The sequence below is a fragment of the Pseudomonas sp. zfem002 genome (genome assembly GCF_032621685.1).
Taxonomy (GTDB): domain Bacteria; phylum Pseudomonadota; class Gammaproteobacteria; order Pseudomonadales; family Pseudomonadaceae; genus Aquipseudomonas; species Aquipseudomonas japonica.
Window position 1 is genome coordinate 1 of record NZ_JAVYJH010000034.1, and the last position, 44,233, is coordinate 44,233.

35 protein-coding genes are annotated in these 44,233 nt (G+C 66.7%); 14 read left to right on the top strand and 21 right to left on the bottom strand.

The window, feature by feature from the left end:
- The first annotated feature begins 423 nt into the window (after positions 1 to 423).
- Both rhtA and RTI28_RS27600 read left to right on the top strand, forming a co-directional pair.
- On the top strand, positions 424 to 1,311 hold the full coding sequence (gene rhtA, locus RTI28_RS27595; protein ID WP_316923452.1) for a threonine/homoserine exporter RhtA: 888 nt from the start codon (positions 424 to 426) through the stop codon (positions 1,309 to 1,311).
- 179 nt (positions 1,312 to 1,490) lie between these two features.
- Positions 1,491 to 1,772: a hypothetical protein gene (locus tag RTI28_RS27600; RefSeq protein ID WP_316923453.1), complete on the top strand. Its 282-nt coding sequence runs from the start codon at positions 1,491 to 1,493 to the stop codon at positions 1,770 to 1,772.
- 36 nt (positions 1,773 to 1,808) lie between these two features.
- Here RTI28_RS27600 and RTI28_RS27605 read toward each other — a convergent pair whose 3' ends face one another.
- Together RTI28_RS27605 and RTI28_RS27610 are read right to left on the bottom strand one after the other, a co-directional pair.
- A complete protein-coding gene (locus RTI28_RS27605) occupies positions 1,809 to 3,620 on the bottom strand; it encodes an aminopeptidase P family protein (protein ID WP_316923454.1) in 1,812 nt (603 codons plus the stop codon).
- A gap of 55 nt (positions 3,621 to 3,675) precedes the next feature.
- Positions 3,676 to 4,836: a cysteine desulfurase family protein gene (locus RTI28_RS27610; protein WP_316923455.1), complete on the bottom strand. Its 1,161-nt coding sequence runs from the start codon at positions 4,834 to 4,836 to the stop codon at positions 3,676 to 3,678.
- Positions 4,837 to 5,039: 203 nt separating this feature from the next.
- On the opposite strand from RTI28_RS27610, the gene RTI28_RS27615 reads away from it, so the two are divergent.
- Together RTI28_RS27615 and RTI28_RS27620 are read left to right on the top strand one after the other, a co-directional pair.
- On the top strand, positions 5,040 to 6,143 hold the full coding sequence (locus RTI28_RS27615; protein ID WP_316923456.1) for a DUF3182 family protein: 1,104 nt from the start codon (positions 5,040 to 5,042) through the stop codon (positions 6,141 to 6,143).
- On the top strand, positions 6,130 to 6,900 hold the full coding sequence (locus RTI28_RS27620; protein ID WP_316923457.1) for an alpha/beta hydrolase: 771 nt from the start codon (positions 6,130 to 6,132) through the stop codon (positions 6,898 to 6,900). The genes RTI28_RS27615 and RTI28_RS27620 overlap by 14 nt, the downstream gene beginning before the upstream one ends.
- Before the next feature lie 84 nt (positions 6,901 to 6,984).
- Here RTI28_RS27620 and RTI28_RS27625 read toward each other — a convergent pair whose 3' ends face one another.
- A complete protein-coding gene (locus tag RTI28_RS27625; RefSeq protein WP_316923458.1) occupies positions 6,985 to 7,953 on the bottom strand; it encodes a GlxA family transcriptional regulator in 969 nt (322 codons plus the stop codon).
- A gap of 107 nt (positions 7,954 to 8,060) precedes the next feature.
- Between RTI28_RS27625 and RTI28_RS27630 the strand changes: the two genes are divergently transcribed.
- The gene (locus tag RTI28_RS27630) at positions 8,061 to 8,609 is read left to right on the top strand and encodes a cysteine hydrolase family protein (protein WP_316923459.1); all 549 of its coding nucleotides are present in this window, start codon (positions 8,061 to 8,063) and stop codon (positions 8,607 to 8,609) included.
- Between the two features lies 1 nt (position 8,610).
- Here RTI28_RS27630 and RTI28_RS27635 read toward each other — a convergent pair whose 3' ends face one another.
- Entirely contained in the window at positions 8,611 to 9,171 is a 561-nt protein-coding gene (locus tag RTI28_RS27635) for an XRE family transcriptional regulator (RefSeq protein ID WP_316923460.1), read from the bottom strand.
- Positions 9,172 to 9,257: 86 nt separating this feature from the next.
- Here RTI28_RS27635 and RTI28_RS27640 point away from each other — a divergent pair, with 86 nt between their 5' ends.
- From RTI28_RS27640 to RTI28_RS27670, 7 genes are all read left to right on the top strand, one after another.
- Positions 9,258 to 10,202 (top strand): DMT family transporter, encoded by a 945-nt coding sequence (locus RTI28_RS27640; RefSeq protein ID WP_316923461.1) that lies wholly within the window; start codon positions 9,258 to 9,260, stop codon positions 10,200 to 10,202.
- A gap of 146 nt (positions 10,203 to 10,348) precedes the next feature.
- Positions 10,349 to 13,270 carry a monovalent cation/H+ antiporter subunit A gene (locus RTI28_RS27645; RefSeq protein WP_316923462.1) on the top strand — a complete coding sequence of 974 codons (2,922 nt, stop codon included), beginning with the start codon at positions 10,349 to 10,351 and terminating at the stop codon, positions 13,268 to 13,270.
- On the top strand, positions 13,270 to 13,614 hold the full coding sequence (locus RTI28_RS27650; RefSeq protein WP_316923463.1) for a Na+/H+ antiporter subunit C: 345 nt from the start codon (positions 13,270 to 13,272) through the stop codon (positions 13,612 to 13,614). The genes RTI28_RS27645 and RTI28_RS27650 overlap by 1 nt, the downstream gene beginning before the upstream one ends.
- The gene (locus tag RTI28_RS27655) at positions 13,611 to 15,296 is read left to right on the top strand and encodes a monovalent cation/H+ antiporter subunit D (protein ID WP_316923464.1); all 1,686 of its coding nucleotides are present in this window, start codon (positions 13,611 to 13,613) and stop codon (positions 15,294 to 15,296) included. Before RTI28_RS27650 ends, RTI28_RS27655 begins: the two co-directional genes overlap by 4 nt.
- The gene (locus RTI28_RS27660) at positions 15,293 to 15,781 is read left to right on the top strand and encodes a Na+/H+ antiporter subunit E (RefSeq protein WP_316923465.1); all 489 of its coding nucleotides are present in this window, start codon (positions 15,293 to 15,295) and stop codon (positions 15,779 to 15,781) included. Before RTI28_RS27655 ends, RTI28_RS27660 begins: the two co-directional genes overlap by 4 nt.
- Positions 15,778 to 16,056, top strand: a complete 279-nt coding sequence (locus tag RTI28_RS27665) for a K+/H+ antiporter subunit F (RefSeq protein ID WP_042128344.1) — start codon at positions 15,778 to 15,780, stop codon at positions 16,054 to 16,056. Before RTI28_RS27660 ends, RTI28_RS27665 begins: the two co-directional genes overlap by 4 nt.
- The gene (locus RTI28_RS27670; protein ID WP_316923466.1) at positions 16,053 to 16,412 is read left to right on the top strand and encodes a Na+/H+ antiporter subunit G; all 360 of its coding nucleotides are present in this window, start codon (positions 16,053 to 16,055) and stop codon (positions 16,410 to 16,412) included. Before RTI28_RS27665 ends, RTI28_RS27670 begins: the two co-directional genes overlap by 4 nt.
- Before the next feature lie 6 nt (positions 16,413 to 16,418).
- Here RTI28_RS27670 and RTI28_RS27675 read toward each other — a convergent pair whose 3' ends face one another.
- From RTI28_RS27675 to RTI28_RS27755, 17 genes are all read right to left on the bottom strand, one after another.
- Positions 16,419 to 16,613 (bottom strand): hypothetical protein, encoded by a 195-nt coding sequence (locus RTI28_RS27675; RefSeq protein ID WP_316923467.1) that lies wholly within the window; start codon positions 16,611 to 16,613, stop codon positions 16,419 to 16,421.
- Positions 16,610 to 17,077: a hypothetical protein gene (locus tag RTI28_RS27680; protein ID WP_316923468.1), complete on the bottom strand. Its 468-nt coding sequence runs from the start codon at positions 17,075 to 17,077 to the stop codon at positions 16,610 to 16,612. Before RTI28_RS27680 ends, RTI28_RS27675 begins: the two co-directional genes overlap by 4 nt.
- Positions 17,078 to 17,583: 506 nt before the next feature.
- Positions 17,584 to 19,197, bottom strand: coding sequence for a methyl-accepting chemotaxis protein (locus RTI28_RS27685; RefSeq protein WP_316923469.1), 1,614 nt, complete (start codon positions 19,195 to 19,197; stop codon positions 17,584 to 17,586).
- 172 nt (positions 19,198 to 19,369) lie between these two features.
- Positions 19,370 to 19,774 (bottom strand): TraR/DksA family transcriptional regulator, encoded by a 405-nt coding sequence (locus tag RTI28_RS27690; RefSeq protein ID WP_316923470.1) that lies wholly within the window; start codon positions 19,772 to 19,774, stop codon positions 19,370 to 19,372.
- Positions 19,775 to 20,028: 254 nt separating this feature from the next.
- Positions 20,029 to 21,696, bottom strand: a complete 1,668-nt coding sequence (locus tag RTI28_RS27695; protein ID WP_316923471.1) for a NahK/ErcS family hybrid sensor histidine kinase/response regulator — start codon at positions 21,694 to 21,696, stop codon at positions 20,029 to 20,031.
- A complete protein-coding gene (ercA, locus tag RTI28_RS27700; RefSeq protein WP_316923472.1) occupies positions 21,680 to 22,843 on the bottom strand; it encodes an alcohol dehydrogenase-like regulatory protein ErcA in 1,164 nt (387 codons plus the stop codon). The genes RTI28_RS27695 and ercA overlap by 17 nt, the downstream gene beginning before the upstream one ends.
- A 113-nt stretch (positions 22,844 to 22,956) precedes the next feature.
- On the bottom strand, positions 22,957 to 23,028 hold the full coding sequence (pqqA, locus tag RTI28_RS27705) for a pyrroloquinoline quinone precursor peptide PqqA (protein ID WP_009394664.1): 72 nt from the start codon (positions 23,026 to 23,028) through the stop codon (positions 22,957 to 22,959).
- Positions 23,029 to 23,269: 241 nt separating this feature from the next.
- Positions 23,270 to 24,790 (bottom strand): aldehyde dehydrogenase family protein, encoded by a 1,521-nt coding sequence (locus tag RTI28_RS27710; protein ID WP_316923473.1) that lies wholly within the window; start codon positions 24,788 to 24,790, stop codon positions 23,270 to 23,272.
- Positions 24,791 to 24,948: 158 nt separating this feature from the next.
- Positions 24,949 to 29,505, bottom strand: coding sequence for a dermonecrotic toxin domain-containing protein (locus RTI28_RS27715; protein WP_316923474.1), 4,557 nt, complete (start codon positions 29,503 to 29,505; stop codon positions 24,949 to 24,951).
- Between the two features lie 149 nt (positions 29,506 to 29,654).
- A complete protein-coding gene (locus tag RTI28_RS27720) occupies positions 29,655 to 30,428 on the bottom strand; it encodes an enoyl-CoA hydratase (RefSeq protein WP_042128322.1) in 774 nt (257 codons plus the stop codon).
- 12 nt (positions 30,429 to 30,440) lie between these two features.
- On the bottom strand, positions 30,441 to 31,568 hold the full coding sequence (locus tag RTI28_RS27725) for an acyl-CoA dehydrogenase (RefSeq protein WP_316923475.1): 1,128 nt from the start codon (positions 31,566 to 31,568) through the stop codon (positions 30,441 to 30,443).
- Positions 31,569 to 31,576: 8 nt separating this feature from the next.
- Positions 31,577 to 32,770, bottom strand: coding sequence for an acetyl-CoA C-acyltransferase (locus tag RTI28_RS27730; protein WP_316923476.1), 1,194 nt, complete (start codon positions 32,768 to 32,770; stop codon positions 31,577 to 31,579).
- 12 nt (positions 32,771 to 32,782) lie between these two features.
- A complete protein-coding gene (locus RTI28_RS27735; protein ID WP_316923477.1) occupies positions 32,783 to 33,550 on the bottom strand; it encodes an SDR family NAD(P)-dependent oxidoreductase in 768 nt (255 codons plus the stop codon).
- A gap of 11 nt (positions 33,551 to 33,561) precedes the next feature.
- Positions 33,562 to 35,214: an AMP-binding protein gene (locus RTI28_RS27740; RefSeq protein WP_316923478.1), complete on the bottom strand. Its 1,653-nt coding sequence runs from the start codon at positions 35,212 to 35,214 to the stop codon at positions 33,562 to 33,564.
- Between the two features lie 142 nt (positions 35,215 to 35,356).
- A complete protein-coding gene (locus RTI28_RS27745) occupies positions 35,357 to 39,826 on the bottom strand; it encodes an NEL-type E3 ubiquitin ligase domain-containing protein (RefSeq protein WP_316923479.1) in 4,470 nt (1,489 codons plus the stop codon).
- A 102-nt stretch (positions 39,827 to 39,928) separates the two neighbouring features.
- Positions 39,929 to 40,993, bottom strand: coding sequence for an AraC family transcriptional regulator (locus RTI28_RS27750; RefSeq protein ID WP_316923480.1), 1,065 nt, complete (start codon positions 40,991 to 40,993; stop codon positions 39,929 to 39,931).
- Positions 40,990 to 41,853 carry a LysR substrate-binding domain-containing protein gene (locus RTI28_RS27755; protein WP_316923481.1) on the bottom strand — a complete coding sequence of 288 codons (864 nt, stop codon included), beginning with the start codon at positions 41,851 to 41,853 and terminating at the stop codon, positions 40,990 to 40,992. Before RTI28_RS27755 ends, RTI28_RS27750 begins: the two co-directional genes overlap by 4 nt.
- Before the next feature lie 111 nt (positions 41,854 to 41,964).
- Between RTI28_RS27755 and RTI28_RS27760 the strand changes: the two genes are divergently transcribed.
- Entirely contained in the window at positions 41,965 to 43,071 is a 1,107-nt protein-coding gene (locus tag RTI28_RS27760) for a 2-aminoethylphosphonate--pyruvate transaminase (protein WP_316923482.1), read from the top strand.
- 34 nt (positions 43,072 to 43,105) lie between these two features.
- Complete coding sequence (phnX, locus tag RTI28_RS27765; RefSeq protein WP_316923483.1) at positions 43,106 to 43,933, top strand: phosphonoacetaldehyde hydrolase; 828 nt, start codon at positions 43,106 to 43,108, stop codon at positions 43,931 to 43,933.
- The last annotated feature ends 300 nt before the right edge of the window (positions 43,934 to 44,233 follow it).

A 44,233-nucleotide genomic window follows, 5' to 3' on the forward strand; every position in this document is an offset into this window, starting at 1 on the left:
CAACCGAGGCGCGCATTCTACGCTTTCCTCTAAGTCTGTCAAGCGTTTATTTTGAAGTTTTTCAGAATTTCTCGTTCAACTTCAAACACTTGACTCGCTGCGATCTCTCGTTAGCGGGAGGCGAATTCTACAGCGTTACAACCTGCTGTCAACTGCCTTTTTCAACCGCCTTCGTTAACGACCGAAGCACTTCCGATACTACCTGAAACATCCAACTCGTTGATTCTCAAGGAGTTTTCCGTTTCGACTGCGCCGGAAGTGGGGCGAATTATAGAGAGATAACACGGGGCGTCAAGCACAAATTTGAAAGATCGGTCAGGAAAGAAATTTTGCGCACTATATTGCTCACCCACCCCGAGGTTGAGCATCATAGGCCTCGGTCCGAACCACCGCGCCTTCTTCTATAAGGAACTCCCCCTCGCAATGAACACCCAGACCCGCAGCCTCGCCGCAACGCTGTTTCCCGTCGGCGTGCTGCTTATCGCCATGGCCTCGATCCAGTCTGGCGCCTCGCTGGCCAAGACCATGTTCCCGCTGATCGGCCCGGAAGGCACCACGACCCTGCGCCTGCTGTTCGCCAGCGTGATCATGCTGCTGTTGCTGCGGCCCTGGCGGGCGAAGCTGAGTGCCAGCACATTGAAGACTGTGATCATCTATGGCGCGGCGCTGGGCGGCATGAACTTCCTCTTCTATATGTCCCTGCAGACGGTACCTCTCGGCATTGCCGTGGCCCTCGAGTTCACCGGCCCGCTGGCCGTGGCGCTGTACGCCTCGCGACGCCCGGTGGACTTCCTGTGGATCGGCCTGGCGATCGTCGGCCTGTTGCTGCTGATCCCGATAGGCGAAAGCAGCCAGGGGATCGAGCCGGTCGGTGCCGCTTATGCACTGGGCGCCGGGGTGTGCTGGGCGCTGTACATTCTCTATGGCCAGAAGGCCGGTGCCGAGAACGGTATCCAGACCGCCGCGCTGGGCGTGGTCATCGCCGCGCTGTTCGTCGCCCCCATCGGTATCGCCCAGGCCGGGAGTGCGTTGCTCAATCCCGCGCTGATTCCGGTTGCCCTGGGGGTCGCGGTGCTTTCCACCGCGCTGCCCTACAGCCTGGAGATGGTCGCCCTGACCCGTCTGCCAGCGCGTACCTTCGGCACATTGATGAGCATCGAGCCAGCCTTTGGCGCGCTTTCCGGTCTACTGTTTCTCAATGAAGTACTGAGCCTGGCGCAATGGCTGGCGATTGGCGCGATCATTACCGCGTCGGTTGGCGCGACCCTGTCCATGCGCAAGGAAGGTCCGCCACCGATCGCCGCCGACTGATTGAGAAATATTTTCATTTAAATCTCTGCAAATGATTGTGCCGCCCCGTCTACCGTGTTTAAGCTGTGAGCCGTGTTGTTATTTTGAATTTTTCACTCGACGCAGGGACGAAACAGGCATCAGGAAGGTGCATATAGAACGAACACGGACACAGATCCGCGCAAGCGTTAAGGACAGGAATGAAACGAATTTTGCTCATCCTAGCTATCCTGGCAGTCGCTGGTTGCGCCGCGACCGCCAAGGACGAGGTCAAGCGTGGCAAGAAGGGGCTGCACATCAACTGCTCCGGCCTCTCCTCTTCCTGGAACAAGTGCTACAGCAAGGCGGCAAGTTCCTGCGGCAGCAAAGGCTACAAGGTCATCGCCAAATCCGGGGACGGTGATGAAGAACCGGGCGACTATCCGTTCGGCATCAATCCCGCTGGCTATACCAGCCGCAGCATGATCGTCATCTGCAAGTAAACAAGGGCAACCCACGGGTTGCCCTTTTCGTCCGCGTCAACCGACGGCCTGGGTTCTCTCTTGCAACCACGCCAGTGCCGGCCCTTCCAGCAATGGCTCGAGGCGTCGCCGCACCTCGGCGTGATAGCCATTCAGCCATGCACACTCCTCGCCACTGAGCTGGTCGACGAGCAGGCAGCGAGTATCGATCGGACACAAGGTCAGCGTCTCGAACTCGAGGAAGTCGCCGAACGCGCTCTTGCCCGACTCGCGGTTGAACACCAGGTTCTCGATACGCACCCCCCACTGGCCAGGCCGATAGGTGCCCGGCTCGATCGAGGTGATCATGCCCTCCTGCATCGCCGTATGCGGCGCGGCGGCCGCCTGGTAGGCAATGGTCTGCGGCCCCTCATGGACATTCATGAAGTAGCCGACGCCATGCCCAGTGCCATGTCCGTAGTCGACCTGCTCGGCCCACAGTGGCGCGCGGGCGATGGCGTCGAGCAGCGGCGAAGGAATGCCCCGGGGAAATTTCGCCCGCGACAGTGCGATCACGCCCTTGAGCACCCGCGTGCAGTCCAGCTTCTGCTCATGGCTGGGCATACCGATCGGCACCATCCGGGTAATGTCCGTGGTACCGCCGAGGTACTGCCCACCGGAGTCGATGAGCAACAGGCCATCGCCTTCGACCCGCGCATGAGCTTGCGCCGTGGCATGGTAATGCGGCATGGCGCCGTTAGCGTTGAACGCAGCGATGGTGGCGAAGCTCAACGACACGAAACCCGGACGCCGGGCTCGCGCCGCAGTCAGTTGCTCGTCGACGCTGAGTTCGGTGACCACCCCGCTCGCCTGCGCCGCTTCGAACCAGGCGAAGAACTCGCAGAGCGCGACGCCGTCCTGCTCCATGACCTGGCGAATGTGCAGCAGGTCCGCATGGCTCTTGCGCGATTTGGCGAAGGTGGTCGGATTGATGCCTTCAACCAGACGCACGCCCTCGCGCAGATTGGCCAGCAGCCCGCTGGTAACCTTGGCCGGGTCGACCAGCAGCGCGCTGCCGGCGCCAATCCCGGCCAGTCCGGCGGCCACGTCGCTGTAGTCGCGCAATTCGACCCCTTCGGCGGCCAGCGTCTGCCGCAGCCCGGCATCCACCTTGCCTTCGGCGACATACAGGATGGCCGCGTCCTGGCTGATCAGGGCGAAGGATACGAACACCGGGTTGTAGGAGACATCGCTGCCGCGCAGATTGAACAGCCAGGCGATGTCGTCGAGGGTGGCAAGGAAATGCCAATCCGCGCCGCGCTCGGCCAGGGTCTGGCGCAGGCTGGCGAGCTTTTCGCCGCGCGTCAGCGTGGCCTGGGGTGGCAGGTGGGCATACACCGGATTGCCCGGTAGCGCGGGCCGGTCATCCCAGACCTGTTCGAACAGATCCTTGTCCAGCAGCAAACGCACGTTGCGCGCGCTCAGGCGCTCGCCCAGCTGTCGCGCCGATGCCAGGGCCATCACCGCACCGTCCGCCGCAACGGCGCCGCCGGCGGAGGTGTTGTCCGCCAGCCAGTCCAGCGGCCCCGGCCGCCCGGGCTGCAGCTTGACCAGCTCGATGCCGGTGCCGGCCAGTTCCTGCGCCGCTTGTTCCCAGTAGCGGCTGTCGGCCCAAAGGCCGGCGAAATCCGCGGTCAGCACCAGGGTCCCGACCGATCCCTGAAAGCCGGAAAGCCATTTGCGGCCCTGCCAGTAACCCGGCAGATACTCGGAAAGATGGGGATCGGCGGAAGGCACCAGCAGTGCATCGACCCCTTCGTTGCGCATCACCTGGCGCATTTGCGCCACACGTCTCCTGATCGCATCCTGCGTTGTCGGCTGACTGTTCATGCTTGCTCCTTATCACCACGACCTTGTATTGCGGCCGCTGATAATGGAACAGGCCTCAGCCCCGGGCAACTCCCCAGAACGGCGCCGGGCGCAGTGCTTCGCGGATGGCGGCGGCAGCCTGGTCGATGTCCGACACACGGGTCAAACGCCCCAGGCTGAGGCGGATGGTCTGCCCGGCAAGGTACTCGTCATGGCCCAGCGCGAGGAGTACGTGCGAGGGCGCGCTGCTCCCGGAATTGCAGGCCGAAGTGGACGAGAACGCCAGGCTTTCGCCCAGCGCGGCAAGGTCCAGCGGATCGCCGGCGAAGGTCAGGCTGAGGGTGTGCGGAATGGACTGTTCAGGGCTGCCGTTTACTACGAGCCCGGAAATATCCCGCAGCTTTGTAAGAAGACGCTCACGCAAACATCGGATTCGATCCAGCTCTTCGTGCTGCACCTCACCCGCCAGGGCGAATGCCGCGCCCATCGCCGCAATCTGGTGGGTCGCCAGCGTACCGGAGCGCAGACCGCCTTCATGCCCGCCGCCATGGATCTGCGCCTGCAGCAACGGCCGCGCGCGCTCGCCGACATACAGGGCGCCAATGCCCTTGGGGCCATAGACCTTGTGCGCGGAGAACGACACTACATCCACCGGCCAGCGCTCCAGGTCGATCGCCACCTTGCCCGCCGCCTGCGCCGCATCGACATGCAGCAGGGCGCCCTGCCCGCGCACGATCTCGCCGATTCGCCGGACGTCGGTCAGGGTGCCCAGTTCGTTGTTCACCAGCATCAGCGAAACCAGGAAGGTGTCCGCCCGCAGCGCCGCCGCGACCGCTTCGGGAGTGATCAGTCCCTGGGCATCCGGCGCCAGCCAGGTCACCTCGAAGCCGGCGCCCTGCAACTGTCGGGCGGTATCGAGCACGGCCTTGTGCTCGATGCTGCTGGTGATGATATGACCACCGCGACGCCCCTGGGCCAGGCCCTTCAGCGCGAGGTTGTTGGACTCCGTGGCGCCGGACGTCCAGACGATCTGCTCGGCGCGCGCGCCCACCAGCGCCGCCACCTGCGCGCGCGCCAGCTCCACGGCCTGGCGCGCTGCCTGACCATAGCGGTGCGAGCTGGAGGCCGGGTTGCCGAAATTGCCGGTCGCCCCCAGGCACTTGACCATGACGTCGATGACTCGCTCGTCGATGGGCGTCGTGGCGGCATAGTCGAAATACAGCGGCAGGGTTTCCATGGTTCAAGGCTCTCTGGCAGTTGTCGCCCCGGAAAGCAGGACGCTTCCCGATTCCTTGAGCGATAGTGCCTCAAACAACATAGAACCAATAATTATTAATTTTCATATTTATATGACTTTTTACCCGTGGCGCTCGCCACGGCTGAACTTCCCCACCACGCCACGCTTCAGAACAGATAACCCCTGTTGATGGAGCATCGACCATGCCCCGCCGGACCGATCGCAAGCACGGCGTACTGTTGCTCGATACCCGGGAGCACACTCCCGAGCATGAACGCGCGGTGCATCGCAAGCTGGCCGAACATCTCGCCGCGCTGCTGCTCACCGAGGTGGTGGAACAGCGCAGCGACGAGCACGATAGCCTCTATTACCTGCCCACCACGACCCTGATCGACCCGCTGCGCTACCAGGCGCTGGGTATCGTTTCGATCGCCGACTTCTTCGGCGGCCTGGTCAGCCAACCGTACATGGCGACCAAGGCGATTTCCCATCCACTGCCTGCGGGCGCCACCTTCCCCGTGGGCTGGAGCGACGATTTCGCCCGCCGCGCCAGTGATGCTCTGCTCAAGGGCTATACCGTGTTCAGTGTCGCCGACGCCCTCGCCGCCGCCCCCCTGCTCCTGCGCGATGGCCCGCTGCGCCTGAAACCGGTTCGCGCCACCGCCGGACGCGGACAGACGGTGATCGACGACATCGACCAGCTGGAAACCGAACTACGTCGCATGGATCCGGACGAACTGGCCCTCTGGGGCCTGGTCCTGGAAGAAAACCTGGGGGACGTCGAGACCTACAGCGTCGGCCAGGCGCTGGTGGCCGGAATCATCTGCAGCTACTACGGCGTGCAGCACCTGACCCGCGATCATCAGGGCGAAACGGTCTACGGCGGTTCCGACCTGGTCCTGGTGCGCGGCGACTACGACGAACTGCTGCAACTGGAACTGGAAGATCCGCTGCGCCTGGCCATTACCCAGGCGCGCACCTACGAGCAGGCCGCGTTCGCCGCCTTCCCCGGTTTTCTCGCGTCCCGGCGCAACTACGACGTGGCCCGCGGGGTCACCGCCGACGGTCATCTGCGCAGCGGCGTGCTGGAACAGTCCTGGCGCATCGGCGGCGCCAGCAGTGCCGAGCTGCTGGCCCTGCGTGCCTTCGCCGACGATCCGGCGCTGCAGCGGGTGCGGGCCTCTACCCACGAAGTGTTCGACGACAGCGCGTTACCCGCCGACGCGACGCTTTTCTACCAGGGGGATGACCGTGAAGTGGGACGAATCTGCAAATACGCGAGGATCCGCGACTATGACCATCCATAGCGAAAGCCTCGACATTCTCGTCGACGGCGAAAGCATCGCCGGCACCCTGCTCAGCCCCAGCCCCAAGGTGCCCGGCATCCTCTTCGTGCACGGCTGGGGCGGCAGCCAGCAGCGTGACCTGGCGCGGGCCAAGCACATCACCGGGCTCGGTTGCGTATGCATGACCTTCGATCTGCGCGGCCATGAGAAAACCGAAAGCCAGCGGCGCAGCGTCACCCGCGAGCAGAACCTGGCAGACCTGCTGGCAGCCTACGACAAGCTGGTCAGTCATCCGGCGGTGGATACCAGTTCGATCGCGGTGATCGGCAGCAGTTACGGCGGTTACCTGGCCACCCTGCTGACCCGCCAGCGCCCGGTGAAATGGCTGGCGCTGCGGGTCCCGGCGCTGTACTGGGACGACGAATGGAGCCTGCCGAAACAGGCGCTGGACCGTCAGCGCCTGTCGCAGTACCGCCTGATGACCCTGGGGCCGGGCGACAACCGCGCCCTGGCGGCGTGCGCGGAGTTTTCCGGCGACGTGCTGCTGGTGGAATCGGAGACCGACGACTATGTGCCGCATACCACCCTGATGAGCTATCGATCGGCGTTCGTCTGCGCCCATTCGCTGACCCACCGCATCGTCGATGGCGCGGACCACGCGCTGTCCAGCGACAGGAGCCAGAAGGCCTACAGTGCGCTGCTGACGGCGTGGGTCAGCGAGATGGTGATCGGGGCGCGGCTGGATCGTTATCCGCATCATTCGCCGTGGTATTCATGACCTGGGGGCCCCATCGCAGGCAAGCCAGCTCCTACAAGGAACGGTGTACGCCCTGCAGGCTGGCGGCCAGCGAAAACAACATCATCAGTGCCCCGTCACCTGCCGCCGATAATCACTCGGCGCCAGCCCGGTGACCTTGTGGAACACCTTGCGGAAAGCCCCTGGGTCCTGATAGCCCACGCCCCAGGCGATCTGGTCGATGCTGCGCCGGGTGAACTCGAGCATGCGACAGGCGCGTCCGACCCGCACCTGCTGGCAGTACTCGGTGGGCTTGAGCCCGGTGGCACTGCGAAAGCGCCGCAGGAAGGTGCGCTCCTCGAGCCCCGCGCATTCGGCCATCAGGGTCACGCTGACCTCCCGCGCGCCGGTGCTCTGCAACCAGTGCTGAACCTTCAGCACGGCCTCGTCGCCGTGGTCCAGGCGCGGGCTGAAACTGCTCCCCGCCGGCTTCACCCGCACCGGCTCCACGGCGAGAAAGCGCGCAGTCTCGGTGGCCAGGGTCTGGCCGAGAAAACGCTCGACCAGCTTCAGACCGACATCGGTCCAGGCCATCAACCCGGCACTGGTGATCACATCACCATCCTCCAGCAAGGGCAGGTTGGCCTCGACCCGCACCCGCGGAAAACGCTCGGCCAGCGACTGGGCGAAGTTCCAGTGGGTGGTCGCCGAGCGCCCATCCAGCACACCACTGGCAGCGATGAAGAACACCCCGACACAGACCGACACCAGCAAGGCGCCATCACCGTGCCAGTCGCGCAGTTGCTGGCGATAACGCTCCAGCAGTTCGGCCGTGGGCTCCTGGGTCAGGCTCGGCGGCACGATCATCACCCGCGGCTGGAAGCTGTTGCGCTGATGGCTGTCATGGCTTACCTGCAGCACGCCATCGCTGTCCTCCCAGTGACACACCCGCAGCGGGGCGCGCTGGGCCATGCCAAGGTCGGCGGCGAGACGGTTGGCCACGCTGAACAGGTCGGTCAGTCCGTAGACCGCGGCCATCTGCGCCCCGGGGTAGACCAGGATGCCGATTTCGGTGAAGTCGCCGTCGCAACTCATTGTCAGTTTTTCCCGTCAAATTGTCGGTCGTGCCAATCCGCAACGACGCCGGGCAAGCCTATAACTATCTGCCATCGCGTCACCACTCTCCGAAATGAGGAAACGTCATGAGCAAAAAGGCCCTGGTCATCATCGATATCCAGAACGATTACTTCCCCGGCGGCAAATGGACCCTGGCCAATGCCGACGCCGCCGCCGACAACGCGGCCAGGGCACTGGCCGCGGCACGGGCGCGGGGCGACCTGGTGATCCATGTGCGGCATGAGTTCGAATCCGCCGATGCGCCGTTCTTCGCCCCCGGTTCCGAAGGCGCGCGGATCCATCCGAAACTGGCCCCGCAAGGCGACGAGGCGGTGGTGCTCAAGCACAAGGTCAATGCCTTCCTCGACACCCCGCTGCAAAGCTTGCTGGAGCAACAGCGGGTCAGCGAACTGACTGTGGTCGGCAGCATGAGCCACATGTGCATCGACGCGGCGGTGCGTGCCGCCGCCGACCTCGGCTATCCGGTCAAGGTGCTGCACGATGCCTGCGCGACCCGCGACCTGGAGTTCGACGGCGTGACCATTCCGGCGGCCCAGGTGCATGCGTCCTACATGGCGGCGCTGGCATTCGCCTATGCCGAGGTGCTTTCCACCGAGGCGTGGCTGGCCGCCTGAGTCAGATCACCACATTGCGCACGAAGCAGGCGGCGACCTCGCCGTCATTGCGATAGCCGTGGGTGCGGTTGCTGGCGTAGGTGAAGAACTCGCCGGCAACCAGCTGGCGCGGTTCGCCGTCGATCAGCAGGGTCAGGCAGCCGGCGAAGACGAACACCTGTTCGCTGAAGCCTTCCGGATCGGCGTTGGTCTGGTAGAACTCGCCAGGCTCCAGGCGCCACTCCCACAACTCCACCTCACGCCGTGCCGGCGTACTGGCGAGCAATACCGCCTTGCTCCCCGGGTGCTCGCCGGCCCAGGCCAGTTCGTTGATGCGGCTGGAGTCACGGTTGTCCGGCGCCTTGATCAGATCGCTGAAAGCCACCCCGAGGGCTTCGGCGATCAGGTCGAGGGTCGACAGGCTGACGTTCTTCTCCCCCGCCTCGATCGCCACCAGCATCCGCCGACTGACCCCGGACGCCTGCGCCAGGGCGCTCTGGCTCAGGCCTGCGTCATGACGCAGGCGGCGCACGTTCTGGCTGACATGCTGGAGCACCGAGGCGCGATTGGAATCTTTATCCACTGGAATGCTCACTGAAGAGAGTTTGCGCAGTATACTGCCCACTTTTGTCGCGCATTGTGCGTCGCCTTTTCCTACGTGTGCAAGCCATGACTACCGATACCGCCACGCGCTCGCCCTCCACTTTCCGTCTGAGCAAGGCAGAACTGGTGCTGGTGTTCATCACCATGCTCTGGGGCGGCACCTTCCTCATCGTGCACAAGGTCATGACCGTCAGCGGTCCCATGTTCTTCGTCGGCCTGCGTTTCGCCGCCGCCGCGCTGTTCGTCGGCCTGACCTGCTGGCGCACCCTGCCCGGCCTGACCGCGCGCGAGCTCAAGGCGGGACTGTTGATCGGCGTGTCGATCATGCTCGGCTACGGCCTGCAGACCGTCGGCCTGCAGACCATCAGCAGCAGCCAGTCAGCCTTCATCACGGCATTGTACGTGCCCTTCGTGCCGATTCTGCAGTGGCTGGTGCTGGGGCGCCGGCCCGGCCTGATGCCGAGCATCGGTATCGCCCTGGCCTTCACCGGGCTGATGTTGCTGGCCGGGCCGAGCGGCGGCGCGGTGCATTTCAGTCCCGGCGAAATCGCCACCCTGGTCAGCGCCGTGGCCATCGCCGCGGAAATCATCCTGATCGGCAACTACGCGGGCACGGTCGATGTGCGCCGGGTCACCGTGGTGCAGTTGGCAACCGCCTCGGCGCTGTCGTTCATGCTGGTGGTGCCGACCCAGGAACGCCTGCCGGACTTTTCCTGGCTGCTGCTGGGTGCCGCCATCGGCCTCGGCGCCATGAGCGCGGTGATCCAGGTGGCAATGAACTGGGCGCAGAAGTCAGTCTCGCCAACCCGCGCTACGCTGATCTACGCCGGTGAGCCGGTGTGGGCCGGGATTGTCGGACGCATCGCCGGCGATCGCCTGCCAGGGCTGGCCCTGCTCGGCGGCCTGCTGATCGTCATCGCGGTGATCGTCAGCGAATTGAAGTTCGGAAAACGGCAGGAACAGCCGGCGACGAGCCCCGCCGACGAGAAGGAAGCTGATACCGGCTTATAGGGAAACAGCACGCTCGTCATGCGGAAACTGTTATAAGAAAAACGCTTTTTCTTACAATTCTTGTAGGATTCTGCGACAGCTTGCTGGTTGGTGATCACCCGGGCGGCACGTATGATTCCTTACAAATTTCCGCAGATCAGATATCTATGTCCTTGATAGTTCTACTGCTTCTGCCGTTCATTGGCAGTTGTCTGGCAGGCGTGCTGCCGCACAACGCACGCAACTCCGAGTCGCTGCTGGCCGGCATCGTCGCCCTCATCGGCACGGTGCAGGTGGCCATGCTGTATCCGCAGATCGCCGATGGCGGGGTGATCCGCGAGGAAATCCTCTGGCTGCCGAGCATGGGCCTCAACATCATCCTGCGCATGGATGGTTTCGCCTGGCTGTTCTCCCTGCTGGTCCTGGGCATCGGCACCCTGGTGTCGCTGTACGCGCGCTACTACATGTCGCCGCAGGACCCGGTGCCACGCTTCTTCGCCTTTTTCCTCGCCTTCATGGGCGCGATGCTCGGCCTGGTGATCTCCGGCAACCTGATCCAGATCGTGTTCTTCTGGGAACTGACCAGCCTGTTCTCGTTCCTCCTGATCGGTTACTGGCACCACCGCGCCGACGCCCGCCGCGGTGCCTACATGGCGCTGATGGTGACCGGGGCCGGTGGCCTGTGCCTGCTGGCGGGGGTGATCCTGCTCGGCCATGTGGTCGGCAGCTACGACCTGGACAAGGTCCTCGCTGCCGGCGACACCATCCGCGGCCACGCCCTGTACCCGGTCCTGCTGCCGCTGATCCTGCTCGGCGCCCTGAGCAAGAGCGCGCAATTCCCCTTCCATTTCTGGCTGCCCCACGCCATGGCGGCGCCGACACCGGTCTCGGCCTACCTGCACTCGGCGACCATGGTCAAGGCCGGGGTCTTCCTGCTCGCCCGCATGTGGCCGGTGCTGTCCGGCACCGAGGAATGGTTCTGGATCGTCGGCGGCGCCGGTGCCTGCACCCTGCTGCTGGGCGCCTACGCGGCGATGTTCCAGAACGACCTCAAGGGCCTGCTGGCCTACTCGACCATCAGCCACCTCGGCCTGATCACCCTGCTGCTCGGCCTGAACAGCCCGCTGGCGGCCGTGGCCGCGGTGTTCCACATCCTCAACCACGCCACCTTCAAGGCCTCGCTGTTCATGGCTGCGGGGATCATCGACCACGAGAGCGGGACCCGCGATATCCGCAAGCTCAGCGGCCTGTTCCGCCTGATCCCGTTCACCGCGACCCTGGCCATGGTGGCCAGCGCCTCGATGGCCGGGGTACCGCTGATGAATGGCTTCCTGTCCAAGGAAATGTTCTTCGCCGAGACCGTGTTCATCAGCTCCACCGCCTGGGTCGAGATGGCCCTGCCGGTGATCGCCACCCTGGCTGGGACCTTCAGCGTCGCCTATGCCCTGCGCTTCACCGTCGACGTGTTCTTCGGCCCGGTCGCCACCGATCTGCCGCACACCCCGCACGAACCGCCGCGCTGGATGCGCGCGCCGGTCGAGCTGCTGGTGCTGACCTGCCTGGTGGTCGGGATCTTCCCCGCGCAATCGGTCGGCCCGCTGCTGGCTGCCGCGGCGCTGCCGGTGGTCGGCGGCGAGTTGCCGGAATACAGCCTCGCGGTCTGGCACGGCTGGAACGCGCCGTTGATCATGAGCCTGATCGCCATGAGCGGCGGCATCCTCCTTTACCTGGTGCTGCGTACCCAGTTCCAGCACGGGCGCTTCCGCTACCCGCCGCTGATCGAGCGCCTCAACGGCAAGCGCCTGTTCGAGCGCGGCCAGGTCCTGCTGATGCGCGTCGCGCGTCGGGTGGAGCGCATCTTCACCACCCGCCGCCTGCAGAAACAGTTGTTCATGCTGGTGCTCGCCGCCTTCGTCGCCGGCCTGCTGCCGCTGCTGTTCCACGGCCTGAGCTGGGGCGAGCGGCCGAAGATTCCCGGCTCGGGGGTGTTCGTCATGCTCTGGCTGATCGCCATTGCCTGCGCCATCGGTGCCGCCTGGCAGGCCAAGTACCACCGTCTGGCGGCGCTGATCATGGTCGGCGTGTGCGGGCTGATGACCTGCATCACCTTCGTCTGGTTCTCGGCGCCGGACCTGGCCCTGACCCAGCTGGTGGTGGAAGTGGTCACCACCGTGCTGATCCTCCTCGGCCTGCGCTGGCTGCCACGGCGGATCGAAGGCGTGTCGCCGCTCGCCGGCTCCCAGGAGCGCGCGCGCCTGCGCCGTCTGCGCGACCTGATCCTGGCGGTGCTGGTGGGTGGCGGCATGGCGTTGCTGTCCTACGCCATGCTGACCCGGCCGACCCCGAACGTCATTTCCTCCTTCTACCTGAGCCGGGCGCTGCCGGAAGGCGGCGGTACCAACGTGGTCAACGTCATGCTGGTGGACTTCCGCGGCTTCGATACCCTCGGCGAGATCACCGTGCTGGTGGCCGTGGCCCTGGCCGTGTTCGCCCTGCTGCGGCGCTTCCGCCCCCCGCGGGAAAGCATCCAGTTGCCGGCACAGCAACGCTCGCTGGCGCCGGACATGGTCACCGACCTGGTCAACCCGCGGCATGCCGCCGACACCGCGCTGGGCTTCATGATGGTCCCGGCCGTGCTCGCGCGCCTGGTGCTGCCGATGGCCATGCTGGTGTCGATGTACCTGTTCATGCGCGGGCACAACCAGCCGGGCGGCGGCTTCGTCGCCGGCCTGGTGATGTCGGTGGCGTTCATCCTCCAGTACATGGTCGCCGGTACCCAGTGGGTCGAGGCGCAGATGAGCCTGCGGCCGCTGCGCTGGATGGGCACCGGGCTGCTCTGCGCGACCCTGACCGGGGTCGGCGCACTGGTCTTCGGCTACCCGTTCCTGACCACCCACACCGCGCACCTGCACCTGCCGCTGCTGGGTGACCTGCACGTCGCCAGCGCGCTGTTCTTCGATATCGGCGTATTCACCGTGGTGGTCGGCTCGACCCTGCTGATTCTCACCGCCCTGGCGCACCAGTCGGTCCGTGCCCACCGTCCGCAGCCGAAAGCCAGCCTGCCATCCAGTGAAGAAGGAGCCGCCTGATGGAAGAAGTCATCGCAATCGCCATCGGTGTGCTCACCGCCTCGGGGGTCTGGCTGATCCTGCGGCCGCGGACCTACCAGGTGATCATGGGCCTGTGCCTGCTGTCCTACGGCGTCAACCTGTTCATCTTCAGCATGGGCAGCCTGTTCATCGGCAAGGAGCCGATCATCAAGGACGGCGTGCCCCAGGACCTGCTCAACTACACCGACCCGCTGCCCCAGGCGCTGGTACTCACCGCCATCGTCATCAGCTTCGCCATGACCGCGCTGTTCCTCGTGGTGCTCCTGGCCTCGCGCGGCTTCACCGGCACCGACCACGTTGACGGACGGGAGCCCCAGGAATGAGCGGGATGCAACAACTGATCGTCGCCCCCATCCTCCTGCCGCTGCTGACCGCGGCCCTGCTGCTGTTGCTCGGCGAGAAACGCCGGCCGCTGAAGGCGCGGATCAACCTGCTGTCGACCCTCGGCGGCCTCGGCATCGCCATCAGCCTGCTGCTGTGGGTCAAGGACCAGGGCCAGGCCACCTCCATCGGCGTCTACCTGCCGGGCAACTGGGCGGCGCCGTTCGGCATCGTCCTGGTGTTGGACCGCCTGTCCGCGCTGATGCTGGTGCTCACCGGTGTGGTCGGCAGCAGCGCCCTGCTCTTCGCCCTGGCGCGCTGGGACCGGGCCGGGGCGAGCTTCCACGCGCTGTTCCAGATCCAGTTGATGGGGCTCTACGGCGCCTTCCTGACCGGCGACCTGTTCAACCTGTTCGTGTTCTTCGAGGTGCTGCTGGCGGCCTCCTACGGCCTGCTCCTGCACGGCTCGGGACGTTCGCGGGTCAAGGCCGGCCTGCACTACATCGCGATCAACCTGTTCGCCTCGTCGCTGTTCCTGATCGGCGCGGCGATGCTGTATGGCGTCACCGGCACCCTGAACATGGCCGACCTGGCGCTGAAGATCCCGCTGGTGCCGGAGGCCGACCGCGGCCTGCTGCATGCCGGCGCGGCGATCCTGGCCATCGCCTTCCTGGCCAAGGCCGGCATCTGGCCCCTGAACTTCTGGCTGGTGCCGGCCTACTCCTCGGCCAGCGCGCCGGTGGCGGCGCTGTTCGCGATCATGACCAAGGTCGGTTTCTATACCGTGCTGCGCCTGTGGACCCTGCTGTTTTCCGGGCAGGCCGGGGCGTCGGCGTTCTTCGGCGGGGAGTGGCTGGTGTATGGCGGCCTGGCCACCCTGGCCTGCGCCGCGGTGTCGATCCTCGCCGCGCAGCGCCTGGAGCGCATGGCCAGCCTGAGCATCCTGGTCTCCGCCGGCACCCTGCTGGCGGCCATCGGCTTCGGCCAGACCGCGCTGACCTCGGCCGCGCTGTTCTACATGGTCAGCTCGACCCTGGCACTGTGCGCGCTGTTCCTCCTCGCCGAACTGATCGAGCGCTCGCGCTCGGCCAACGAGCTGCCGCTGGACGACGACGGCGACGGCCTGCCCTCGCCACTGGAATCCCTGCAGCCGCCCAAGGGCATCAACCTCGACGACGAGCAGAAGGCCGTGGTCGGGCAGGTCATCCCCTGGACCATGGCCTTCCTCGGCTTCAGTTTCATCGCCTGCGCCCTGCTGATCATCGGCATGCCGCCGCTGTCCGGCTTCGTCGGCAAGTTCAGCCTGATCACCGCGCTGTTCAACCCGCAGGGCATGGGCGTGCCGGCGCAGCAACCGCTGTCGATCGCCGGCTGGACCTTGCTGGCACTATTGATCCTCTCTGGCCTGGCCTCGCTGATCGCCCTGGTGCGCCTTGGCGTGCAGCGCTTCTGGAAGCCCCAGGAGCGGCCGTCGCCGCTGTTGCGGATGTACGAATGCGTGCCTATCGTCGGCCTGCTCGGCCTCTGCGTGGTCCTCAGCCTGTGGGCCGAACCGCTGATGCGCTATGCCCAGGACACCGCCGCCAGCCTCGACGACCCGGCGACCTATATCGAAGCGGTGCTCGGCAGCCGACCGATTCCCGGCCCCACCACCCTGGACAGCGTCGGGCAGGTGCAACCATGAAACGACTGTTCCCCGCGCCGCTGCTGTCGCTGTCGCTGTTCGTCCTGTGGCTGGTGCTGAACCTCTCGGTGAGCCCGGGCAACATCATCCTCGCCGTGCTCCTGGGCATTCTCGCGCCGCTGCTGATGGCGCCGCTGCGACCGGTGCACGCGCACATCCGCAATCCATGGGCGATCATCCGCCTGATCCTGCGGGTCGGCATCGATGTGGTGGTGTCAAACCTGCAGGTGTTGTGCAGTGTCTGGCGCCTCGACCGCACGCCGCCGCGCTCGCGCTTCGTGCACATTCCCCTGGACCTGCGCGATGCCCACGGCCTGGCGGCGCTGTCGATGATCACCACGGTGATTCCCGGCACGGTGTGGTCGGAACTGGCCCTGGACCGCAGCGTCCTGCTCCTGCATGTGTTCGACCTCGACGACGAGGCGCATTTCATCGAGCACTTCAAGAGCACTTACGAACGTCCGCTGATGGAGATCTTCGAATGACCGGCCTGCTCGCCAATGCCATCGTCGCCAGCCTGTTCATCTTCGTCATCGCCATGGCCCTGACCCTGGTCCGGGTGTTCCGCGGGCCCTCGGCCCAGGACCGGGTGCTGGCGCTGGACTACCTGTACATGCTGGGCATGCTGATGATGCTGGTGCTCGGTATCCGCTACGCCAGCGATACCTACTTCGAGGGGGCGCTGCTGATCGCCCTGTTCGGCTTCGTCGGCTCGTTCGCCCTGGCCAAGTTCCTTCTGCGCGGCGAGGTGATCGAATGAGCGCTCCGGTATTGCCGTTCTGGCTGGAAATCGTGGTGGCTGCGCTGATTCTCACCAGCAGCCTGTTCGCCCTCACCGGGGCCATCGGCATCCTGCGCCTGAAGGACTTCTTCCAGCGCATGCACCCGCCGGCACTGGCCTCGACCTTCGGTGCCTGGTGCGTGGCGCTGGCATCGATCCTGTATTTCTCGGGGCTGAAGGAAACGCCGGTGCTGCATGCCTGGCTGATTCCGGTGCTGCTGTCGATCACCGTGCCGGTGACCACCCTGCTGCTGGCCCGCACCGCGCTGTTTCGCAAGCGCATGGCGGGCGAGGATGTGCCGGGCGAGGTCAGCAGTCGCGAGCCACGCGACTGAGCCGCTTCACTCGCCTTCGCTCAGGCGCTGCAGTTCGCGCCTGACCATCGCCGCATACTCCGCGGGTTCGAGCTGATACAGCTGCCCGGCGACCCAGGTCAGCCATTGCCCGCGCAACTCGTCACGCCGCTCCAGCCACTGGCGGGCCTGCGCCTCGGCGCGGGCCTGGTGCTGCTGGTGGAATGCGCGGCGCCCGCTCACTCGCTGGCCTTGAAGGTCAGCTCGCCCTTGCGCCACTTCGCCGCCTTGGCGACAGCGGCCTTGAGGGTCTTGGACAGGCCTTCGCGCAGTTGCTCGTGGGCGGCGAACACCATGACCACGCCACGCCCTTCGCGAAACACGATGCCCTCGCCTTCCGGCACACTGACGAAGGCGTATTCGCCCAGGCCGTAGATGGTCAGCTTGATGTCACGAAAACGCACTTCGAACTTGCCACCTTCGCGGCTCGGCAGGACGGCGGCGCGAAAGTGATCGCCGACTTTCAGTTCCAGACGCTGCTTGTCGTCCACCACCAGCGCCTCGGCGGTGTCGATCTCGGCCATATACAGGCCATCGGGGCTTTGCTCGACGATATAGACGTACTGCGACTGGAACTGTTTGACCAGTTTGCCGCGAAGATCTCCCAGCACGAACAGGGCGTGCATATCCAGGTTGCTGACTGCCAAATGAAAAATCCTCAAAAACCGAAATCACACCGACGCCCGTGGTGAAAATCTCCCACGGGCATGCCGTACTTCACGAATACGAAGTCCGAAAGACTAATGAGTTGGAGCAAATAAGTAGTGGCCTGAAGGCATCTCGCCTTGTGGGAAACAACGAATTTCCCTGCCAGCCAATGTCCGGTGGCAATCGTCTGATCGACTTTTCACAGTGAAAATTCCGTTTTCCACCGCCACTCGACGGCGCCAGGCGACCTGTGAACGATAGCCCCGCTGCGTCGGAGAGGGAACGGCCCACCGCACAGGGAAAGGAATATGCACGAAAACACGGAAACCCGTCGAGGGTTCCGTGCTGTTTGGAGGTGAGAAATTTCTGTGGTGCGAGCTGTTACAGGATCGTAAACCTGCGTTGAACATGCTGGCCTCATCGCTGGCAACGCCAGCTCCTACAGGTCGCGTGCACGCCGCGGACCCTGTGGGAACTGGCGTTGCCGGCGATGAAGCCGGCATGTTCAACGCCCGCCGGGCATCTTCTCCGGCCGGTAACCCAGGCGCAGACCGCCCCAGTGCCGGCCATCCACCTTGATCGGCACCGACAGGTCATGCATCAGCTCGCCGGTGTCGCGGGTGTAGGTCTGCAGCAGCAGTCGCTGCTGATGGCTGCCGCAGCGAATCCCGGTACGGTCGTCGAACTTGCGCTTGCTGCGGTTGTGCGCGGTGTCGGTGGCTTCGTCGCCGGTCAGCGCCTGGTTGAAGGCGTTGTTGTGGGTCGGCACGTAGCCCTGCTGGGTACAGGCGATGACATAGACCAGGCCTTCATGCTCGCGCAGCAACGGCTCCTGGATCCCCGGCAGGACCTGGTCGGTGTACTGGTCGAAACGGGTGCGATAACGCGCCGGGCGTGTGCCCGGCAGCAGTTGGTACTGACGGTCGAACAGATCGTCGTGACTGACTCGCCCGCTGCGGATATCCGCCTCGAAGCGCTCGCCGATCTCCTGCGCACCGCGCAGGGCCAGGTCGAAGACCCGCTGGTGATACTCGTCCAGGCCCACTTCGGCGAGGCGCTCGCTGATACCTTCGGCCTGCCCTTCCATCTGTACCGCGGCCTGGGCCAGACGCTGGGTCTGCTGGTCGCTGACCGCCAGGTCGCCGCGCATCTGCTCGACCGCCTGGAACAGCGCGTCCAGCTGTGTGCGGGTGGTTTCGGTGCCGCCGGCGATCTCGGTGATCTGCGACTCCACCGAGGCCGCGAGACCGGCGATGCTGTCGAGCTGTTCGCCGGTGTGCTCGACCTGGCCGACACCGTTGTGCAGATCGGTCGACAGCGCGCGGATCTGTTCCACCACCTGGGCGGTGCGTTGCTGGATTTCCGCGACCATCAGGCCGACTTCCTCGGTGGCGCTGGCGGTGCGCCCGGCCAGGCCGCGGACCTCGTCGGCGACCACGGCGAAACCACGCCCGTGCTCGCCGGCGCGGGCCGCCTCGATGGCGGCATTGAGCGCCAGCAGGTTGGTCTGGCTGGCGATGGCCTGGATCACCAGGGTGACCCGGGCGATATCCTCGCTGCGCTGGTGCAGGGCCTCGATCAGTTCGCGGCTTTCGTTGGCGCGGGCACTGAGCAGGTGCATCAGCTGGATCGACTCGGCCAGCACCGTGCGCCCGGCGGCACTGCTTTCATGGGCCTGCTGCGCGGCGACCAGGGCGTCGCGGCTGAGCTGCGAGGTGACTTTCTCGGTGCCGATCATCACCTCGGCGCTCTGCACGATGCGCGCCGCCGAACCGAGTTGGGACTGCAGTTTTTCCGCCAGTTGCCGCACCGAGTAGGACACTCCGGCGGCCGACAGGGCGTTGTGGCTGGTGCTCTGGGCCAGGTCGCGGGTGAGCTCGGCCAGCGGGTCGCGCGTCACCAGCGGCGCCGGACGCGGGCGCGCGCGCAGGTGCGGCAGCCACAGGGCCAGCAGGACCAGCGGCAGGCAGAACCAGAACGAGATACCGGCAAAGGCCATGGCCGCCAGCACTACCACCACTACCAGGCTCTGCAGCACCAGGCCGGACCAGCCGCGCGTGACCTTCGGCGAAGTGTCCGCTTGTGCCAGGCTGGCTGGCAGAGATCCTTCTCGCATCATGACGCTGGCTCCGCGTTGTTATTGTCGGGCCATTAAACGCCACTACAACGCTATTAGCCATGCTCCCTTCGGCGTAGGCCGACCCAGCCTTGATGCAGGACAATTTGTTCCAGGCGCGCAAAAACGAAAGCCCCGGGTGCGTGGCCCGGGGCTTTGCGAAGACGCTGCGGGATCAGACCTGACGCAGGTGCTTGTCCAGTTGCTCGTGACGCTCCTGCGCCTCGATGCAGTACTTGGTGGTCGGGCTGATCAGCAGGCGCTTGAGGCCGATCGGCTCGCCGCTGTCGTCGCACCAGCCGAAGCTGTCGTCGGCGATCCGGCCCAGGGCCATTTCCAGCTGCGGCAGCAGGCGCTGGTCACGCTCGATGGCGTTGACCAGCCAGTGGCGCTCTTCTTCGACCGAGGCGGCGTCGGCAGGATCGGCCGGCGTGTCCAGGCTTTCGATGGTTACACGGCTCGCCTCGATGCGCTCCTGGGTCTCGACTTTCATCGACTTCAGCAGCTCGGCGAAGAACGCCAGTTGCTCGGCGTTCATGTAGTCATCGGCCGGCATGGCCAGCAACTTTTCCTTTGTCATTGATATCTCTAATAAAAAATTACGTGCATTTAGACGAATCGGGGGCCGCGGCGACAGCGTCGCCAGCAGCGGAATTCTTCAAGCACCATCCGGCACTCAATTTACAGGGGGCGGCAGTCTAAGGCCGAGCCTCATGCCGGGCAACAGAAATGACTGCGGTTTTGTCCGAAAAGCCCCTTATCCCCGACAACATGGCGCGGGGGCAGCGTTTATAGCAAAAAACGCAGGCCCGGGTGAAGCACGGCAAAGGCCGCTCATCCGAGCAACTGGCTCAATACCGCACGCAACTTGCCGGGTTTGACCGGTTTGTTGAGCAGTGGCGCACCCAGGCGCTGCATGGCCCGACGGCTCTGGTCGCTGCGGTCGGCGGTGATCATCACGGCGGGAATGGCACTGCCGAAGTGCTTGCGCAGGTCACGCACCACCTCGCAGCCGGTGACCCCGTGATCGAGGTGGAAGTCCGCCAGCACCAGCTCCGGCGCCCGGCCCTGGAGAACCTGCAGGGCGGCTTCGCGATCGGTCGCGGTGAGCACTTCGCAGCCCCACTGGCCGAGCAGCGCGGCCATGCTCTGGAGGATGCTGGTTTCGTTGTCCAGCACCAGCAGGCGGCGGCCCGGCAACGGATCACCGAGGGCCGGCAGCGGCAGCGCGGGTGCGACCACCGGACGCGGGGCCTCGCACGACAAGGGCACGTCGATGCTGAACACCGAGCCGCGCCCCGGCCAGGAACGTACCTGCACCGGGCAGTCGAGGATCCGCGCGATGCGCTCGACGATCGCCAGACCCAGGCCAACGCCCTTGCGGTCGGCGGCGCGGCCGACATCCAGCTGGTTGAATTCGAGGAAGATCGAGTGCAGGCGATCGGCGGCGATACCGCGTCCGCTGTCCCACACCTCCAGGCGCAGCACCTGGCCGCGCCGGCGCGCACCGAGGAGGATGCCGCCACGTTCGGTATAGCGGCAGGCATTGCTGAGGAAGTTGCGCAGGATCCGCGTCAGCAGGCGGATATCGCTGCGGATCATCCAGGCGCCGTGGCGCACCCGCAGGTTCAGCCCGGCGGCTTCGGCCACCGGCTGGAACTCCGAGGCCAGCGGGCCGAGCAGTTCGTCGAGGTGATAGAGGTCGAGGTCCGGCTTGATCGCCGCCTGGTCCAGGCGGGAAATGTCCAGCAGGTCGGTGAGCAGGTCTTCGGCGCCTTCCAGGGCCTGGTGCGCACGCTCCACCAGCAGTTGCTCGGCGGCCGGCAGGCTGCGCTCGCGCAGGGTCGAGATGAGCAGGCGCGCGGCATTCAGCGGCTGCAGCAGGTCATGGCTGGCGGCGGCCAGGTATTTGTCCTTGCTGCGGTTGGCGGCCTGGGCGGCATCGCGGGCCTCGATCAGCTGGTTGGTGCGTTCGGCGACGCGCTGTTCCAGTTCGTCGTTGAGCTGCTGCAGGCGTTCCTGGCTCAGCTTGCGCTCGGTGATGTCGGCGACGAAGCCTTCCACCACGCCCTCCTCGTCCGGGCGCAGGAGCAGGTTCATCAGCACGTCCACGGCACTGCCGTCCTTGCGCTGCAATTGCGTCTCGTAGCCCAGCAGCGCGCGCTCGCGCTGCAGTTCCTGGGCGATGGCCAGCAGCTCCTGTTCGCCACCGACGAACAGGTGCCCGGCCAGATCGGTACGGGCCAGCAGCAGTTGCTGCGGATCGGCGTAGCCGAGCATCCGCGCCATGGCCGGGTTGGCCGCGCGCAGGCCGTCTTCCAGGCTGGCCTGGAAGATCCCGTGCACGGCGTGCTCGAACAGCCAGGTGTAGCGGTTGCGTTCGGTTTCCAGCTCGTCGAGACGCGCCGCCAGCTCCGGGTAGTGGCTCTTGCGCACGGTGTGGTTGCTCAGCCCGAGCAACCCGGCCAGGGCGTCGGAGCCGGGGTCAGAGAGCCTCGCCATAGACCACCTCGACATCACGCTGGCTCGAGGCACGCGGGTTGGTGAGGATGCACGGGTCGTCCATGGCGTGCTGCGAGAGGAACGGGATGTCGCTGCCGCTGACGCCGTGCAGGCCGAGGGTCTCGTGGAAGCCGACGGCGTGCTTGAGGGCGATCAGGTGTTCCACCAGGCGCTGGCGGATCTGGTTGTGGTTGAGGCCACGGCAATCGATGCCGAAGGTCTCGGCGATGACCTTGAAACGGTCCGGCGCAGCGCTGTAGTTGAACGCCACCACATGCTCCACCAGCACCGCGTTGCACAACCCGTGAGGCAGGTCGAGGAAGCCGCCGAGGCTGTGGGACATGGCGTGCACCGCGCCCAGGATGGCATTGGAGAAGGCCAGCCCGGCCTGCATGCTGCCGAGCATGATCGACTCGCGCAGGGCGATGTCGTTGGGGTTGGCGATCATCTGCACCAGGTTGCCGTTGATCAGGCGCATGGCTTCCAGGGCATGGGTATCGGTCAGCGGACCGTGGCCGGTGGAGACGAACGCCTCGATGGCGTGGACCAGGGCATCGATGCCGGTGCAGGCGGAGAGGAACGGGTCCATGCTCAGCGTGGTTTCCGGGTCGATCAGCGACACGTCGGGGACCACCGCCTTGCTGACGATGGAGAACTTCATGCGTTCCTGCTGGTTGGAGATGATCACGAACTGCGAGACATCCGCCGAGGTGCCGGCGGTGGTCGGGATCAGGATCAGCGGCGGGCTCGGCACGCGGATGGTGTCGACCCCTTCGAATTCGAGAATGTGCCGGCCATGGGCGACCACGATGCCGATGCCCTTGGCGCAGTCCATCGGGCTGCCGCCGCCGACCGCGACGATGACGTCGCACTGCTCGCTGCGGTAGCGCTCGGCGCCGTCCATCACTTCTTCGACACGGGGATTGGGCGAAACCTGGCTGTACAGGGCGTAGTCGATGCCCTGGGCCTGCAGGCTGGCCTCGACATCGGCGACCCAGCCGGCGGCGATGACGCCCGGATCGCTGACCAGCAGGACCTTGCGCGCGCCGAAGGTGCGGGCGTAGTTGGCGACGTGATGACGGCAGCCGGCGCCAAAGATGATTTCGGGGGAAACGAACTTGCGCAACTGGCTCAGATTCGGGCTCATACAACGCCTTCTTGTTCTTTTCGGGATAGCGCCAGCCTAAAGCAATGAGGAGGGAATGCAATGCGACCCTGGCAAAGGCAGCGCCGGTCGCAATGCGACCGGCGCCAGAGGGATCAACGGTTGGCGAAGTACATCGTCACTTCGAAACCGATACGCAGATCAGTGAACGCAGGTTTTTTCCACATAGGTCCATCCTCTTCTGGCACCGCGCTATAGCGGTGCGTCTAGTGATACACCGTTTCCGGTGCGGGGCGAATGCTACTTTGGAACGGTTTTACGACAACAACACACGTGCCTCGCGCGGCCCCTGTAGGAGCGTGGCTTGCCCGCGAAAGGACGGCAAAGCGGTCCCCGATAGCGGTGCAGCCTGGGACCGCTTTGCGGCCCTTTCGCGGGCAAGCCGCGCTCCTACAGGGGTTTGCGGGGTTAGAAGAAGCCCAGCGGGTTGATGTCGTAGCTGACCAGCAGGTTCTTGGTCTGCTGGTAGTGGTCGAGCATCATCTTGTGGGTCTCGCGACCGACACCGGATTTCTTGTAGCCACCGAACGCGGCATGGGCCGGGTACAGGTGGTAGCAGTTGGTCCACACGCGACCGGCCTTGATCCCGCGGCCCATGCGGTAGGCACGGTTGATGTCGCGGGTCCAGACGCCGGCACCGAGACCGAATTCGGTGTCGTTGGCGATGGCCAGGGCCTCGGCTTCGTCCTTGAAGGTGGTCACGCCGACCACCGGGCCGAAGATCTCTTCCTGGAACACGCGCATGCCGTTGTGGCCCTTGAGCAGGGTCGGCTGGATGTAGTAGCCGCTGGACAGGTCGCCGGCCAGTTGCTCGGCGTTGCCGCCGCTGAGGATTTCCGCGCCCTCTTCACGGGCGATCTGCAGGTACGAGAGGATCTTGTCGTACTGCTGCTCGGACGCCTGGGCGCCAACCATGGTCTCAGTGTCCAGCGGGTTGCCGCGCTTGATCTGTTTGACCTTCTTCAGCACTTCCTGCATGAACTGCGGGTAGATGGATTCCTGGACCAGCGCGCGGGACGGGCAGGTGCACACTTCGCCCTGGTTGAAGAACGCCAGGACCAGGCCTTCGGCGGCTTTCTCGATGAACGACGGCTCGGCCTGCATGATGTCTTCGAAGAAGATGTTCGGCGACTTGCCGCCCAGCTCGACGGTGGACGGAATGATGTTCTCCGCCGCGCATTTCATGATGTGCGAACCGACCGGGGTCGAGCCGGTGAAGGCGATCTTGGCGATGCGTTTGCTGGTGGCCAGGGCCTCGCCGGCTTCGCGACCGAAGCCCTGGACGATGTTCAGCACGCCCGGCGGCAGCAGGTCGCCGACCAGCTCGATGAACACGGTGATCGACAGCGGCGTCTGCTCGGCCGGCTTGAGCACGATGCAGTTGCCGGCAGCCAGGGCCGGGGCGAGTTTCCAGGCGGCCATCAGCAGCGGGAAGTTCCACGGGATGATCTGCCCGACCACGCCCAGCGGTTCATGGAAGTGATAGGCGGCGGTATTGTCGTTGATCTCGGCGGCGCTGCCTTCCTGGGCGCGGATGCAGCCGGCGAAGTAGCGGAAATGGTCGGCGGCCAGCGGCACGTCGGCGTTGAGGGTTTCGCGGATGGCCTTGCCGTTGTCCCAGGTCTCGGCCAGGGCCAGGACTTCCAGGTTCTGCTCGATGCGGTCGGCGATCTTCAGCAGGATGTTCGAGCGATCCTGTACCGAGGTGCGGCCCCAGGCATCGGCGGCGGCGTGGGCGGCATCCAGGGCCTTGTCGACGTCAGCGGCGTTGGAACGCGGGAATTCGGCGATCGGCTGGCCGTTGACCGGAGAGGTGTTGCTGAAGTACTGGCCGCTCAGCGGCTGGACGAATTCGCCACCGATGTAGTTGCCGTAACGGGGCTTGAACGAAACGATGGCATCCGGGCTGCCGGGAGCTGCGTAGATCATGGTGAAGGGCCTCTGCTGAGCGGCGCCCGTCGTGGATGACGGGCAGTGACTGGATCTTAGTCAGCCGCGCGGGCGCGACGAATCAGCCCTTGGCAGGGAACCGCTACTCATTTGGTAGTAGGGGAAAAGCCGGGGCCCGCGGGCCCCGGAACGCGGCATCAGACACTCAGGAACAGCTGTTGCGCGCTGCTCTTGTCGATGCGGCTGCGATACACCTCGATGATCGCCTGGTTGCTCTGCGTGGCCATGGCCTGTGGCCCGCGGTCATAGCGCTGCTCGCGGGTCTTCAGGTGCGCGGCGCTGAAGTCGCCGACCTGGGCGTCGGCGCTGGCATAGTGGAAATGCGCGTACCACAGCGGACTGCCGTCCTTGTCGCGGATCACGAACTCCTGCAGGTAGTCCTGGGCGAAGCCCTTGCGCTTGGCCAGGGCGACCCGTTCCCCTTCCCTGGCGATGACGACTTCGTCCTGGCTGCGCAACCAGGCGATCTGTCCCACGGTGGGCGCCTGGCGCTTGAGGATCTCGACCCGCAGGCGCCGCCCCTCCTCACGCATTTGCGTGGCCTTGGTGTTGAGCAACGCGCACTGGCGGGCGGCATCGATGCCCGCAGCCGAATCATCGGTGGCGTTTTCCCGGGTCAGGGCTTCCTGGATCTGCTGCGCCAGGGCATCGAGGGGGCGCGCCTGCTGGACCAGGATGTCCTCGATATCGGCGCCGACGTTGGCGCTCTTCGCCTGGCTGCGCACCTTGGCGATGCGCCGCTCGGCATTGTTGAGCAGCGGCGTCGAGCGGCGGACCAGGGTGGCCAGGGCCGCCGGCGTCGGTGTCGCCGGTTCGCCGCGCACCTCGCCGACCGGCTGCCATACTCCCGGCTCCGCACTCTCTTCGTAGCGCGCCAGCTCGCTGTTGTCGATCGGGTCGACCACCACCACGGTTTCCGGCCGATCGCCCTCGGGCTTGCGTCGCGAACCGACCACCACCCCGCGGTTGCGCGTGCGGATCAGAACCTGCTTGCGTCGTTCCGGTGCGGCGGCCGCCGGCGTGTCACTGTGCTCCGGCACCATCTGCAGGCGCCTGGCCAGTTCGTCCTGCGCCTCGCGCTGCAGCCGTTCGAGGATGCCGTTGAAGTCGTCCAGCGCGGGGGCGTTCTCGGCCTTGCGTGGCAGGGCGCGGTACAGCCGGGTGCTCTCCAGGGCGAAGTCCAGGCGACTGACCACGCTGTCGAGAATCTCCAGCTGCTCCGACTCGCTGAAGGCATCCTTCAGGTCCAGGCTGTCGCGCATGCTCAGCGCGGTTCGCGCCGCCAGCAAGGCGCTGTAGAGCACGCCGTAGTCGCCGCTGCGTTCCACATCGAGAATCAGCGCCGAACGCAGGCTGAGGTCCACCGACACCCAGGAACGCAGGCTCGGCTCGTTGTTCAACAGCTCCGCCGCCTTGTCCGCCAGCGCCGGCCCGCCGGGCAGAATGTCGCGCAGTTGCCGGCGCATGTCGGCGATCACCGCATGGCAGGCCAGCAGTTCGTCGACGTCGCGGCGCGCCTGACGGCAGGCGTCCATCATCCGCCGCATCTTGTCCACCTGCTCCGGCGCCTGCTCTTCCTCCGGCGAGGCCGCCGGGCGCAGGTCGCGCATGATCGCGTGGCGCTCGCTGAACCAGGAATGCAGTACGTAGGCCAGTTGCGCATGGGTGCCGGCACGGTCGTAGAGGTTGCGCGCATGCATGCGCTTGAACTCCGGCTGCGCCTTCAGTTGCTGCAGCTCGCGCAGGTTGTCGTCGAACTCGAGCAGCAGGCGGTCCTGTTCGCGCAGGTCCTCGGCATATTTTTCCAGGTGGGCGATCGACGGCTGTGCCTGGCGCGCGGCCTCCTCCAGATCGTCCTGTACCCGTACCGAAGACTCCAGGCGGCGCGAGAGCAGCGCGGTGTGTTTCTCTTCCAGTTGGAGAACGCGCTGGCGATTGCTCTCGCGCAGTTGTGCGATACGCCGGTTGACCGGCATGCCGCCGCGCAGGCGCAGGCCGAAATCCAGCTGCCAGCGACCACCGCCGGTGTCGCGCACCCAGGGCCCGAGGTTGCCGTCGAGATCGACCAGGCGCGGCCCGTCGGCGTCGATGGCCAGCTGGTACACCGCGCCGTCCAGCGCGGCCCACCAGCTCTGCTGATGGCGGTACAGCCCCTGGTAATCGCCGGCGTCCTGCGCTTCGCCGAGTTGCCCGGGCGCGATCTCGCGGCGAAAGCCCGCCAGGGCGTCGCGCTGCGCCGCGCTGAGCACCGCGCTGCCCCAGCCGAACGTCGGCCACTTCGAGGGTTGCGGCGAGGCCAGCAGCATCGGCTCGATGCGTATCGTGTCGGGCGCGCCCGGGGTTGGCAGCGGGGCGCTTTCCCGCTCCAGCGTGGAGACCGGTTCAGGCAGCAGCAACAGCGCCAGGTTGAGCAGCAACTGGCGCAGATCGCTGGCCTGCCCCGCACCGTCCGGCGCGGCGAGCAACTGGCGCAGGCTGGTGAACAGCGGCAGCATCCAGGCCGCCTTGACCAGCGTGCCGTTGAAGAACGGCAGCACGGTATTGAACATCAGCCAGCCCAGCTCCTCGTAGCCGAGCCAGCGGCTGGCGCTGCTCGACAGGGTTTCCCGACGGGCGCGCTCGATCAGCTCGCGGGCGCAGGACTGATAGAGCTGTTCGGCCAGGTTGCCCTGCAGCACCGCCTCGCCCAGCTTGGCCAGCGCCGGCACGCTGAACAGGGAGAACTCGTCGCCGGGGAAGAAGCGCACGACATGCGGCTCGGCGAAACCGCCATGGGCGTAGATCGGTTGGCGCGCCTCGGGCAGGCGCTGGAGGATGTCGTCCTGCAGTTCACCGGTCTTGCACAAGGCCTGGAAGAAGGCCTCGCGACTGGCGAATTCGCGCAGCGCCTGACGGTGCAGGGGGCGATAGAGCAGACAGGGGCCCTTGCCCACCTCCGGCGCCTCGATCAGCCAGGCATTCTGCGCCACATCAGGGCTGGCACCGGAGCGGGCGATGAACGACAGCGGTCTGATCACCGCGTCACGCGGGGTCCGGTTGATGGGCAGGAACAGCTCGTCGAGACGGCGCAGGCTCTCGGCGCTGAGGGCCGCGGGATCGCGCAGGCGGGTTTCCAGGGCCAGCAGCGGCACCTGTTCGCAGAGCTGCTGGCTGAAGCGCCGCTGGCGCACCTCGCGCTCGCTGTGCTCGTCAAGCAGCAGGCGCTGCAACAGCGGCGGATACTGCCCTCCCACATCGAGCCGGGTCACCAGGTCCTTCAGATACTCCACCGTCAGCCAGTCCGGCAGGGCGGCGCCGGCGAGGCTGTGCAGGCTGACCGAACCGGCGCGCAGCACCGCCAGGTTGGCCAGGGCGAACTGCATCGGGCTCATGCGCACCACCTGCACTTCACCCTCCGCCACCACATCGCCGCCGTTGCCGCCGGCCACCGCGGTGACCTGGCGGTTGACCAGTTGCAGATCGTCGAGATCCGGCAGCGGTCCCTGCGGATGTTCCTTGCGCAGCGCGTCGAGGAGCTTTTCCCGGGCGAACTCGAAGGCATCCGGGACACCGTCGAGAAACGACGTGCCGTTGCCATCCTGTTGCAGCGAGGCCAGGCGCAGCAGTCGTCCGGCGTAGTCGCGGCGCTGGGCCTCGCCGGCCTGGCCCAGCCAGCTCGGCAGCTGCAGGCGAAAACGCTCGCGCATCTCGCGCTGGCTGGCCTGGCAGACGCCCAGCAGCGAACTGGCCTCGTCCAGGCGCTGGAGCAGCGAGTGCATCGCGCTCATCCCGGGCAAGGCCGGCAGTTGCGCCAGCGCGCCGATCAGTTCCTGCTGCTGCTCGCGCAACAACAGGGCCTGGGCCAGGAACACCGGGCCAGGTGCCGGATACTCGCGCAACAGCAGCCCATCGCCCTGCGCCTTGCAGCGACTGACCAGCGCGGCGCCCAGGGCCTGGCGCGAGTCGAAGCGCTGCAACGCACCGCTGAGGGTGAACAGCAGCGCCATGTTGCGCTGCAGTTGCGGCACCTCGCGCTCGATGAGAATGGCGCTGGCCAGTTCCGGGTCGAGGCCCTGTTCGGCGCAGGTGGCCTGTCCCAGCAGGCTGAGCTTCACCTCGACGAGGTTGTTGAGCAGGGCGCGGTCCTGCGCCTTGGGAAAACTGGCGATGACCCGCGCCGTCGCCGCTTCCAGGCTGTCCAGGCTGCCGTCGCGAAACTGCTGGTCGATCACCGCCGTGCATTGCTGGTGCAGGTAGGTGGCCAGCCAGTGCAGCGGGGTGCCCTCGCCGTGACGCGCCACCTCCCAATATTCGTACAGCGCCTGCTGGTAGGTGGACAGCAGGTACGGCGCGCTTTCGTTGATCAGCGCCTGCACCGCGACCACGTCGACCTTGCTGCGAAACGGTGTTTCCGCGCCCTTGAAGAAACTCAGGTAGTCGCTGTCGACATCCAGGGCCAGCGGCGTGTTTTCGCAGAAACACTCGATCAGCACATCGGCCAGCTCATCGACCCGCGGCGTACCGCTGGCGTCGAAGCGGTAGAGCAGCAGCGCCGAGAGATCCTGTTCCTTGATACCGCGCAGGTGCCACTGTTCGAAGAGCAGGCACCAGGCCACGTCGCGCAGCGACGGACGCCAGGCGAAACGGTGGGCGATGGGGCCGCAGAACGGCGTGTTCAGGACCATTTGCCCGAAGGGCGATGGACTGAGGGTCATATGCGAGCTTCCTTGTGTCGAATGGAAGCGGCATTTCAATCGGCGGGAATGGGTGAATGGCGGTACATCTTGCTGGGGCAAGCAGCCCGAAGGCCCCTGCCGGCGCTGGCTTGCCAGCGCCGGCAGGGGGGATGAGGCCCAGGCGCGCCTCAGCGATCCTCGAACTGCGCCTCGCGCTTGGCGATGAACGCGGCCATGCCTTCCTTCTGGTCATGGGTGGCGAAGGCCGCATGGAACACCCGGCGCTCGAAGCGCACGCCTTCGCTCAGGGTGACTTCGAAGGCACGGTTCACCGACTCCTTGACCATCATCGACACCGGAATCGACTTGCTGGCGATCACTGCCGCCACTTTCAGCGCTTCGTCGAGCAGTTCGGCCTGCGGCACGATGCGCGCCACCACGCCGGCCCGCTCGGCTTCCTCGGCGCCCATCAGGCGGCCGGTCAGGCACAGTTCCATGGCCTTGGCCTTGCCCACCGCGCGGGTCAGGCGCTGGGTGCCGCCCATGCCCGGCAGCACGCCGAGGTTGATTTCCGGCTGGCCGAACTTGGCGTTGTCCGCGGCGAGGATGAAGTCGCACATCAGTGCCAGCTCGCAACCACCACCGAGGGCGAAGCCGGACACCGCGGCGATCATCGGCTTGCGCCGGTTGGCCACGCGGTCGCAATCGCTGAACAGGTCGTCGGTGTAGATCTGCGGATAGGTCAGTTCGGCCATTTCCTTGATGTCGGCACCGGCGGCGAAGGCCTTGGCCGAGCCGGTGATGACGATGCAACCGATGTTGGCGTCGGCCTCGCAGGCATCCAGCACCTGGTTCAGTTCACCGATGATCTGGCGGTTCAGGGCATTCAGCGCCTGCGGCCGGTTCAGGGTAACCAGGCAGACCCGGTCACGGTTTTCCACGAGGATGGTTTCGTACGTCATGAGCTGCTCCGTTCAGAGATTGCGCGCAATGACCATGCGCTGAATGTCGCTGGTGCCTTCGTAGATCTGGCAGACCCGCACATCGCGGTAGATCCGCTCCAGCGGAAAGTCGCTCAGATAGCCATAACCGCCGAGCGTCTGCAAGGCATCCGAACAGACCTTTTCAGCCATTTCCGAGGCGAAAAGCTTCGCCATCGAGGCTTCCACCAGTGCCGCGCGTCCGGCATCGCGCAGGGCCGCGGCATGATGCACCATCTGCCGGGCCACGGCGATACGGGTCGCCATGTCGGCGAGACGGAAGGCCACGGCCTGGTGCTCGATCAGCGGTTTGCCGAAACTTTCGCGCTCGCGGGCGTAGTCACGGGCCACTTCGAAGGCCGCACGGGCCATGCCCACCGACTGCGCGGCGATACCGATGCGCCCGCCTTCCAGGTTGGCCAGGGCGATCCTGTAGCCCTCGCCCTCCTCGCCCAGGCGATTGGCCAGCGGCACGCGGACCTCGTCGAAGACGATCTGGCAGGTGTCGGAGGCATGCTGGCCGAGCTTGTCCTCGACCCGCGCGACCTGGTAGCCGGGGCTGTCGGTGGGCACCAGGAAGGCGGTGATGCCGCGCTTGCCCGCCGCCGGATCGGTGACGGCGAAGACGATCACCAGCCCGGCATTGCTGCCGGAGGTGATGAACTGCTTGCAGCCGTTGAGCACGTAGTGGTCGCCATCACGGCGGGCGCGGGTCTTCAGGCTGCTGGCATCGGAGCCGGCCTGCGGCTCGGTGAGGGCGAAGGCGCCGAGCATGGCGCCGCTGGCCAGCGGGGTGAGGAAGCGCGCCTTCTGCTCGTCGTTGCCGAACTTGAGGATCGGCACGCAGCCCACCGAGTTGTGCACGCTCATGATGGTGGAGCAGGCGCCGTCACCGGCGGCGACTTCCTCCAGGGCCATGGCGTAGGCCAGGTAGCCGGTGTCGCAACCGCCCCACTGCTCCGGCACCAGCATGCCGAAGAAGCCCATGTCGGCCATCTCGGCCATGGCTTCCGTGGGGAAGCGATGCTCGCGGCTCCATTGCTCGGCGAACGGCCGCAGGCGTTCCTGGGCGAATTGCCGGGCGGCATCGGCGATCTGTTGTTGCTCATCGTTGACCAGCATGATTCACCTCAATCCACCAGCTCGACAGCCATGGCCGTGGCCTCGCCACCGCCGATGCAGATCGCCGCCACGCCGCGGCGCTTGCCCTTCTGGCGCAGGGCCGAGAGCAGGGTGACGAGGATCCGCGCCCCCGAGGCGCCGATCGGGTGCCCGAGGGCGCAGGCGCCACCGTGCACGTTGACCTTGTCGTGGGGCAGTTCCAGCTTGTGCATGGCCGCCAGGGTGACCACGGCGAAGGCTTCGTTGATCTCGAACAGGTCCACCTCGGCCAGGTTCCAGCCGGTGCGTTTCATCAGTTTCTCGATGGCGCCGATCGGCGCAGTGGGGAACAGCGCCGGGGTGTCGGCGAAGGCCGAATGCCCATGGATCACCGCCAGCGGCTTGAGCCCCAGCTGCGCGGCGCGGGACTGGCGCATCAGGACCAGCGCAGCAGCGCCGTCGGAGATCGAGCTGGAGTTGGCCGCGGTCACCGTGCCGCCGTCGCGGAATGCCGGCTTGAGCTGCGGAATCTTGTCCAGGCGCGCTTTCGGCGGCTGCTCGTCGTCGCTGATCAGGACCTTTTCCTTGCCCACGGTCACCTGCACCGGAACGATCTCGGCGGCGAAGCTGCCGTCCTTGATCGCCTGCTGGGCGCGGGTCAGCGAGGCGATGGCGAAGTCGTCCTGGGCCTGGCGGCTGAAGCCGTTGGCCTCGGCGCAGTCCTCGGCGAAGGTGCCCATCAGGCGGCCCTTGTCGTAGGCGTCCTCGAGACCGTCGAGGAACATGTGGTCGATGATCCTGCCGTGGCCCATGCGATAGCCGCTGCGGGCCTTGTCCAGCAGGTACGGCGCGTTGGACATGCTTTCCATGCCGCCGGCCACCACCACCTCGGCGCTGCCGGCCAGCAGCAGGTCGTGGGCCATGATCGCCGCCTGCATGCCGGAGCCGCACATCTTGTTCAGGGTGGTGCAGGTCGTGCCCTTGTCCAGGCCGGCGCCCAGCGCCGCCTGGCGCGCCGGGGCCTGGCCGAGACCGGCGGGCAGGACGCAGCCGAACAGCACCTGCTCGACGCTGTCCGCGGCGATGCCGGCCCGCTCGACGGCGCCACGGATCGCCGCGGCGCCCAGTTGCGGCGCGGTCAGGCTCTTGAGGTCGCCCTGCAGGCCACCCATGGGAGTGCGCACGGCACTGACGATGACGATCGGATCGTTGACGAGGCTCATATCTGCAACTCCTTACTTGGCAGCCATGCGCAGGGCGCCATCGAGACGGATGGTTTCGCCGTTGAGCATGCTGTTTTCAATGATGTGACGGGCCAGGGCGGCGTATTCGACCGGGCGCCCCAGGCGCGGCGGGAACGGCACGCCGGCGGCCAGCGAATCGCGTACTTCCTGGGTCATGCCGGCCATCATCGGGGTTTCGAAGATACCCGGGGCGATGGTCATCACGCGGATGCCGAAACGCGCCAGTTCACGGGCGGCCGGCAGGGTCAGGCTGGCGATGGCGCCCTTGGAGGCGGCATAGGCGGCCTGGCCGATCTGGCCGTCGAAGGCGGCGATCGACGCGGTGTTGATGATGATCCCGCGCTCGCCCTCTGCCGAGGCGCTGCCTTCGGCCATGGCCGCGGCGGCCAGGCGCAGCAGGTTGAAGCTGCCGATCAGGTTGACGTTGATCACCCGGCTGAAGCTGGCCAGGCCATGCGGGCCGTTCTTGCCGAGGACCTTCTCGGCGCCGACGATGCCGGCGCAGTTGACCAGCCCGTGCAGGCTGCCGAAGGCGGCCACGGCGGCGTCCACGGCGGCCTTGGCCGCACTTTCGTCGCTGATGTCGGCGACCGCGTAGCGGGCCTGCTCGCCGAGGGCGGCGGCCTTGGCCGCGACGGCCTCGGCGTTGAGGTCCACCAGCATCACCCGGGCACCGGCCTGGATGAGCATTTCCGCGGTGGCGGCACCGAGGCCGGAGGCCGCGCCGCTGACGATGAAGTTATGGTTGGCGATCTGCATGGTGAGGTTCCTCAGGCGCTGGCCTTGTGGGCGTGCGCGGCTTGTTGAAGGGCGATTTCCTGGTTGCGCAGGATGAAACGCTGCAGCTTGCCGCTCGGGGTCTTGGGCAGCTCGCTGACGAATTCGATTTCACGCGGGTAGGCGTGGGCGTAGAGGCGCTGGCGGACATGCTGGCGCAGGGTTTCGGCCAGCTCGTCGCAATGGCTGTGGCCGGCACCGAGGACGACGAAGGCCTTGATCAGTTCGGTGCGCTCCGGGTCGGGCTTGCCGATCACCGCCGCCTCGACCACCGCCGGGTGTTCGATCAGCGCGCTTTCGACATCGAACGGACCGACCCGGTAGCCGGAGGTGGTGATCACATCGTCGCTGCGCCCGACGAAGCTGATGCTGCCGTCCGCGTTCAGCTCGACGGTGTCGCCACTGAGGTAGTACTTGCCGGCGAATGCCTTGGTCGGCAGGCCGTGATAACCGCCGAACCAGCACAGCGGCGACTGCTCGCGGTCCACCGCGAGAATCCCCGGCTGGCCGGCAGGCAGCTCCTGGTGCTGCTCGTCGAGCACGACGATGCGGTGCCCGGGGATGGCATAGCCGGCCGAGCCCATGTTCACCGGGTGCTCCAGGCCATGGTGATTGCACAGGACCATGCCCAGCTCGGTCTGCCCGTAGTGGTCGTGGATGGTCACGTCCAGGTGCTCGCGGAACCAGCGGATCACTTCCGGGTTGAGCGGCTCGCCGGCGCTGCTGACCGCCCGCAGGCGCCCCTTGATCGGCGCGGAGAAGGCTGCGCCGGCGGCGATCAGCATGCGGTAGGCGGTGGGCGAGCCGGCCAGGTTGGTGATGCGGTACTTGTCGATGACCCGGCAGGTGCTTTCGACACTGAACGGCCCGTCGAAGAAGGTGGTGGCGTGGCCCAGGGACAACGGGCCGGTCACCGCGTAGTAGAGGCCGTAGGCCCAGCCCGGATCGGCGAGGTTCCAGAAGGCATCCTCGGGGCGCAGGTCGATGGCATCGCGCATGTAGCCCTGGAAGGCGACGATGGCCCGCAGCGGCACTTCCAGCGGCTTGGCCGGGCCGGTGGTGCCGGAGGTGAACATCAGCAGGAAGGGCGCCTCGCCGCTGAGCAGCACGGGCTGGCGATCGGCCGCGGCGGCCTGCAGTTCGCCATGGAAATCCAGGTCGCCACTGCCCTGGCGAGGGTTCACGCAGATGATGGTCGGGCAGTGTTCGACCTCGTCCAGCTTGGCCCGGTTGTGCGCATCGGTGACCAGCACCTTGGCCCCGGAAGCATGCACCCGGTGCTCGATGGCCTTGGGTCCGAAGGCAGTGAACAGCGGCTGGTACACGGCACCGAGACGCCAGGTGGCGAAGACCGTGACCAGCAGTTCGACGGTGCGCGGCAACAGGCCGGCGACCCGGTCGCCCGGGCCGACGCCCTGGGCGGCGAGGACATTGGCGAAGCGCGCGGCACGCTCGCGCAGCTCGCTGAAACGGTAACTCGCGCTCTGCCCGTCGCGGCCTTCCCAGTACAGGGCCACGGCCTCGCCATCGGCATGCCGGTCGCAGCACTCGATACAGGCGTTGAGCGCCTCCAGGCTGCCGGCCAGGGCTGCCCCGGCCGCCTGCGGATAGTTGAAGGTACGTGCCGCTGCGCTGTAATCACGCATTCGCCAGACTCCCCGGTTGTTATTGTTGGAAGGAATTCGAAGGTCTGGAAATAGTCACCCCGGTGCCGCCCGGCGGCAATGGTCAAAGCCATCAATCTGGATGACTGGTTTGGCCATTGGCCGCCGGCGCGGTGCTTCTGGATCAGGGGTTTTCAGGGGCTTGCAGGGCCGCCTCGGTAAAACGCCGGGCCTGCTCGTGCAGGGCCGTTTCACGCGCCGCGCCAAGCTGGTTCATGCGCTGCAGGTAATCGCCCTCGGCCAGTTGTTCACGTTGCTCGCACAGGCGTTCGAGGCGGTCCCAGAATTGCCCTTCGATGCGCCGGAAGTCGGCCGCATGCCGCTCGCGCAGATGCGCGAGCCAGAAGTCCTGGCGGGCGATGAACTCCGCCAGCGCGGGGCTGCCCTGCGCCGTTTCCACCGCTTCCTGCGCGCGGCTCAGGTCGCGCTCGGAGACCGCGGCGATATCGCCGAACTGCATGTGCCGGGGTTGCCCGGGCAACGCCAGGGCGTCGGCCAGGCGCACGCGAAACGCCAGGCTCACCTCCACCTCGTCGACCGCCTGCCCGAGCGCCTGGCGCTGGGTGATGACCTGGCGGGCGAACTGCTCGACCCGCTCCAGGCGGAACAGGCGCCGGGCGAAGGCCAACAGCGCCGCGCCCTGCTCGCCCTCCGGTACCCGGCTGCAGGCCAGGCTCACCTGCAGCCGCACGTCCAGCACGCTGAAGGCCGACAACACGCTGTCGACGCAGGTGGTCGGCGCGCTCGCCAGTTCGAACAGCGACTCGCGCAGGGCGCTGCTCTCCACCGCCGCGCCGATCATCTGCCACACCCGCTCCTGCAGATGCGCCGGCGCCAGGCGATATTCGGCGGTGTCGAGGAGGTTGCCGAGCAGACTGAAGAACGCCTGCGAACCCGGCTCGCCACGCAGGCCCTGCCACTGTTCGTTGCGCTCGCGCAGCAGGCTGTCGTGCATGCCGGCCAGCCATTGCTCGCGCACGCCATCCGGCTCCAGCGCCGACGCCGCCAGGCCATCCGCCTCGCCGGCCTGCCACAGACGCTCGCGCACCTCGCGGCGCAAGGGATTGCCGAACAGCACCGTGGCGCTGCGGATCCGCGCCGGTGCGCTGAAGAACGTCTCCGGCAGCAGGCTCAACTGGTTGCCGCGCAGGTCGGCCATTTCCAGGAACGGCCGGCTCGGCAGGCCCTCCGGCAAGGCGTCGATACCCGTGCCCCGCAGGCTCAGGCGGCGCAGGCGCGGCAAGCGACTGACATCGGGCACACGCCCCAGCGGATTGCGATCCAGATTGAGCACCTCCAGCCGCGTCAGGGTCGACAGCGTGGCCTGGCCGTCGAGGCTGAGGTGGATATCGTTGCCGTCCAGGTAGAGCTCCTGCAGCTCGGTCATGTTCGCCAGCGTCGACGGTATTTCGCGGCAGCCGTTCTGCCCCAGGTCGAGCCAGCGCAGACGCACGAAGCGCTGCAGGAAACCGTCGACCCGCCGCCACTGCCCGGAGCCGGACAGGACCAGATCGACCACATGGGTGAAATCCACCGAGTCCGGCAGTTCGGGCAGGTCACCGACCAGGGAACGGCCGAGGTGCAGGCGATAGCCGATGATGCGCCCATCGACGTCGTACACCGGTGGGCTCTGCCGACACCAGCAGCGGCGTATCTCATCGGCGACCCGACGCCGCGTGGCACGTCCGGCCAGGGAGGCTTCCTGCTGCCAGCTCGCCAGGACCCGCTCGAGACTGCGCAGGCTGTCCTGCAGGCGCAGCAGTTCGGCCATGGGATCGCCGTGGCGTTGCTGCAACTCGTCCAGCCAGACACTGGCCTCCAGGTCGTGGAAACCCGGGTACAGGTTGCGCACCATCCCGGTCAGCGTGGTCCGCCCGGGCATCCCGCGGCCGCTGAGGGGGTAGCCCAGGCGCCCATCGGCGAAACGCTGCGGCGCGCGGAACGTGCGCGGGCGCTGGCTCATGCCGAGCAGGCCGGGCAAGCGCTCGCGGTCGGCGCTGGCCTGTTCGCGGAGCATGGCCCGCAGCGCGCTCGCCGGGTCGTCACCGGTGCAGCCGAGGGTGGCGCAATGCGTTGCACCGAGGCCGTCGACCAGTGCCTGGAACAGGCTGACCGAAGCCCCGCCCAGCGCCCCACCCTGCCCGTCGAAGGCCGCGTAATGTCCCCCGTTGCCGACCAGCACCCGTACCTCGCGCGCCTCGGGTTGCGGCAGCAGGCGCTCCAGCACCGGCCCGCCGAACGCCCCTTCGCGCAGTTCGAAGGACAACCCGCGCGGCCAGTGCGGCAGGTGCCGGAACAGGGAGAACACCAGGCGCACCGTATCGCCGGCGCAGCGCGCATCCAGATACAGGCCCTCCAGCGCGCGCAGGATGCGCACCTCGCGCACGCTGTCGCGGGCCTGCTCCTGCAGCGCCAGGGGAATCCGCCCATCCGCGCGTTCGCTGACCTCGGCCGCGTCGAGCAAGGCCTGGACGAATGGCCCGGGCAGCCCGGGAAACGCGCGCTGCAGTTTCAGGCCCTGGGCGTCCAGGGCCGGGGTCGCGGCCGCGGCGAAACGCTCGAACAAGGCACCGCCCAGGGACTGCTCGGCGGCCTTCCAGGCCAGCCGTTCGTCGCCCACCGCAGGCGCCTGCACCAGCAGTTGCCGTGCCGCGCTACACAGCTCCTGATCCAGCGCTTGCGCCGCTGTGCCATCGGCCAGTTGCGCGAAGAAACGGCTGATGCGTGCCTGCAGGCGGAAGTCGCCCAGCACCTGCACCAGCGCCACCGGCATCGGCCGGCGCTCCACCAGCAGACCACGCAGGCGCGCCTGGTCGTAACCACAGATCAGCGCCACCTGCTCGCACAGCGTCGCCGACAACCCTTCGCTGCGCGGACCGAGGCGACGCAGCAGATAGGCGGTGCCCTGCCATTGCAGCGGGTGCTCGCCGGCATGCCACCAGGCACCATCGCCATTGCCGATCAGCTCCGGGGTCCAGGCTTGCGGCCGGGACGGATGGACGATGCGCCAGCGCTCGCGGGTGGAGGCCTGGCGCACTTCGAAAAGCGCTTCGTCATGGCGCCACCAGTGGCGTCCCTGCTCACTCAGCAGCCCGTCGGCGGCGGTCGGCGCAGTCAGGGTCAGCGGCGCCCGATAGCGGTCATGATCGGGGACGCAGAGGCGCGGCGCAGCGGCGTCGCGACTGACCGGCAGGAGCTTGTCGACGAACGCGCTGCGCCGCAGTTCGCGCAGGGCCAGCGCCGAGCCGCCCGCGACCAGTGCACTGAGGGTGAGATTGCCGACCACGCCGAGCAGGTGCCCGAGGGCCTCCTCACGCTGGCCGTGGCTCCAGTCGACGACCCCTTCGTAGACCTCCGACAGCAGGTCCTTGACCAGTCCCACCAGCATCAGCTCGCCGACCCCGGGGATGAACGACGCCAACACGCTGGCCACGGCCAACCCGGCCGACTCCAGGGCCTGGACCCGCTGGCGATGCACGGCCAGGTCGATGCTGGCGGTGGGCACCAGCAGCAGCGCGGCATCGGCCTTGATCCGCGCGATCTGCCGGCGTGCCAGCCCCGCGAACGGCTCTTCGGCAGCGGCCAGCCCCTGGGCCTGCAACTGCGGTCGCGCCTGTTCCATGACGGAGCGCAGCTTGCCGAGAAAGCTCAGGCGATCGTCGCGCTCCAGCTGGCGGGTGAAGAACGCCACATAGCGCTCGTAGCGCAGATCGGTGGCCAGTTCGTCATTGAGCTGGCTCGACGACGAAAACTGGCGCACCGGCTTGAGTGGGTCGCCGGGCAGATGCACCAGGCGCTGCCCGGCCAGCGTCGGCGCTGCGTCGGCGATCTGCAGCAGCATCACCCCCGGCACGTTGAAGCCGAGCAACTGCAGGGAGCAGCAGCGCACATGCCGCGGCGCCAGGCCATCGGCGGCGAAATCCAGCAGCAACTGCTGGGCGTCGGCGTCGATATCGCCCTTGAGATAGGCGCAACGCACCTGGGCCACCAGGGTCGCGCGGCGGTCGGCGGCGAGCAGGTCGAGCACCTGCTGGCGCGCCTGGGCATCGCGCGGCAGCAGCACATCGTCCAGATGCCGCTGGTACTGGCCGCCCAGGTCCAGCTCGCGGCACGCCGCGGCCAGTTGCGCGGGCTCGCAGGCGAGCAGCCGGCCCTGCTCGACGACGCCCGACCCCGGGTAGTAGTAGCTCGCGCCGGCCTGTTCCGCGCTGAAGTTCTGCAACAGCCGTGGCAGCAGTTCGGTGTCCACCGGGTAGTGACGGAACACCGGCAGATCGACCTCGGTGACGCGGAACGGGGAAAACTCCACGCGCAGGCGCACTTCCCGCCATAGCGCCCGCGGCGCGCGCGGATCGCAGCCGAGCGGGCCCAGGGCAGCGGCCAGACGTGGCAGGGCGAAGGCATCCGGCGCCTGCAGGCCGGCCAGCAGTGTGCCGACCCGGGCCTGGCAGCGCTGGTGCGTGGCAAGGCTGTGCTTGAGCGCGTCCAGCTCGTCGATGGAGGCATCCTTGAGCCAGTCGGGGGCAGTGCCGGCGATGAAGCGATCGAGCGCCAGCCGGTCATCCAGCGGCGCGTTGGGGGTTGAATCGGTCATGAGCGAGGCTCCTCGGTGTGAAGAGCCGGAGCCTATGCAGGGTCGCCTGCCGGCGAGCAGCGGGAAGCCGCGCCGCGCGCGGCCAGGCCTCCCGGTCCAGGGTCAGGCGTTGGCCAGGACCAGCGTGCGGTAATGCCCCGGATTGCTCCCCGACCATTTGCGGAAGGCCTTGTGGAACGAGCTGACGTCGGCGAAGCCGAGGCGTTCGGCGATCTCGGCGAAACTGAGCTCCGGCTGCGCCAGCCAGCCGATGGCCAGTTCCTTGCGCACGCTGTCCTTCAGCGCCTGGTAGGTCTGGCCTTCGTCGGCCAGGCGGCGGCGCAGGGTCGAGGCGGAAATGCACAGGCGCTGGGCCAGGGCTTCGGTTTCCGGCCACTGCGCCGCGGGACGCTGGCGCAGGTCGTCCTTGATCCGCCGCGCCAGGCTGTCCGGGTCGCGGTACTTGACCAGGATGTTGCCCGGCGCCTGGGCCAGAAAGCGTTGCAGTTCCTCGGGGCTGCGCCGCACCGGCACATCGAGGCAGTCGGCGGCGAAGATCATCCGTGTGCGCGGCCGGGCGAACTGCAGGTTCTGCGAGAACATCACCCGGTAGTCGTCGCAGAAATCCGGCTCGGCGCAACGCAGTTCGACGGCCAGGATCGGGATGCGCCGCCCGGCCAGCCAGCAGGCCACACCGTGGACGATCATCCAGAAGGTGAAGTAGGTGAACGGCCGCCGCGGTTCCTGGCGCGGCTCGCCGATGACGATCTCGGCCAGGCTCTGCTGGCGCACCAGTTGCGGCTGCAGGTCCTCGAACATCAGGCAGAGGAATTCCAGCGCCGAGGCCAGCCCCGCCCCCACCGTGGGCTGGGCCATGGACGAGCGGCAGAGGAAGGCCATGCTGCCGCTGCGCAGACCGCGCGGATCCATGCAGAAGAATTCGTCGTTGCAGCGCCGCGCCAGCAGGCGCCAGAGCCGCGCGTAGGCACTGGCGGCAACCCGGGCCGCGGGCAGCTCGAGGTGCGCGGGGTCGATGCCGACGCGGGTCAGTACCTCATTCGTCGCCACGCCCGGCGGGCAGCTCTGCAGCAGCGCCTCGCGCACCAGTTGCATGGAGATGGTGTCTTTTGCCGTGTTCAACAGGGTTTCGCCTTGCAGTTCGCTGAGCGGCATCTTAGGCGGCGTCATGCCTGCGGCGCCAGACCGAGGAAGGCCTGGATCAGGCGCAGTTCGCGCCGGCGTTCCAGACAGCCGAGCATGTGCTGGTTGACCAGCCCGGCGCCGGCAATGGGCCGCGCCAGCACCCGCGGATCATGGCTCAGCTCGGCCGAGGAGACGATGCCGATGCCCAGTTGCGCCGCCACCGCCTCGGTCACCGCTTCGCGGCTGTCGAGTTCCAGCACCACCCGCGGCTGCACGCGGGCATCGGCGCAGGCCAGGTCAAAGGTGCGCCGGGTGATCGAACTGGGCTCGCGCAGCACCATGATCTGCTTGTCCAGCTCGGCCAGGGGCAGCTCCCCGGCGCTGGCGGCCCAGGGGTGCGCCACCGACAGCAGGGCGCAGATCCGCGACGGCTGCAGGGCCTGCAGGTACAGGCCCTTGCGCGGCTCGACCTCGGTCAGCACGGCCACGTCGGCATGCTCGGAAAGCAGCGCCGCCAGGGTTTCCTGGGCATTGCCCAGGCGCAGGTTGACGGTGATCCCCGGGTAGCGCTCGCGCAGTTGCGCCAGCATCGGCATGACCCGGTGCGGACCGTCCGCGGCCACTTCCAGGCGCCCGGTGAGCAACTGCCGGTTGGCTTCGAGCATGGCCTGGGCTTCCTCGGCGAGGCTGAACAGGGCACGGGTGATCGCCGCCAGGCGCGTGCCCTCCTCGGTCAGCTCGACCCGCCGCGCGGTCCGCCGCAACAGGGTGATCTGGTAGTGCTCCTCCAGCGCCTTGACGTGCCCGGTCACCGCCGGCTGACTGATGAACAGGCGCTCGGCGGCGCGGGTGAAGCTGCCTTCGCGGGCGACGGCATCGAAGGCACGGAGCTGGAACAGGTTCATATCTATCGGCCTGACTTATGGCTGGCATAACGACAAACAATTTGATTGATGACCCACGGAATTGCAACTTAGCGGCCGTAGATTCTGCCCACCGCCGTGAGGAACACCGCAATGAGTAATGCCCCGCTCCTGCTGACTCCAGGCCCCCTGACCACCTCGGCACGCACCCGCAACGCGATGCTGACCGACTGGGGCTCATGGGACCGCGACTTCAACCAGCTGACCGCGAGCCTGTGCGAGCAACTGCTGGGCATCGTCAACGGCCACGCCAGCCACCACTGCGTGCCCCTGCAGGGCAGCGGCACCTTCGCCGTGGAAGCGGCGATCGGCACCCTGGTGCCGCGCGACGGCAAGGTCCTGGTGCTGATCAACGGCGCCTACGGCCAGCGCCTGGCGAAGATCTGCAAGGTACTGGGCCGCGACTTCAGCACCTTCCAGACCGCCGAGGACCAGCCGACCACCGCCGCCGCGGTCGACGACCTGCTGCGTGCCGACCCGCGCGTGACCCATGTCGCCCTGATCCACTGCGAAACCAGCACCGGCATCCTCAACCCGCTGGCGGAAATCGCCGAGGTCGTCGCCCGCCATGGCAAGCACCTGATCATCGACGCCATGAGCGCCTTCGGCGCCCTGCCGATCGATGCCGCCAAGGTGCCGTTCACGGCCCTGATCGCCGCCTCCGGCAAGTGCCTGGAAGGCGTACCGGGCATGGGCTTCGTCTTCGCCGAGAAGCACGCCCTGGCCGCCGCCGAAGGCAACAGCCACTCGCTGGCCATGGACCTGCACGACCAGCACGCCTACATGAACAAGACCGGGCAATGGCGCTTCACCCCGCCGACCCATGTGGTCGCCGCCCTGCATGAAGCCCTGCAGCAATACCACGAGGAAGGTGGCCTGGCCGCGCGCCAGCAGCGCTATACCGACAACTGCGCGGCCTTGCTGGAGGCCATGGCCACGCTCGGTTTTCGCAGTTTCCTCGACGCCGGGATCCAGGCACCGATCATCGTCACCTTCCATGCCCCGCGGGACAGCCGCTACCAGTTCAAGGACTTCTACGAGCGGGTCAAGGCCAAGGGCTACATCCTCTACCCGGGCAAGCTGACCGAGGTCGAGACCTTCCGTGTCGGCTGCATCGGCTGCGTCGACCCGGACGGCATGCGCGCCGCGGTGGCTGCGGTGGCCCAGGTGCTGCGGGAAATGAACGTCACGGACATCTGAAGTCCCCCTCGAACGGGTACAGGAACGCTTTCACATGAACTACAGCAACCCGAAACACCTGCAGGCGGCGATTCTCGACTGGGCCGGCACCGTGGTCGACTTCGGCTCCTTCGCCCCGACCCAGATCTTCGTCGAGGCCTTCGCCGAGTTCGACGTCGAGGTCTCCATCGACGAGGCCCGCGGCCCGATGGGCATGGGCAAGTGGGACCATATCCGCACCCTGTGCGACCAGCCGCAGATCGCCGAGCGCTACCGCAAGGTGTTCGGCCGCGCGCCGAGCGACGCTGACGTCACCGCCATCTACGAACGCTTCATGCCGCTGCAGATCGAGAAGATCGCCACCCATTCGGCGCTGATTCCCGGCGCCCTCGACACCATCACCCGCCTGCGCGGCGAGGGGCTGAAGATCGGCTCCTGCTCCGGCTACCCGAAAGTGGTGATGGACAAGGTGGTGGAGCTGGCGCGCAGCAACGGCTATGTCGCCGACCATGTGGTGGCCACCGACGAAACTCCGAACGGCCGCCCCTGGCCGGCCCAGGCCCTGGCCAACGTGATCGCCCTGGGCATCGACGACGTCGCCGCCTGCGTCAAGGTGGACGACACCGTTCCGGGGATCCTGGAAGGCCGTCGCGCCGGCATGTGGACCGTGGCGCTGGTCTGCTCGGGCAATGCCCTGGGCCTGACCTACGAGGGCTACCGGGCGCTGGATGGCGCGACCCTGGCCAGCGAGCGCCAGCGCATCCACGCACTGTTCGAAGGTTCGCGGCCGCACTACCTGATCGACACGATCAACGAGCTGCCGGAGGTGATCGCCGATATCAACCGACGCCTGGCGGCGGGTGAGATGCCGCAGGCGGTGTAAGCCCATGCGGGGCCGCTTTGCGGCCCTTCGCGAGCAAGCTCGCTTGTATGGTGTGAGACTTGAAGGGAGGAGGAGGGACATAACTCGCTTCTGACTGTCGCGAGCAGTACAGACCGTGGGAGAAATCACCCCTCCTCCTTTCAACACCCCAAGCGCCGATAAGGAATGCCTCGTTTGCAAGCGACGATAGATGCAAGCCTGCGCCAGGGTGTGCCCTTCAAGTCGCGTCACGCTACAGAGAGCAGTTACCAATGGCAATGCCCGCAGTACCCTTCGAAGCCGGTGTGGATGTCGCCAAAG

Excerpts from the sequence above, each read along its gene's own strand:
- RTI28_RS27760 (WP_316923482.1), top strand. The coding sequence starts at position 41,965 with ATGAGTAATGCCCCGCTCCTGCTGACTCCAGGCCCCCTGACCACCTCG.
- RTI28_RS27600 (WP_316923453.1), top strand. The coding sequence starts at position 1,491 with ATGAAACGAATTTTGCTCATCCTAGCTATCCTGGCAGTCGCTGGTTGC.
- RTI28_RS27755 (WP_316923481.1), bottom strand. The coding sequence starts at position 41,853 with ATGAACCTGTTCCAGCTCCGTGCCTTCGATGCCGTCGCCCGCGAAGGC.
- RTI28_RS27740 (WP_316923478.1), bottom strand. The coding sequence starts at position 35,214 with ATGCGTGATTACAGCGCAGCGGCACGTACCTTCAACTATCCGCAGGCG.
- RTI28_RS27695 (WP_316923471.1), bottom strand. The coding sequence starts at position 21,696 with ATGGCGAGGCTCTCTGACCCCGGCTCCGACGCCCTGGCCGGGTTGCTC.
- RTI28_RS27660 (WP_316923465.1), top strand. The coding sequence starts at position 15,293 with ATGAAACGACTGTTCCCCGCGCCGCTGCTGTCGCTGTCGCTGTTCGTC.
- RTI28_RS27750 (WP_316923480.1), bottom strand. The coding sequence starts at position 40,993 with ATGACGCCGCCTAAGATGCCGCTCAGCGAACTGCAAGGCGAAACCCTG.
- RTI28_RS27625 (WP_316923458.1), bottom strand. The coding sequence starts at position 7,953 with ATGAGTTGCGACGGCGACTTCACCGAAATCGGCATCCTGGTCTACCCC.
- RTI28_RS27730 (WP_316923476.1), bottom strand. The coding sequence starts at position 32,770 with ATGAGCCTCGTCAACGATCCGATCGTCATCGTCAGTGCCGTGCGCACT.
- RTI28_RS27645 (WP_316923462.1), top strand. The coding sequence starts at position 10,349 with ATGTCCTTGATAGTTCTACTGCTTCTGCCGTTCATTGGCAGTTGTCTG.
- RTI28_RS27720 (WP_042128322.1), bottom strand. The coding sequence starts at position 30,428 with ATGACGTACGAAACCATCCTCGTGGAAAACCGTGACCGGGTCTGCCTG.
- RTI28_RS27610 (WP_316923455.1), bottom strand. The coding sequence starts at position 4,836 with ATGGAAACCCTGCCGCTGTATTTCGACTATGCCGCCACGACGCCCATC.
- rhtA (WP_316923452.1), top strand. The coding sequence starts at position 424 with ATGAACACCCAGACCCGCAGCCTCGCCGCAACGCTGTTTCCCGTCGGC.
- RTI28_RS27685 (WP_316923469.1), bottom strand. The coding sequence starts at position 19,197 with ATGATGCGAGAAGGATCTCTGCCAGCCAGCCTGGCACAAGCGGACACT.
- RTI28_RS27620 (WP_316923457.1), top strand. The coding sequence starts at position 6,130 with ATGACCATCCATAGCGAAAGCCTCGACATTCTCGTCGACGGCGAAAGC.
- RTI28_RS27735 (WP_316923477.1), bottom strand. The coding sequence starts at position 33,550 with ATGCAGATCGCCAACCATAACTTCATCGTCAGCGGCGCGGCCTCCGGC.
- RTI28_RS27690 (WP_316923470.1), bottom strand. The coding sequence starts at position 19,774 with ATGACAAAGGAAAAGTTGCTGGCCATGCCGGCCGATGACTACATGAAC.
- RTI28_RS27725 (WP_316923475.1), bottom strand. The coding sequence starts at position 31,568 with ATGCTGGTCAACGATGAGCAACAACAGATCGCCGATGCCGCCCGGCAA.
- RTI28_RS27710 (WP_316923473.1), bottom strand. The coding sequence starts at position 24,790 with ATGATCTACGCAGCTCCCGGCAGCCCGGATGCCATCGTTTCGTTCAAG.
- RTI28_RS27715 (WP_316923474.1), bottom strand. The coding sequence starts at position 29,505 with ATGACCCTCAGTCCATCGCCCTTCGGGCAAATGGTCCTGAACACGCCG.
- phnX (WP_316923483.1), top strand. The coding sequence starts at position 43,106 with ATGAACTACAGCAACCCGAAACACCTGCAGGCGGCGATTCTCGACTGG.
- RTI28_RS27630 (WP_316923459.1), top strand. The coding sequence starts at position 8,061 with ATGAGCAAAAAGGCCCTGGTCATCATCGATATCCAGAACGATTACTTC.
- RTI28_RS27655 (WP_316923464.1), top strand. The coding sequence starts at position 13,611 with ATGAGCGGGATGCAACAACTGATCGTCGCCCCCATCCTCCTGCCGCTG.
- RTI28_RS27665 (WP_042128344.1), top strand. The coding sequence starts at position 15,778 with ATGACCGGCCTGCTCGCCAATGCCATCGTCGCCAGCCTGTTCATCTTC.
- RTI28_RS27605 (WP_316923454.1), bottom strand. The coding sequence starts at position 3,620 with ATGAACAGTCAGCCGACAACGCAGGATGCGATCAGGAGACGTGTGGCG.
- RTI28_RS27650 (WP_316923463.1), top strand. The coding sequence starts at position 13,270 with ATGGAAGAAGTCATCGCAATCGCCATCGGTGTGCTCACCGCCTCGGGG.
- RTI28_RS27670 (WP_316923466.1), top strand. The coding sequence starts at position 16,053 with ATGAGCGCTCCGGTATTGCCGTTCTGGCTGGAAATCGTGGTGGCTGCG.
- RTI28_RS27615 (WP_316923456.1), top strand. The coding sequence starts at position 5,040 with ATGCCCCGCCGGACCGATCGCAAGCACGGCGTACTGTTGCTCGATACC.
- ercA (WP_316923472.1), bottom strand. The coding sequence starts at position 22,843 with ATGAGCCCGAATCTGAGCCAGTTGCGCAAGTTCGTTTCCCCCGAAATC.
- RTI28_RS27640 (WP_316923461.1), top strand. The coding sequence starts at position 9,258 with ATGACTACCGATACCGCCACGCGCTCGCCCTCCACTTTCCGTCTGAGC.
- RTI28_RS27745 (WP_316923479.1), bottom strand. The coding sequence starts at position 39,826 with ATGACCGATTCAACCCCCAACGCGCCGCTGGATGACCGGCTGGCGCTC.